This window comes from Stenotrophomonas sp. GD03777, assembly GCF_029842485.1.
GTDB classification, from domain to species: domain Bacteria; phylum Pseudomonadota; class Gammaproteobacteria; order Xanthomonadales; family Xanthomonadaceae; genus Stenotrophomonas; species Stenotrophomonas sepilia.
This window is the reverse complement of the sequence record NZ_JAOCGL010000006.1, coordinates 1-57,671: the sequence shown is the minus strand read 5'-3', so window position 1 is coordinate 57,671 and position 57,671 is coordinate 1. Positions and strand designations below refer to the sequence as shown.

The 57,671-nt window shown below is 62.5% G+C and carries 36 protein-coding genes and 9 pseudogenes (1 of these 45 running past the window's edge); 31 read left to right on the top strand and 14 right to left on the bottom strand.

From position 1 onward, the window contains the following. On the bottom strand, positions 1 to 1,603 hold the 5' portion of the coding sequence (locus N5E02_RS03080) for an indolepyruvate ferredoxin oxidoreductase family protein (RefSeq protein WP_139726576.1). The gene continues 2,084 nt to the left of window position 1, outside the view; 1,603 of the gene's 3,687 nt are visible here — the first part of the coding sequence; its start codon is at positions 1,601 to 1,603; its stop codon lies beyond the left edge, outside the window. 170 nt (positions 1,604 to 1,773) lie between these two features. Between N5E02_RS03080 and N5E02_RS03075 the strand changes: the two genes are divergently transcribed. After that, positions 1,774 to 2,409 (top strand): tetratricopeptide repeat protein, encoded by a 636-nt coding sequence (locus N5E02_RS03075; RefSeq protein ID WP_139726577.1) that lies wholly within the window; start codon positions 1,774 to 1,776, stop codon positions 2,407 to 2,409. Positions 2,410 to 3,033: 624 nt separating this feature from the next. Here N5E02_RS03075 and N5E02_RS03070 read toward each other — a convergent pair. Continuing rightward, positions 3,034 to 4,518, bottom strand: a complete 1,485-nt coding sequence (locus N5E02_RS03070) for an AAA family ATPase (protein WP_005420987.1) — start codon at positions 4,516 to 4,518, stop codon at positions 3,034 to 3,036. A gap of 123 nt (positions 4,519 to 4,641) precedes the next feature. Here N5E02_RS03070 and N5E02_RS03065 point away from each other — a divergent pair, with 123 nt between their 5' ends. From N5E02_RS03065 to N5E02_RS03025, 9 genes are all read left to right on the top strand, one after another. After that, the gene (locus N5E02_RS03065) at positions 4,642 to 5,271 is read left to right on the top strand and encodes a ParA family protein (protein ID WP_005420986.1); all 630 of its coding nucleotides are present in this window, start codon (positions 4,642 to 4,644) and stop codon (positions 5,269 to 5,271) included. Between the two features lie 49 nt (positions 5,272 to 5,320). Continuing rightward, a complete protein-coding gene (locus N5E02_RS03060; protein WP_005420985.1) occupies positions 5,321 to 5,797 on the top strand; it encodes a histidine phosphatase family protein in 477 nt (158 codons plus the stop codon). 4 nt (positions 5,798 to 5,801) lie between these two features. Further along, on the top strand, positions 5,802 to 6,419 hold the full coding sequence (locus tag N5E02_RS03055) for a YceI family protein (protein ID WP_005420984.1): 618 nt from the start codon (positions 5,802 to 5,804) through the stop codon (positions 6,417 to 6,419). Next, positions 6,416 to 8,473, top strand: a complete 2,058-nt coding sequence (locus N5E02_RS03050) for a phospholipase D family protein (RefSeq protein WP_262090518.1) — start codon at positions 6,416 to 6,418, stop codon at positions 8,471 to 8,473. The genes N5E02_RS03055 and N5E02_RS03050 overlap by 4 nt, the downstream gene beginning before the upstream one ends. Positions 8,474 to 8,483: 10 nt before the next feature. Continuing rightward, complete coding sequence (locus tag N5E02_RS03045) at positions 8,484 to 8,918, top strand: hotdog fold thioesterase (RefSeq protein WP_049414459.1); 435 nt, start codon at positions 8,484 to 8,486, stop codon at positions 8,916 to 8,918. Positions 8,919 to 9,036: 118 nt separating this feature from the next. Further along, a complete protein-coding gene (locus N5E02_RS03040) occupies positions 9,037 to 9,828 on the top strand; it encodes a lysophospholipid acyltransferase family protein (RefSeq protein ID WP_279945814.1) in 792 nt (263 codons plus the stop codon). Positions 9,829 to 9,880: 52 nt separating this feature from the next. Continuing rightward, positions 9,881 to 10,870, top strand: a complete 990-nt coding sequence (locus tag N5E02_RS03035) for an alpha/beta fold hydrolase (protein WP_050562730.1) — start codon at positions 9,881 to 9,883, stop codon at positions 10,868 to 10,870. Between the two features lie 56 nt (positions 10,871 to 10,926). Then, positions 10,927 to 12,996 (top strand): tetratricopeptide repeat protein, encoded by a 2,070-nt coding sequence (locus N5E02_RS03030; protein ID WP_065185547.1) that lies wholly within the window; start codon positions 10,927 to 10,929, stop codon positions 12,994 to 12,996. A gap of 10 nt (positions 12,997 to 13,006) precedes the next feature. Next, a complete protein-coding gene (locus N5E02_RS03025; RefSeq protein WP_065185548.1) occupies positions 13,007 to 13,618 on the top strand; it encodes a YbhB/YbcL family Raf kinase inhibitor-like protein in 612 nt (203 codons plus the stop codon). 126 nt (positions 13,619 to 13,744) lie between these two features. Here the strand turns inward: N5E02_RS03025 and N5E02_RS03020 are convergent, their stop codons facing one another. The 3 genes from N5E02_RS03020 to N5E02_RS03010 form a co-directional block, all read right to left on the bottom strand. After that, a complete protein-coding gene (locus tag N5E02_RS03020) occupies positions 13,745 to 14,203 on the bottom strand; it encodes an META domain-containing protein (RefSeq protein WP_065185549.1) in 459 nt (152 codons plus the stop codon). A gap of 143 nt (positions 14,204 to 14,346) precedes the next feature. Next, a complete protein-coding gene (locus N5E02_RS03015) occupies positions 14,347 to 15,174 on the bottom strand; it encodes an META and DUF4377 domain-containing protein (protein WP_065185550.1) in 828 nt (275 codons plus the stop codon). 73 nt (positions 15,175 to 15,247) lie between these two features. After that, positions 15,248 to 16,042, bottom strand: coding sequence for an undecaprenyl-diphosphate phosphatase (locus N5E02_RS03010; RefSeq protein WP_139726579.1), 795 nt, complete (start codon positions 16,040 to 16,042; stop codon positions 15,248 to 15,250). A 223-nt stretch (positions 16,043 to 16,265) separates the two neighbouring features. Here N5E02_RS03010 and glnA point away from each other — a divergent pair, with 223 nt between their 5' ends. From glnA to N5E02_RS02945, 13 genes and pseudogenes are all read left to right on the top strand, one after another. Then, positions 16,266 to 17,675, top strand: a complete 1,410-nt coding sequence (glnA, locus tag N5E02_RS03005) for a type I glutamate--ammonia ligase (RefSeq protein ID WP_005420964.1) — start codon at positions 16,266 to 16,268, stop codon at positions 17,673 to 17,675. A 341-nt stretch (positions 17,676 to 18,016) separates the two neighbouring features. Beyond that, entirely contained in the window at positions 18,017 to 18,355 is a 339-nt protein-coding gene (locus N5E02_RS03000) for a P-II family nitrogen regulator (RefSeq protein ID WP_004134334.1), read from the top strand. Between the two features lie 22 nt (positions 18,356 to 18,377). Next, positions 18,378 to 19,808, top strand: a complete 1,431-nt coding sequence (gene amt / locus N5E02_RS02995) for an ammonium transporter (RefSeq protein ID WP_235649684.1) — start codon at positions 18,378 to 18,380, stop codon at positions 19,806 to 19,808. Positions 19,809 to 20,025: 217 nt separating this feature from the next. Then, a complete protein-coding gene (locus N5E02_RS02990; RefSeq protein ID WP_235649685.1) occupies positions 20,026 to 20,772 on the top strand; it encodes an N-acetylmuramoyl-L-alanine amidase in 747 nt (248 codons plus the stop codon). Positions 20,773 to 20,839: 67 nt separating this feature from the next. Next, entirely contained in the window at positions 20,840 to 22,006 is a 1,167-nt protein-coding gene (locus tag N5E02_RS02985) for an MltA domain-containing protein (RefSeq protein WP_279945813.1), read from the top strand. Positions 22,007 to 22,113: 107 nt separating this feature from the next. Continuing rightward, positions 22,114 to 22,428 (top strand): hypothetical protein, encoded by a 315-nt coding sequence (locus tag N5E02_RS02980; RefSeq protein WP_262090526.1) that lies wholly within the window; start codon positions 22,114 to 22,116, stop codon positions 22,426 to 22,428. A gap of 103 nt (positions 22,429 to 22,531) precedes the next feature. After that, positions 22,532 to 24,577: a TonB-dependent receptor gene (locus N5E02_RS02975; RefSeq protein WP_279945812.1), complete on the top strand. Its 2,046-nt coding sequence runs from the start codon at positions 22,532 to 22,534 to the stop codon at positions 24,575 to 24,577. Positions 24,578 to 24,982: 405 nt separating this feature from the next. Continuing rightward, positions 24,983 to 25,561: a histidine phosphatase family protein gene (locus N5E02_RS02970; protein WP_279702464.1), complete on the top strand. Its 579-nt coding sequence runs from the start codon at positions 24,983 to 24,985 to the stop codon at positions 25,559 to 25,561. Between the two features lie 1,564 nt (positions 25,562 to 27,125). Continuing rightward, positions 27,126 to 29,546, top strand: a complete 2,421-nt coding sequence (locus tag N5E02_RS02965; protein WP_279702465.1) for a transposase family protein — start codon at positions 27,126 to 27,128, stop codon at positions 29,544 to 29,546. Next, a complete protein-coding gene (locus tag N5E02_RS02960) occupies positions 29,546 to 30,547 on the top strand; it encodes an AAA family ATPase (RefSeq protein ID WP_279945811.1) in 1,002 nt (333 codons plus the stop codon). Before N5E02_RS02965 ends, N5E02_RS02960 begins: the two co-directional genes overlap by 1 nt. Before the next feature lie 2,232 nt (positions 30,548 to 32,779). Beyond that, positions 32,780 to 32,955, top strand: a pseudogene (locus N5E02_RS02955) (IS3 family transposase); the annotation flags it as partial. Between the two features lie 75 nt (positions 32,956 to 33,030). Next, a pseudogene (locus tag N5E02_RS02950) lies at positions 33,031 to 33,966 on the top strand (IS3 family transposase). Positions 33,967 to 33,971: 5 nt separating this feature from the next. Further along, positions 33,972 to 34,181: pseudogene (locus N5E02_RS02945) on the top strand (IS30 family transposase); the annotation flags it as partial. A 28-nt stretch (positions 34,182 to 34,209) separates the two neighbouring features. Here the strand turns inward: N5E02_RS02945 and N5E02_RS02940 are convergent. The 3 genes and pseudogenes from N5E02_RS02940 to N5E02_RS02930 all read right to left on the bottom strand — a co-directional run bounded on the left by N5E02_RS02940 (position 34,210) and on the right by N5E02_RS02930 (position 35,565). Then, on the bottom strand, positions 34,210 to 34,605 hold the full coding sequence (locus N5E02_RS02940) for a hypothetical protein (RefSeq protein WP_279702467.1): 396 nt from the start codon (positions 34,603 to 34,605) through the stop codon (positions 34,210 to 34,212). A 351-nt stretch (positions 34,606 to 34,956) separates the two neighbouring features. Then, positions 34,957 to 35,114: pseudogene (locus N5E02_RS02935) on the bottom strand (transposase); the annotation flags it as partial. Positions 35,115 to 35,118: 4 nt separating this feature from the next. Then, positions 35,119 to 35,565, bottom strand: coding sequence for an RpiB/LacA/LacB family sugar-phosphate isomerase (locus N5E02_RS02930; RefSeq protein WP_279702468.1), 447 nt, complete (start codon positions 35,563 to 35,565; stop codon positions 35,119 to 35,121). A gap of 183 nt (positions 35,566 to 35,748) precedes the next feature. Between N5E02_RS02930 and N5E02_RS02925 the strand changes: the two are divergent. After that, a pseudogene (locus N5E02_RS02925) lies at positions 35,749 to 36,077 on the top strand (integrase core domain-containing protein); the annotation flags it as partial. A 119-nt stretch (positions 36,078 to 36,196) separates the two neighbouring features. On the opposite strand, the pseudogene N5E02_RS02920 reads toward N5E02_RS02925, so the two are convergent. Then, positions 36,197 to 36,931 (bottom strand): annotated as a pseudogene (locus N5E02_RS02920) (transposase). A gap of 246 nt (positions 36,932 to 37,177) precedes the next feature. Beyond that, on the bottom strand, positions 37,178 to 41,470 hold the full coding sequence (locus N5E02_RS02915; protein WP_279945810.1) for a transporter substrate-binding domain-containing protein: 4,293 nt from the start codon (positions 41,468 to 41,470) through the stop codon (positions 37,178 to 37,180). On the opposite strand from N5E02_RS02915, the gene N5E02_RS02910 reads away from it, so the two are divergent. Continuing rightward, on the top strand, positions 41,469 to 42,110 hold the full coding sequence (locus tag N5E02_RS02910) for a response regulator transcription factor (protein ID WP_279702470.1): 642 nt from the start codon (positions 41,469 to 41,471) through the stop codon (positions 42,108 to 42,110). The two genes, N5E02_RS02915 and N5E02_RS02910, sit on opposite strands and share 2 nt — an antisense overlap. Positions 42,111 to 42,137: 27 nt before the next feature. On the opposite strand, the gene N5E02_RS02905 is transcribed toward N5E02_RS02910, so the two are convergent. Beyond that, positions 42,138 to 42,647, bottom strand: coding sequence for a hypothetical protein (locus N5E02_RS02905; protein WP_279906436.1), 510 nt, complete (start codon positions 42,645 to 42,647; stop codon positions 42,138 to 42,140). Between the two features lie 1,504 nt (positions 42,648 to 44,151). On the opposite strand from N5E02_RS02905, the gene N5E02_RS02900 reads away from it, so the two are divergent. Further along, positions 44,152 to 49,500: an autotransporter outer membrane beta-barrel domain-containing protein gene (locus N5E02_RS02900; RefSeq protein ID WP_279945809.1), complete on the top strand. Its 5,349-nt coding sequence runs from the start codon at positions 44,152 to 44,154 to the stop codon at positions 49,498 to 49,500. 229 nt (positions 49,501 to 49,729) lie between these two features. Here N5E02_RS02900 and N5E02_RS02895 read toward each other — a convergent pair. Further along, positions 49,730 to 49,938 (bottom strand): annotated as a pseudogene (locus N5E02_RS02895) (integrase core domain-containing protein); the annotation flags it as partial. A 158-nt stretch (positions 49,939 to 50,096) separates the two neighbouring features. Beyond that, positions 50,097 to 51,052: pseudogene (locus N5E02_RS02890) on the bottom strand (IS5 family transposase). 222 nt (positions 51,053 to 51,274) lie between these two features. Between N5E02_RS02890 and N5E02_RS02885 the strand changes: the two are divergent. Beyond that, the gene (locus N5E02_RS02885) at positions 51,275 to 52,015 is read left to right on the top strand and encodes an SDR family oxidoreductase (RefSeq protein WP_279702473.1); all 741 of its coding nucleotides are present in this window, start codon (positions 51,275 to 51,277) and stop codon (positions 52,013 to 52,015) included. A 137-nt stretch (positions 52,016 to 52,152) separates the two neighbouring features. Then, positions 52,153 to 52,965: a GNAT family N-acetyltransferase gene (locus N5E02_RS02880; RefSeq protein ID WP_279702474.1), complete on the top strand. Its 813-nt coding sequence runs from the start codon at positions 52,153 to 52,155 to the stop codon at positions 52,963 to 52,965. Positions 52,966 to 53,129: 164 nt separating this feature from the next. On the opposite strand, the pseudogene N5E02_RS02875 reads toward N5E02_RS02880, so the two are convergent. Then, positions 53,130 to 53,527: pseudogene (locus tag N5E02_RS02875) on the bottom strand (transposase); the annotation flags it as partial. A 915-nt stretch (positions 53,528 to 54,442) separates the two neighbouring features. On the opposite strand from N5E02_RS02875, the gene N5E02_RS02870 reads away from it, so the two are divergent. The 3 genes from N5E02_RS02870 to N5E02_RS02860 all read left to right on the top strand — a co-directional run bounded on the left by N5E02_RS02870 (position 54,443) and on the right by N5E02_RS02860 (position 57,608). Beyond that, entirely contained in the window at positions 54,443 to 55,504 is a 1,062-nt protein-coding gene (locus N5E02_RS02870; protein WP_138953344.1) for an ATP-binding protein, read from the top strand. Beyond that, positions 55,497 to 56,945 carry a nitrogen regulation protein NR(I) gene (ntrC, locus tag N5E02_RS02865; protein WP_279945808.1) on the top strand — a complete coding sequence of 483 codons (1,449 nt, stop codon included), beginning with the start codon at positions 55,497 to 55,499 and terminating at the stop codon, positions 56,943 to 56,945. Before N5E02_RS02870 ends, ntrC begins: the two co-directional genes overlap by 8 nt. A gap of 93 nt (positions 56,946 to 57,038) precedes the next feature. After that, positions 57,039 to 57,608 carry a superoxide dismutase family protein gene (locus tag N5E02_RS02860; RefSeq protein WP_065178703.1) on the top strand — a complete coding sequence of 190 codons (570 nt, stop codon included), beginning with the start codon at positions 57,039 to 57,041 and terminating at the stop codon, positions 57,606 to 57,608. Positions 57,609 to 57,671 lie beyond the last annotated feature (63 nt).

Sequence of the window (57,671 nt, the reverse complement as noted above, 5' to 3'; positions counted from 1 at the left end):
TGATGTTGACGCCGGCGGCGACCGCCTGGCGGATCGCCAGCGAGCCGCTGTGGAAGTAGGTGCCGTCGCCGAGGTTCTGGAACACGTGCGGGGTATCGGTGAACGGCGCCTGCCCGGCCCAGGTCACGCCTTCGCCGCCCATGTGGGTGAAGGTGTCGGTGCTGCGGTCCATCCAGGTCACCATGTAATGGCAACCAATGCCGGCCAGCGCACGCGAGCCTTCCGGCACGTTGGTGGAGGTGTTGTGCGGGCAGCCCGAGCAGTAATGCGGTACGCGCGGGAAGCTGGCGCGCGGCAACGCAAGCTCGGCTTCCTTCTCCTGCATCCACTGCAGCCGCTGCTCGATCGATGCGTTGTTGAAGAACTTCTGGATGCGGCGGCCGATCACGCCGGCGATGGTGGCCGGGGTCAGCTCGCCGGTGGACGGCAGGATCCATTCGCCAGTCTCGTCATACTTGCCGACGATGGACGGGCGCTGGCCCCAGCTGGCCGGCCAGTTGAAGAACTGTTCCTTCATCTGACGCTCGATGAAGGCACGCTTTTCCTCCACCACGATGATGTCTTCCAGGCCCTGCGCGAAGCGCGCGATGCCCTGCGGCTCCAGCGGCCAGGTCATGCCGACCTTGTACACGCGGATGCCGATGTCGGCGCAGGCGGCTTCGTCCAGGCCCAGGTATTCCAGCGCCTGCAGCACGTCCAGGTAGCTCTTGCCGGTGGTGACGATGCCCAGCCGCGCGCGCGGCGCGTCCATCACCACCTTGTCGATGCCGTTGGCGCGGGCGAACGCCTGTGCGGCCTTCACCGCATAGCGGTGCAGGCGCATTTCCTGGTCCAGCGGCGGGTCCGGCCAGCGGATGTTGAGCCCGCCGGTCGGCATCTCGAAGTCTTCCGGCAGCACGATGCGGCGCGCCATCGGGTCGACCTCGACCGAGGCCGACGATTCGACTGTCTCGGCGATCGTCTTGAAGCCGACCCAGCGCCCGGTATAGCGGCTCATCGCCCAGCCCAGCAGGCCCATGTCGAGGATGTCCTGCACACCGGCCGGATTCAGTACCGGCATCATCGCGCTGACGAACTCGTCCTCGCTGCCATGCGGCAGGGTTGAACTGCGGCAGGCATGGTCATCGGCGGCCAGTGCCAGCACCCCGCCGTAGCGCGAGGTGCCGGCGGCATTGGCGTGCTTGAACACGTCGCCGCAGCGGTCCACGCCCGGGCCCTTGCCGTACCACATGCCGAACACGCCCTGCACGTTGGCGCCGGGGAACAGGTTGGTCTGCTGGGTGCCCCACACCATGGTGGCGCCCAGGTCCTCGTTCAGGCCGGGGGTGAACTTCACCTTGGCCGCGTCGAGGTGTTTGCGTGCGCGCCACAGCTCCAGGTCGAAGCCGCCCAGCGGGCTGCCGCGGTAGCCGCTGACGAAGCCGGCGCTGTCGATGCCTTCGTGTGCGTCGCGCAGCCGCTGCATCAGCGGCAGCTTCACCAGCGCCTGCACGCCACTCAGATAGATCCGCCCCTCGTTGCGGGTGTACTTGTGGTCGAGCGTGTAGTCACGGTCGATCAGGTCGGTGGAGGAGGGCGACGTGAGTTGCGCGGTACTGGTCATGGCTGGCCCGGTCAGGATCGGCTGGCACCGGCCGCGTGCAGGCACGCGACGGGAAAGGCGCGAATTGTAGCAGCGAGGCCCGGCCGCCCCGGCACTCGCGCCGGCGGCCATGCTGGGGTTAGGATCGGGGAGAGAGAGAGGGGGCTGCGGTTGCGGCCTGGGGAGAAGGGATGTCAGTTGCAGGAAAGATCCTGGGCAGCATGTTGCTGGTCTCGGGAACGGCCCCGGTGTGGGCCGCGCCGGCGGTGCCGGCACCACAGGAGTTCTATTTCGACAGCGATGCGGCCGCCGTGCCCATGATCGTGGTCCAGTCCGACGGGGATGAGCTGGTGGCGCAGCTGCTCAAGCAGCGCGAGCGCGGCCGGCGGACCGTGGAGGCCACCGTGCAGCTGGCGTCGGTGGCCATTGCCCAGGGCCGTACCGAACTGGGTGAACAGCTGTATCGCGAAGCGCTGAAGGATGCGCCGGTGCAGGGCAGCCTGGGCCGTGGCGTGCGCTGGAACTACGGCTGGGACCTGCTGCGTCAGGGCCAGCCCGAAGCCGCCCTGGAGCAATGGCAGGCCGCTGCCGGTGGTTCGCTGAGCAAGCCGGGCTGGTTGCCACCGACCTATGCGCTGGCGCTGTGGCGGGCCGGGCAGAAGCAGGAGGCGGTGCAGTGGTATGCCGCCGCAGTGCGTACCGAGCCGACGCAATGGAGCGACAGCAGCCGCTATGCGCAGTTGCTGCCGTTGTGGCGCGACGACGAGCGTGCCTCGCTGGCCGAAGTGCAGCAGGCCTGGGCGGCCGCGCCGCCGGCCTGGCCCTGAGGGAGGGGGTTGCGCCGGGTTGCACCCGGCACCCGCAGAGGCAACAGCCGAAGCAACAGCAACAGCGGGCAATCCGCGGGATGGCGGGGTGGTGTGGGTTGGCAGGACACGCCGTAAACCCCGCTCCGCGGCCCGGCCCAGCCGCTGGAGGCTGGGCGTTCGGGCGCTTGCGAAGCAGTGCTTCGCAAGCAAAGCGCCCTCACCCATGGGGGCTCGATGGCGCCATCCATGGCGCCATCGGTCCTGCAGCCCCAGACCGCGTCGACCCCGACAGGTTATCGGCGGCGGTGGGTAGATCCACGCCATGCGTGGATGAATCCGCATCGGAATCAACTATTCGATATCTGATCGAAATGCAGCCGAGCGTGGGCTCGGCTCTACAGAAAGCGGCCAGCCGACCGGCTTTTGCTTTTGATCATCTTTTTTCTTCTCCGTGGCGGACGCCCCCGGAAACTGTCAGGGGGCGGGTGGGTAGGCTGCGCAGGGGCGTGAGCCGCATGGATGCGGCGACCGAGCTTACAGGGACGTACTTGCAGCGCCCCCTGCGCAGCCTACCCACCCGGCCAACCACGACTGTCGCTTTGAGCGACCAACCACGAGGGGCTGCGCCGTTCGCGGGAAACCTCAATCGTCCGCGGAAACCGTCCGCCCCGACGCCCACGCGCGCAAGGCCTCGACCTGCTCGGCCATCAGCACCGACAGCGGCCTCGTCGCGCGGATCTCGTTCATCAGCAGCTCGGTGTCCAGCGGCCGGCCTTCGGCGTGCGCTGCGTACAGTCCGGCCACGATCGCCTGCTCGATCTCCGCGCCGGAGAAACCATTCGCCGCGGCCGCCAACGCCGGCAGTGCAAAGTCGTCCCCATTGAGCTGGCGTCGCCCCAGATGCAGCCGCAGCAGTTCCACGCGCACTTCGGGGGTGGGCAGGTCGACGAAGAAGATCTCGTCGAAACGGCCCTTGCGCAGCAGCTCGGCCGGCAGTTCGTGCACCTGGTTGGCGGTGGCGACGATGAAGACCGGCGCCTTGCGTTCGGCCATCCAGGTCAGCAGGTAGCCGAGCACGCGGCGCGATACGCCACCGTCCTCGCCACCACTGGCCAGGCCCTTCTCGATCTCGTCCATCCACAACACGCAGGGCGCCAGCTGCTCGGCCGAGGCCAGCGCCTGGCGCAGGTTGGCCTCGGTCTCGCCGTGGTACTTGTTGTACAGCGCACCCACGTCCAGGCGCAGCAGCGGTACACCGAAGCCGGCGGCGGTGGCCTTGGCCAGCATCGATTTGCCGCAGCCCTGCACGCCCAGCAGCAACATGCCGCGCGGCGGGTCCAGGCCGGCCGGTGCCGAGCCGGCGATGAAGGCCACCCGGCGCTGGCTGATCCAGCGCTTGAGCCGGTTGGCGCCGGCCACGTCGCCGAAGCGTGCGCTGTCGTGCTCGAAGAACAGGTGGCCGCTGCGGTTGAGCAGCTCGAACTTCAGCCGTGCCAGCTGCGGCAGGTCGTCGTCGCGCAGCGCGCCATCGGCGTAGATCAGCTGGCGGGCGATGCGGCGGGCATCGACCAGGCTCAGGCCCTGCAGGTTCTTCAGGATCTTCTTCACCGCCTCGCTGTCGACCTCGACGCGGCGGCCGCCGTGTTCGCGCGCATAGGCGTCGGCCTCCTCGCGCAGCATCTTCAGCAGGGCGTTGGCATCGGGCAGGCGCGGGTTGAAGCGCACCGCCAGTGCTTCCAGCTCGGCCGGCAGCTCGACCTTGGCGCCGATCAGCACCAGCACGTGCGGTTCGCTGTGGCGGCGCTGGATCAGGTCGCGCAGTGCGCGCTGGTGGCTGGCATAGCCCAGGTAGGGGTGGAAATCGAGCAGCAGGTAGACACCGCGCTGATCAGCCTGGCGGATCATCTGCAGCGCGGCGCTGGCATCGGGCGGGCCGACCGGCGGATCCTCGCGGTCCAGGTCGATGCGGCGCAGGCCCTCGGTGATGGACCAGCGGTGCAGGGCCCGCCACACGTGCATCAGCGTCTGCCGGAACAGTTCAACGATGCGCCCCTCATCCTGGGTCTCGATCACGATCAGGGGGGTATTGGCGCGGATCAGTGCGCTCAGGTCCTGCAGTTCGCTCATGCCGGTTCGATCCTTCGGGGGCGCCACGATAGCAAAGGCGATGGCCACGGGTTCAGCACGGCGCTACCTCCCGTCACCACCGCCGGTGTACGCTCGGGGCACGTACCCGGAAGCGAGGCTGGCATGAAGACGATCCTGGTGGCCGGTTCCAAGGGCGGGGTGGGCAAGACCACCGTCGCCACCCACCTGGCCGCGTACGCGGCATTGCAGGGCAAGGCCACGGTGATCGCCGATGCCGACCCGCAGGGCTCCAGCACCCGCTGGGCACAACGGCGTGCCGGGCTGGAAAGCGCGGTGCTCCCCATCGATGTGTATCGGAAGAAGCAGTGGGCGCAGAAGCTGCCCGACGGTACCGATACCGTCATCATTGATGCACCCGCCGGTGCGCTGGCCGACGATATCCCCCATTTCCTGGACGCGGCCGACGCCGTGGTGGTGCCGGTGCTGCCCTCGGCGCTGGATATCGAAGCCATCGTCGGCTTCCTCAACAGCCTGGCCCAGAACCCGCGCGTGCACAGCCGCAAGCTGCCGGTAGGGCTGGTCCTCAACCGCACCAAACCCTGGACCCAGACCTCGCAGCAGGCATTGCAGATGCTGGCCGAATGGCCGTACCCGGTGGTCGCGCAGCTGCGTGACAGCCAGAGCTACGTGGTCATGACCGGCCTGGGCCGCAGCCTGTTCGACTATCGCTCCGCCCAGGTGCGCGAACACCAGGCGGACTGGGAACCGCTGCTGTCCTGGCTCAAGCTTTGATGCCTGCCTCACTTCTCCTGCTGCATCCTCTTCTCCATGGAAACCCGCGATGCGTGAACTGATCCTGCTGCGCCATGCCCATGCCGAACCCGCCGTTTCCGGCCAGGCCGACCTCGACCGGCCGCTGTCGCCGGTGGGGCTGGCCGAAGCTGAAGCCGCCGGCAAGTGGTTGAAGGAAAACAACCTGCTGCCGGACTGCGTGCTGTGCTCGCCGTCGCGACGTACCCGTGAGACCCTGGAAGCGGTGATGACGGCCATCGGCTATGTCGAGAAGCGCCTGGAAGACCGGATCTACGAAGCCACCCCGGGCACCCTGGCGGCGCTGGTGGACGAACGTCGCGACCTGGACCGGGTGCTGATCGTGGGCCACAACCCGGGCCTGGAGCAGCTGGTGGCCCTGATGACCGACGGCACCAGCAGCGACTACCGGGGCATGCCGCCGGGCGGCGTGGCCGTCCTCGGCTTCCCGCGCGAGGTCTCGATCGAGCCGGGCGTGGCCAGCCTGAACGCGTTCTGGTGGCCGTGATCCGATGAGCCAGGCGCGGCGCAGCCGCTTCCTGCTGCCCGCGTTGCTGGCGCTTGGCCCGGCCTGGGCGGCTGTGCCCCCACCAACCCCGTTGCCGCCGGTGTCCGCCGAAGCGCCGCGGGTACTGCGCCTGGATACCCAGCGCTCGCGGATCGGTTTCGAGGTGCGGACCCGTTTCGGCCAGCGCATCGAAGGCGTATTCCCGCACTTCGAGGGGCGCATCGAGATCCTGTCCGACGGGCGCCACCAGGTGCACCTGAAGATGTTCACCCGTTCGGTGGAGATCCCTGGCAAGGCGCGCTACACCGGCTGGATGCGCGGCGAAGAGTTCTTCGATGCAGGGCGCCATCCGGTGGTCGAGTTCGACTCGCTGCCGTACTGGCCGGAGACGGTGGAACAGGGGGGCGACATCAACGGCCGGCTGACCCTGCGCGGCGTCAGCCATCCCGAGTCGCTGCGGGTCGAGAAGGCGGAGTGCGCCCGACCCGGCTATGATTGCGATGTCGTCAGCCGCGGTACCGTGCAGCGAGGCCGGTATGGAATGGACAGCTGGCAGCTAGCCCTGAGTGACCGAGTGACCTTCGTATTGCGTGCGCGCCTGAGCGAGGCGCCGAAACCGTGAACCTCCTGCTGCGTTTACTGGCGCTGGCAACGGTGTTGCTGGGCAGCGGTTGTGCATCGCTTTCGCATGCCGAGCGCGACCGCGCCGAAGCGATCGCCGTGCAGGCGCGCTCGACCGTGGTCGGCTGCCAGCGCGCCGACCGCTGCGCGCAGGACTCACCGCTGCGTGCGCTGGCCGGCCGGGCGTTCACCGAATCCACCCCGGAACAGCCGCGCCACTACGCCACCCTGCTCGACGAGGGCGAAGGTGCGCTGGTGGCGCGCCTGAACCTGCTGCGCAGCGCCACCCGCAGCATCGACCTGCAGACCTACATCTTCGACAAGGACGACAGCGCCCGGCTGGTCATCGACGAGCTGCTGGCTGCATCGCGGCGCGGGGTGAAGGTGCGCGTGCTGATCGATCAGCTCTCGGCGATCTCCGACCTGCAGATCCTCGGCGCGCTGTCCAGCGCGCACCAGAACTTCCAGCTGCGGGTCTACAACCCGACCTTCGGCAAGGCCCGGCTGAACTACTTCGACTATGCCGGCAGCGTGCTGTGCTGCTTCCGCCGCTTCAACCAGCGCATGCACAACAAGCTGCTGGTGATCGACGATGCGATCGGCGTGGTCGGTGGCCGCAACTACCAGGACGACTATTACGACTGGGACCGCGAGTACAACTTCCGCGACCGCGACGTGCTGATCGCCGGCCCGGAGGCGCGGGCGATGGCCGCCAACTTCGATGCCTTCTGGCATGCCAGGCGCAGCGTGCCGGCCGAGCGCCTGAACGATGTCGGCCGCACCCTGCTGCGCGAGGGCGTGCCGACCCTGCCGCCGGCCAGCTTCCGCCGCCCCGAGCGGGTGCAGCGGGTCAGTGCCGAAGCCAATGACATGGACTTCGTCAGCCGTTCCTTCGTCGATACCGCGTTGCCGGTGGCCTCGGTGCGCTATGTCGCCGACCTGCCACGCAAGCACCGGCGCGAGAAGGCCGATGCGCCACTGGCGGGCCAGCACGTGACCGAGCCGCAGCTGGATGCGCTGATCGCCGGCGCGCAGGAGGAGGTGATCCTGCAGACGCCGTACCTGGTGTTGTCCAAGCCGGCGCAGAAGCTGTTCCGCGAGCTGCGCAAGCGCCCGCAGCCGCCGCGGGTGGTGGTGTCCAGCAACAGCCTGGCGGCCACCGACAACCCGATCGTGTATGCGCTGTCGTACAAGTACAAGCGGCGCAACATGCGCGAACTGGGCTTCAACATCTTCGAATACAAGCCGTTCCCGCTGGATGCACCGGTCGACTACCGCAACCTGTTGCCAGATCCGATCGCCGCGCCCGGAGGTGACGACGACGGCGGGCGCAATCCGCTGATTGGCGGCAGCGCCGCGGGCAGCAATGCCGGCGACAGCCGCGATCGCGATGAGCATCCGGCACCCACCGGCAAGCAGGGGCCGGTGAACCACCCGCGCACCGGCAGTGCCTACCAGAACGCGCGCGAGCGCCGCCGCGCGGCCGGCAGCGAGGTCGAGACCCGCCTGCTGCGCACCGAGACCCGGCCCTCCTTCCTGGGCAGCAAGGCGGTCAACAAGCCGTTGCCGGTCACCCGCAAGGGCGCGCGCATGGGCCTGCATGCCAAGTCGCTGGTGGTCGACCGCCGCATCGGCGTGGTCGGCACCCACAACTTCGATCCGCGCAGCGAGAACTACAACACCGAAGGTGCGGTGATCATCGACGACCCGGCCTTCGCCGAGCAGCTGGCCGAGAGCATCCTGCGCGATACCCACCCGCAGAACTCGTGGACGGTGGCGCCGCGGGCCAAGCCGCCGGTGCTGTCCGGGCTCAACTACAGCGTCGGCAAGGCCTCCGAGGCACTGCCGATCCTCGACTTCTGGCCGTGGCGCTATGCCACCGACTACGAGTTCAAGCCCGGCCCGGACTGCCCGCAGCCGCTGCCCCGGCAGGACCCGGACTTCCACCGCTGCTATGTCGCCGTGGGCGATTTCCCCGAGGTCAATGTCGGCCCGAAATGGCTGCTGGTCCGAATGCTGACCGCATTCGGCGCCGGCCTCGTTCCCATCCTCTGAAGGTGCCCGCATGACCCTGGTGTTCCGCGAAGCCGTTTCCCTCGAGCAGCTCAACACGCTCAGCCGCAACACCGCGATCGAGTCGCTGGGCATCGTCTTCAGCGCGGCCGGCGACGATTGGCTGCAGGCCACCATGCCGGTGGACGAGCGCACCCGCCAGCCCTACGGCATCCTGCATGGCGGCGCGTCGGTGGTGCTGGCCGAGACCCTGGGCAGCAGCGCCGGCAACCTGTGCGTGGATACGGCCAAACAGATCTGCGTAGGGCTGGAGATCAACGCCAACCATGTACGCGCCGTTCGCTCGGGCACCGTGACCGGCACCGCACGTGCACTGCACGTCGGCCGCAGCACCCAGCTGTGGGAGATCCGCATCGAGGACGAGCAGGGCCGCCTGGTGTGCATCTCGCGGCTGACCCTGGCGGTGGTGGCGGCCGGCCACGGCTGAGCCCCGGACGGCCGGTGACGGCAGCGGAACCCAGCGTTCCCCGCCGATTGCCCCGGTTGATGGGTGTTATGGCCTAAATCGGCTGGCAGCGATGACGGCCCTCCGGTATCGTGCGCGGATGACTTCCCCCACTCCGGCCCCCCGCGGCGGCGTGGCGCGTGTGTGCCGTTACCTGTACCGCGTACCGCTGCTGTTGGTCCACATCATCGTGTTCCTGCCGCTCATCCTGATCGGCATGCTTCGGCCGTGGGGCGAACTGCGCGCGGGCGAGGCGACCCTGGGGGCCAAAGTGGTCAACTGGTGGCAGGGCGGGCTGATGTGGATCTTCGGCTTCCGCCTGGTGCAGATCGGCACGCCGCTGCCCGGCGCCGTGCTGTTCGTCGCCAACCACGTCAGCTGGGTCGACATCTGCATCCTGCACAGCCAGCGCATGATGGGCTTTGTCGCCAAGCGCGAGATCGCCAGCTGGCCGCTGGTCGGCTGGCTGGCCGCGCGTGGCCAGACCATCTTCCACCAGCGCGGCAACACCGAATCGCTCGGTGGCGTGATGCAGGTGATGGCTGACCGCCTGCGCGAAGGCAAGGCGGTGGGCGTGTTCCCGGAAGGGCGCACCCGCGGCGGCCACGAAGTAGGCCCGTTCCATGCCCGCATCTTCCAGGCCGCGGTTGAAACCGGCGTGCCGGTGCAGCCGGTGGCACTGGTGTACGGGCTCAAGGGCGATGCGCAGACCATTGTCGCGTTCGGCCCCGGCGAGAGTTTCTTCGCCAATTTCCTGCGCCTGCTCGGTGAGCCGGCGCGGCGTGCAGAAGTGCACTTCCTGACACCGATCGGTGCGCAGGACCTGGAAGGCCGTCGGCGCATCGCGGAGACGTCGCGCGCGCGCATCGTGGCGGCCATGAGCACCGAGTGAGGGTGCGGTGGCCCTGATCCCGCTACCCGTCCTGGACGCCGGCACGCCGACGTTGCACGCGGCTGACTACCAGCCGCCGCGCTGGCTGCGCAACCCGCACCTGCAATCGATGCTCAGCTCCAGCCGCATGCGCCTGCAGCGCGGCCTGCTGCTGCTGGCCGCGACCGGCGCGATCAGCGAAGAACTGATCCTCGACGGCGGTGATGGCGTGCGCCTGCAAGGCTGGCACAGCCACATCGAAGGCCGCGAACCCAAAGGCATGGCCCTGCTGCTGCACGGCTGGGAAGGCAGCGCCGAATCCAGCTACATGCGCATGGCGGCCGCGCGCATGCTCGAACAGGGCTTCGACGTGGTGCGGCTGAATTTCCGCGACCACGGCAATACCCATCATCTCAACCCTGGCATCTTCCACTCCAACCTGATCGACGAAGTGGTGCATGCCGCGGGCGATATCGCCCAGCGCTGGCCGCAGTTGCCGCTGGTGGCCGCCGGTTACTCGCTGGGCGGCAACTTCGTGCTGCGCCTGGCCCTGCGCGCGCCAGCGGCCGGCGTGCCGCTGCTGCGCGTGGCCTCGGTATGCCCGGTGTTGGACCCGGCGCTGACCATGGAGAGCATCGAGAACGGCCCGGCGATGTACGACTGGTACTTCCGCCGCAAGTGGGCCGGTTCGCTGCGGCGCAAGCGCGACCTGTTCCCCGAACTGAGCGACTGCGACGACCGCGTACTGAAACTGGACATCCGCGCGCTGACCGCCTGGCTGGTCGAGCGCCACACCAGTTTCGGTTCGTTGCAGGCCTATTTCGATGGCTACTCGATTGCCGGTGATCGCCTGTCCACGTTGCAGGTGCCGGCCGACATCCTGATGGCGCAGGACGACCCGGTGATCCCCTACGCGACCTTCAGCGACTGGCAGCTGCCGCACCAGGCGCATCTGGAAACCGCCAGCTGGGGCGGACACTGTGGCTTCCTGGAAAACTGGCGCGGTGACGGCTTCTCCGAGCGCTGGGTGGCGCAGCGCCTGCAGCGCGTGCTGCAAGGCTGAACCGGCACGGGCGCGCAGGCCGCTACAATGCGGGTTTGCCCTTGAACCGGACCGCCATGCAAGACCAGATCATCCAAGCGTTGCGCCAGAACGAGGCCGACCGGGCCGTGCAGCTGGCCCAGGCGTGGACCCGTGATGAACCCGGCCAGGCCGAGGCCCACCGCTGGCTGGCGCTTGCGCTGCAGCAGCAGGGCAAGGCCGAGGACGCGATGGAGGCCCTGCAGCAGGCGCTGCAGCTGGCCCCGGACAACGCCCAGCTGCACCTGCAGCACGCCGGCCTGCTGCTGGCCCTGCGCCAGTTCGACGGCGCAGGCGAAGCACTGACGCGCACCACCGGGCTGGACCCGAACGCATTCGCCGCGTACCTGATGCAGGCCCACCTGGCGATCGGTCGCAACGATTTCGATGAAGCGCAGCGCCTGTCCACGCTGGCCTCGCGTGTCGAACCGGACCACCCGGAGCTGCTGACCATCGATGGCATGATCGCGCTGCGCCGCGATGATGCCGATCGCGCGCTGACGCTGCTGTCGGCCGCCAACCAGGCCCTGCCCAACGACATCCGCGTGCTTTACGCACTGGGCTTCGCCTACCTGGGCAAGAACATGCTGGCCTTCGCCGAGCAGGCGTTCCGGCGCGTGCTGGAACTGAACCCGACCATCGCCTCATTGCATGGCCTGGTGGTGCAGCTGGCCATGCGCCAGGGCAACCTGGAAGCTGCGGCAGAGGCGATGCAGATCGCGCTGCAGCAGGAAGGCCTGGATACGCCTTCGATGCGCCGCCTGGCCGGCGAACTGGCACTGCGCAGCGGCCAGCCGCTGCAGGCGCTGGAGCACCTGCTGCCGTTGCTGGAATCGCTGCCTGATGACCGCGACGTGCTGCAGCTGCTGCTGATGTCCTGGCAGCGCCTGGGCCGCGAAGACGAGGCCCGCGCCCGCCTGGATGCAGCCCTGGAGCAGCACCCGCAGCTGCACGACCTGTGGCTGGCACGCCTGGCGGTGGAGGAGGTCGGCAGTGCCACCGCCGCCGCCACGGTCGAGCGCTGGATGGACGCGATGCCGGGCCACCTGCCGGCGCTGGAAGCGCGCCTGCGGCTGCACGACATGGTGGGCGAACACGCCCAGGCCGAAGCGATCGCCGAGCGCATCGTCAGCCTCGAACCGGGCCGCGTCAGCGGCGAAACCCGCCTGGTCGAAGGCCTGCTGCAGCGCGATCCGGCCGCTGCGGTCGCCCGCGTGCAGGCGCTGATCGGCATGGCACCGGAAGGCCACCGCGCCGACCTGCGCACCTGGCTGGGTGAGATCCAGGATCGCGCCGGGCAGCACGAAGATGCGCTGCAGACCTGGCTGGCCCTGCAGGCCGACCAGGCCCCGCAGCGCCTGCCGCTGCCGCCGCAGGCCAAGGCACCGCCGAGCTGGCCGGACAAGGGCGAGATCGACGGCGATGCCACCTCCGCGCCGATCTTCCTGTGGGGCGCGCCAGGGTCGGGCGTGGAGCGCGTGGCGACCGGCCTGGCCGCGGCCAGCCCGGTGCTGCGCAGCGACCGCTATACCTCCAACGCACCCGACGACGCCTTCCAGAACTACCACACGCTGCAGGACCTCGCTTCGGGCGTGCTGACGCCGGAGCGGCTGGTGCAGCGCTGGCGCGAACAGCTGCCGTCGCGCGGCGTGCAGGACGACGCGATCATCGACTGGCTGCTGTGGTGGGACAACGCGCTGCTGTGGGCGCTGCGCCCGCAGTTGCCGCAGGGCCGCCTGCTGGTGGTGCTGCGCGACCCGCGCGACATGCTGCTGGACTGGGTGGCCTATGGTGCCGCCGCGCCGCTGGCGATGACCTCGCTGGCCGAAGCCAGCGAATGGCTGGCGCGCGCGCTGGCCCAGGTCGCCGCTTTGCACGAGGACGATCTGTACCCGCAGGTGCTGCTGCGCATCGACCAGATCGGCAACGATCCGCAGGCGATGGCCGAACTGCTGGGCCGACTGTTCGAGCGGCCGATGCCGCCGGCCGCGCAGCTGGGCGCGCCGCGCTTCCCGCCGGGCCACTGGCGCAACTACCGCGACGTGATGAGCGCCGCCTTCGCCAAGCTCACCCCGATCGCGGTGCGCCTGGGTTACCCGGAAGAGTGAGGACACGCCGATGCAACTGAGCAGCCACAGCCTGACCAACGGTGCACCGATCGACCGCGAATTCGCCGCAGGCGATGCCGCGGGCTTCGCACCGGACCGCAATCCGCACCTGGCCTGGAGCGATGTGCCGGAGGGCACCCGTTCGTTCCTGCTGGTATGCGTCGATCCGGACGTGCCGACCGTGCCGGAGACGGTCGGCCGCACCGACATGAGCGTGCCGCGCGACCAGCCCCGCTGTGATTTCGTGCACTGGGTGATGGCCGATATTCCGGCTTCGGTGCGCGAGATTGCCGCAGGCAGCTGCAGCGACGGCTTCGTGGTGAAGGGCAAGACCACGCCGGCCGGGCCGGCCGGCAGCCGCCAGGGCCTGAACGACTTCACCGGCTGGTTCGCCGGCAACCCGGACATGGCCGGTGACTACCTGGGCTACGACGGCCCCTATCCGCCGTTCAACGACGAGCGCGTGCACCGCTACTTCTTCCGCGTGTTCGCGCTGGACGTGGCATCGCTGCAGCTGCCGGAACGCTTTACCGCCGCCGACGCCTACCGGACCATGCACGGCCACGTGCTGGCCGAAGCGGCACTGCACGGCACCTACACGTTGAATCCGGCGCTGGGCTGAGGCGGCATAACGGGTCGTGCCGGCCGCTGGCCGGCAACGCCCGTGTGCTGCTGCATTCGCCCGTGGCAGCCGGCCAGCGGCCGGCTCTACCGCTGACGAAGACGGGCGACCCTGCGGCCGCCCTTTTCATTCGTCCGTACCGGCTACCGGCGCGAACACCAGCACATCGCCGTGCGCATTGCGCAGCAGCAGGCGGCCACGCTCATCCAGCGCAAGCGTCATCTCTGCGCGTGCATTCACCAGCGTGCCGGCGACACGTTCCTGTTCGGCCACCTCGGCCCGCATGCAAGCGGCTGTGGTGATGATGCCGCCCTCAAGAACCAGCCGGTCACCTTGCAGGTGATAGGTGCTGCTTGACTGGTTGCACAGGTTCAACTCGCTCATGTAGCCGGGTTGGAAGCGCAGCGTGTAGGGCGGTCGACCGCGCACGAACAACGCATCAATGCGCCGGCCCTGCGCGTCGGTGGCGCGCGCGAGTTGCCACGGATGTGCCTCGAGCTGCCCGGTGGTGGGCGTGCTGGCAGCGGCCACATCCGTAGACATGGCCAGCAGCGCGGCAATGATGAGGGCGGGGACGTGCTTCATGCCGATCTCCCTGATGCATGCGGGTAGTGCCGGCCGTTGGCCGGCAACATCCGTGTGTTGGCGGTGCTCCGCAAGGCAGCCGGCCAGCGGCCGGCTCTACCCACCACGAAGAAGGGCGACCTCGCGGCCGCCCTCCTGTGGTTTTACTTCTTCTCGATGGCCGACTCGACCACCATGTCCAGTACATACGCCTGCGACGGCGCATCGGCCGGCGGGTTCTTCACTTCGTAGCGCTTCACGCGCACCACGTTGCGCACGCCGTCTTCGTGGGTGTAGCCCTCGATGTTGCCGTAGAAGTTCTCGAACTTGCCCGGCTCACCCTGCTTCAGGCCCTTGTCGTCGAACTTCACTTCGCGCACCTGCAGGCACTGGTAGTCCGGGATCAGCGGGTGCGAGCACTTCTCGGTCTTCGCGGCCACTTCCAGGAACACGGTTTCGCCGGCGCCGCCGTAGCGGGTTTCAGCGGTCGGTTCCGGGTTGAACACCAGCACGTCGCCCTTGGCGTTGGTCAGGGTCAGCTTGCCATCGGCATCCTGCTCGGCCTTCAGTTCGCCCTGCAGGCGGCTCGACACGGCTTCGTCCAGCGCCATCAGCGCCTTGTCGGTGCAGGCCATCATGGTCGAGGCCATCGCACTGACCGTCAGCTTGCCGTCGGCCAGGGTGTAGCCGCCGCCCATGCGGTTGCAGGTGTTGCTGACCGACAGGCGGCCATCAGCGAAGTCCAGGGTGACCGGCTTGTCTTCGCGGGCGAACAGCGCGTCGATGCGCTTGCCGTCGGCGCCGGTGGCCTGCTGCAGCAGCCAGTGCTGGCTCTGCAGGCGCTGCGCATCCAGGTGCGCCAGCGTCTGCTGGTCCGCTGCCTTGGTCGCGGCCGGGGCCACGTCGTCGCCGCCATTGCCGGCCGGGGCCGGGGTCTGGCTGCAGGCGGCCATCAGGGCCAGCGGGAGGAGCAGGGTGAGCTTGCGGTTCATGGTGATTCTCCTTGGGGAACCGTGGGGAAAACGGGGTGGGCCGGCAATGGGGTTACCGTGCGGCCGGCGCTGTTCAGCTGCCGGAGGGCAACCACAGCAGCAACGCAGCGCCCAGCGCGATGCGGTAGATCGCAAAGGCGGTGAACCGGTGCGACTTGATGTAGCCCATCAGCCACTTCACTACGACGAAGCCGGTGATGGCCGCGGCAAGGAAGGCCACGCCCACCTCGGTCCAGTTCTCGCTGCCCAGCTGCCCGTCCCTGGCCAGTTCCAGGAAGGTGTAGGCGCTGGCGGCGAACATGGTGGGAATGCCAACCAGGAACACGAACTCGGCGGCAGCGGCGCGGCGGCTCAGGCCCAGCAGCATGGCCAGGAAGATCGCCGAGGCCGAGCGCGAGGTACCGGGGAACACGCCCGCCACCACCTGCGCCAGGCCGACGCCGATCGCCACGATCCAGGTCACCTGGTCGCGGTCGGGCAGGCGCGCGGTGTAGGCCTCCACCAGCAGCATCCAGACGCCACCGATGATCAGTGCCCAGGCTACCGGGCTGACCGTCTCCGGCAGCGACCAGCCGGCCTTGCGCACCACCAGGCCGACCACGGCGGTGACCAGGAACGCAGCGCCCAGCTTGAACACGTACTCACGGTTCTCGCGTTGGTTCAAGCCGGTGGCCAGCTGCAGCAGGCGCTGGCGGAACACCAGCACCACGGCCACGATCGCGCCGGCCTGGATGACGATGTTGAAGAAGTCCGAGCGGGCACCCAGCCAGTGCTGGGCGATGAGCAGGTGGCCGGTGCTGGAGATCGGCAGGAATTCGGTCAAGCCTTCGAGGATGCCCAGCAGCAGGGCGGAGAGCAGGTCGGACATGGACGGTGCGGGCACGGGCGGCGGAAGGAAGGAGGTCGAGAGGATAGACGATCCCTGCTGCACCAAACGGGTGCGTCTGATGGCGGGTGCACCGGTTTGGTGCGCACCGTTCTGCACCGGCGCGGAGCAGCCATATTGAAATCAACAACTTGCGGGAATCAAAAAGTTGGCACGGTCATTGCTGTACCTCAGCAGGCATTCATCCCCATCCGAGGTCGTACCGATGTCCGTGGAAAACGTTGAGAAGCTGATCAAGGACAACCAGATCGAGTTCGTCGATCTGCGTTTCGTGGACATGCGTGGCGTCGAGCAGCACGTCACCTTCCCGGTCAGCATCGTCGAACCGTCGCTGTTCGAAGAAGGCAAGATGTTCGACGGCAGCTCGATCGCCGGCTGGAAGGGCATCAACGAATCGGACATGGTGCTGCTGCCGGACCCGTCCAGCGCGTACGTCGATCCGTTCTACGCCGATCCGACCATCGTGATCAGCTGCGACATCCTCGATCCGGCCACCATGCAGGCCTATGGCCGCTGCCCGCGCGGCATCGCCAAGCGTGCCGAGGCCTACCTGAAGTCCTCCGGCATCGCCGAAACCGCGTTTTTCGGCCCGGAGCCGGAGTTCTTCATCTTCGACTCGGTCCGTTTCGCCAACGAAATGGGCAACACCTTCTTCAAGGTCGACTCGGAAGAAGCGGCGTGGAACAGCGGCGCCAAGTATGACGGCGCCAACAGCGGCTACCGTCCGGGCGTGAAGGGCGGCTACTTCCCCGTCCCGCCGACCGACACCCTGCACGACCTGCGCGCGGAAATGTGCAAGACCCTGGAACAGGTCGGCATCGAAGTGGAAGTGCAGCACCACGAAGTGGCCACTGCGGGCCAGTGCGAGATCGGCACCAAGTTCAGCACCCTGGTGCAGAAGGCCGACGAGCTGCTGCGCATGAAGTACGTCATCAAGAACGTCGCGCACCGCAACGGCAAGACCGTCACCTTCATGCCCAAGCCGATCGTCGGCGACAACGGCAGCGGCATGCATGTGCACCAGTCGCTGTCCAAGGGCGGCACCAACCTGTTCTCCGGTGACGGCTACGGTGGCCTGAGCCAGCTGGCGCTGTGGTACATCGGCGGCATCTTCAAGCACGCCAAGGCCATCAATGCCTTCGCCAATTCGGGCACCAACAGCTACAAGCGCCTGGTGCCGGGCTTCGAGGCGCCGGTGATGCTGGCCTATTCGGCCCGCAACCGTTCGGCCTCGTGCCGCATTCCGTGGGTGTCCAACCCGAAGGCGCGCCGCATCGAAATGCGCTTCCCGGATCCGATCCAGTCCGGCTACCTGACCTTCACCGCGCTGATGATGGCCGGCCTGGACGGCATCAAGAACCAGATCGACCCGGGTGCACCGAGCGACAAGGACCTGTACGACCTGCCGCCGGAGGAAGAGAAGCTGATCCCGCAGGTCTGCTCCTCGCTGGACCAGGCGCTGGAAGCGCTGGACAAGGACCGCGAGTTCCTCAAGGCCGGCGGCGTGATGAGCGATGACTTCATCGACGGCTACATCGCGCTGAAGATGCAGGAAGTGACCAAGTTCCGCGCGGCCACCCACCCGCTGGAATACCAGCTGTACTACGCCAGCTGACCGGGCGCGATGGCGGTGGGTCCCCCCTCCCACCCGCCGCCATCGCTTCCGTTCTCGCGGCTGGGGAGCCGCAAGGCGGGCGCAGGCCCGCCGTTGTAGAGCGGGTCGCTGGCCCGCTGCAGTACAGCGGACTGCCGGTCCGCTGAAACAGGGGCAAGAGAGACCGGATACGCGACCAGGGCCGCCCTCCCTCCCGCGTCGGTCGTGCAAGGAGAGAGGCACGGCCGTCCCGGCCCTGTACGTGTCCGGTGCAACAGCCACGGTCATCACCTGATGACCCGTGGTTGCCTGATGCCAACGCGCGCTGGCGCGCTGGCCCCATCCACCCTCGGGACATGCGCATGAAACTGATCTCCGCCATCATCCGACCGTTCAAGCTCGACGAGGTCCGCGAGGCCCTGTCCGATGCAGGCGTGTCGGGCATCACTGTGACCGAAGTGAAAGGTTTCGGTCGCCAGAAGGGCCACACCGAGCTGTATCGCGGCGCCGAGTACGTCGTCGATTTCCTGCCCAAGATCAAGATCGAAACGGTGGTCACCGACGAGCGTGCCGACGCGGTGATCGAAGCGATCCAGTCGTCGGCAGGCACCGGCAAGATCGGTGACGGCAAGATCTTCGTCACCGCCGTCGAACAGGTCATCCGCATCCGCACCGGCGAAATCGGTGCCGACGCGCTGTAACCCCCTTCCGGAGACTCCCCCAATGAAGATGCGCCTTCTCACCGGGTGGCAAGCCCGGTTCCACCTGGTGTGCCTGTTGATGCTGCTCAGCGCGCTGGCCGCCGGTGCGTGGCCGGGCAGCGCCCATGCCCAGGCACAGGTGTCGCCGCTGCCGAGCGAAACCGTGGCGGTGGAGCCGCTGCACGATCCGGCCGCCACCGCCGCTGCGCCGGCCGTGGCCGAAGCGGCCGCCGCCTATGATCGTGGCGACGTCGCCTGGATGCTTACCTCCACGTTGCTGGTGCTGCTGATGGTGGTGCCCGGTCTGGCCCTGTTCTACGGCGGACTGGTGCGTTCGAAGAATGTGCTGTCGGTGCTCAGCCAGATCCTGGTGGTGTTCTCGCTGGTGCTGCTGCTGTGGGTGGCCTACGGCTACAGCGCGGTGTTCAGTGCGGGCAATCCATTCTTCGGTTCGTTCACCGAATTCGCCTTCCTCAAGGGCTTCACGCCCGACTCGGTGGGCAACACGCCGATCAAGGGCCTGCCGGACTACCTGTTCGTCGCCTTCCAGTCGACCTTCGCCGGCATCACCACCGCGCTGATCGTCGGAGCCTTTGCCGAGCGCATCAAGTTCCGTGCGGTACTGCTGTTCTCGGCACTGTGGTTCACCCTCAGCTACATCCCGATGGCACACATCGTCTGGGGTGGCGGTTACCTGGGTGAACTGGGCGCGATCGACTTCGCCGGTGGCACCGTGGTCCATATCAACGCGGGCGTGGCCGGCCTGGTCGGCGCGTGGTTCGTCGGCAAGCGCCTGGGCTACGGCCAGACCGCGCTGAAGCCGCACAACGTACCGTTTACCTACATCGGCGCCATGCTGCTGTGGGTGGGCTGGTTCGGCTTCAATGCTGGTTCCGCCGCCGCCGCCGATACGGTGGCCTCGCTGGCCTTCCTCAACACCGTGCTGGCCACCGCTGCCGCGGTGCTCGGCTGGACGCTGGTGGAAGCGATCGGCAAGGGCAAGCCGTCGGCACTGGGCGCGGCCTCGGGTGCGGTGGCCGGCCTGGTCGGCATCACCCCGGCCTGCGGCACGGTCGGCCCGCTTGGCGCGATCGTGATCGGCTTCGTCGCCGGCGTGGTCTGCGTGTGGGGCGTGACCGGCCTCAAGCGCCTGCTCAAAGTGGACGACACGGCCGACGTGTTCGGTGTGCATGGTGTCGGCGGCATCGTCGGCGCGATTCTCACCGGCGTGTTCAGTGCACAGTCGCTGGGCGGTACCAAGGCCGATCTGGATATCGCCCATCAGGTGTGGGTGCAGGTGGTCAGCGTCGGCCTGACCGTACTGTGGTCGGCGGTGGTGACCGCGGTCATCCTGCTGGTGGTCAAGGTCGTGGTCGGCCTGCGCGTGACCGAAGAGGCCGAACGCACCGGCCTGGATGTGACTTCGCACGGCGAGTCTGCCTACGAGGCCTGATGCATGACGGGCGGCCCTGCGGGGCCGCCTTTTGCGTTTGGTCGGTGCCAGGCTTGCCTGGCACTGCTCCTGCTCTGGTGGGTGCCGACCGTTGGTCGGCACGGCCGGAGTGGCGCATCCACGCATGGCGTGGATCTACCGCATCCTCTCTGGTGGGTGCCAAGCTTGGTTGGCACGGCGGCATGCATCATCGGGCCTGATCGCGCACAATCGGGCCATGCACCCGATCCGCACGTCCCTGATGCTCTCGGCCTGCCTGCTGGTGGCCGCCTGCGCCTCCACGCCGCAGGAAACCCGCAACCCGCTCGCCACCTGGGTGCCGTCACCCAACCAGAACGCGCGCACGCCGGTCATCATCGTCATCCACCACACCGAGCAGAAGTCGGTGCAGCAGAGCCTGCATACGTTGCGCACCGCCAACAGCGGTGGACCGGTCAGTGCGCACTACCTGATCGGCGCCGATGGCCATCGTTACCAGCTGGTCGCCGATGAGCGCCGTGCCTGGCACGCCGGGGCCGGGCGCTGGGGCACCATCACCGATCTCAATTCGGCCTCGATCGGCATCGAACTCGACAACGATGGCCGCAGCCCGTTCAGTGCGGCACAGATCGAATCGCTGATCGTGCTGCTGCGCGACCTCACCACGCGCCTGAACATCCCGCCGCGCCAGGTGATCGGCCATGCCGACCTGGCGCCGACGCGCAAGCAGGATCCGAGCCGCTTCTTCCCATGGCAGCAGCTGGCCGAGGCCGGGTTCGGCGTGTGGCCGCGCGCGGCCGATGGTGCCGCACCGGAAGGCTTCGATGGGTGGAATGCGCTGGCCCGCTTCGGTTATCCGCTCGACAACCGCGACGCCACCGTCGCCGCCTTCCACCGCCGGTTCCGTGGCCGCGACGACCTGCCGAAGACGCTGGATGCCGAGGACGCCCGTATTCTGCATTCGTTGCTGCTGCAGATGCCGTGACCCCGCGCATGAACGCTTGACCTCGCGCTGGGTTGCCGCCCAGCGGCCGGCACTCCACCATGGCGGCATGATCGATTCCGCTACCTTCTTCAAGCGCACGCACTGGACCCTGTTGGCAGCGGTGGTGCTCGCAGGCTGCTCCACCACCGCTCCGCGCGCAGGCTCCGAAGCGCCCACGCCGACCTCGCCGCCGGCGGCCACCTACGCCAAGGTCGACTGGAAAGCCCTGCCAGTGGTCTCCGATGCTGATCTGCAGGCCGGCTTCGTGGCTTGGCGCAGCAGCTGCGCCCGCCTGAAGAACGACGCTGTCTGGGCCAAACCCTGCGCCACCGCCGCCGCGGTATCCGACAAGGACCCGGCCGCGATCCGCCAGTTCCTGCAGCGCGATCTCGATGCCTACGCGCTACGTGCCGGTGGCCATCAGGCCGACGGGCTGATTACCGGCTACTACGAGCCGATCTACCCCGGCAGTCTTACCCGTACCGATAAGGCCACGGTGCCGGTGTACGGCACGCCGGATGATCTGGTGGTGGTGCAGCTGGAGAGCCTCTACCCGGAACTGAAGGGCAAGCGCCTGCGCGGGCGCGTCGAAGGCAAAGTACTCAAGCCCTATGACGACGCCGGCACCATCGCGGCCAAGGGCGCCAAGGCGCCGGTGCTGGCCTGGCTGACCGACCCGATGGACCTGCAGCTGCTGCAGATCCAGGGGTCCGGCCGCGTGCGCCTGGCCGATGGCAAGCAGGTGCGGCTGGCCTACGCGGAACAGAACGGCCACCCCTACCGTGCGATCGGCCGTTGGCTGGTGGACCAGGGCCAGCTGAAGAAGGAAGACGTCACCATGGACGCCATCCGCACCTGGGCACGGGCCAACCCCGCGCGCGTGCCGGAACTGCTGCGCAGCAATCCCAGCTACGTGTTCTTCGTGCGCACCCCGGACAGCCCGGAAGGCCCGCGCGGTTCACTGAATGTGCCGCTCACCGCCGGCTACAGCGTGGCGGTGGATCGCACCGTGGTGCCACTGGGCAGCCTGCTGTGGCTATCCACCACGCGCCCGGACGGTAGCCCGGTGGTGCGCCCGGTGGCCGCGCACTTCACCGGCGGCGCCATCGCCGGTGAAGTGCGCGCCGACCTGTACTGGGGCAGCGGCGATGCCGCCGGCAAGCTGGCTGGCGACATGAAGCAGAAGGGCAACATCTGGATGCTGTGGCCAAAGGGCGTGCCCCTGCCGAACTGAACCAGCAGGGGTCGGATCCCTTCCAAAGGAAAGGGCTCTGACCCCGGATGCCTGATAATGGCGCCATTTCGTACTTTCCGGCCGCGCCTGCGGCCAGGGCTCCTGCAATGACCTACGCAAAGCACACCGCAAAATCCGGCGCGAAATCCGCCGCAAAGAAGTACTACAAGCACTGGGCCGAATCGGGCCTGGGCAAGGGCAACGTGCTGATGGAAGCCCGTGGCGAGAAGATCGTGCGGCAGGTGGAAATCTACGGCACCAAGATGGTCTGGGCCGACGAGCATGCCCACAGCGACGACCGCTTCCTGCTGGCCGACCAGCCAGTGTCGTTCCTGGATTTCGAGGAGGACGACGAAATCTCCGCGCGTGAATTCGAAGCCGCCTGGAAGAAGGCACGGGAAGCCACCGGTTACCCGGTGTAATCCCCCCGGCACCCGCCCTTGTAGTGCCGAGCCTTGCTCGACGCTGCAAAAGTGGGCACGTGAAATGTTATATGATTACATTTCATCGCAACCGCCCCTTTCCATGAAGACTCCCACCCTGGTGGCCGCCCTCGCGGCCGCACCGTTCGCCCCTGAAGCCTTCGCACAGTCGGCCGACGCCGCGCTCACTCTCGGAAAGGTGCAGGTACACCAGCACGGCGAAGGCCAGCTCAGTGCGCACCAGGTGCTGACCTCGGTGGACGTGCTGGGTGCAGACCAGATCGAAAACCGCAACGTCTCGCACAGCTGGGAATTGCTCGGGCAGATGCCCGGCATCCAGCTCACCGAAACCCGGCAGGGCGCCGAATCGGGCAAGGTCAGCTTCCGCGCCTTCAACGGCGAGGGCTACCTCAACGCCATCAAGACGCTGATCGACGGCATCCCCAGCAACGTCAACAGCGGCAACCAGCGCTTCATCGACATGCTGTTCCCGCTGGACATCAGCTACATCGAAGTAGTGCGCGGTACCAACGATCCGCGCTATGGCCTGCACAGCATCGGCGGCAACGTGAACTTCGGTACGCGCCAGGGTGGCAGCTACACCGATGCGCGCCTGGCCTACGGCAGCTATAACACCCGCGATGCGCAGCTGGCAGTCGGCCGTGAAGCCAATGGCTTCGCGCAGAACTATTTCGTCGGCACCCAGGCCAGCGACGGCTACCGCGACCACGACACCTCGAAGAAATATTCGCTGGGCGGCAAGTGGTTCTACGGCTCGCTGGACGACGGCCTGCGCGTGGGTCTGACCGCCCGTGCGTACCACCACGAAGCCGACGAACCCGGCTTCATGACCGCCGACGAGCTGCGCACGCACCGCCGTGGCAGCGACCTGCGCAACGGCAACGATGGCGATGACCGCGACATGCGCCAGCTTGCCGTGCACCTGGACATGAAACTGTCCGACGCAATCACCTTCGGCACCCGCCTGTACTACAACCGCTACGAAGACGACCGTCGCGTGACCTTCAGCGATCTCCCCACCGGCAACCTGCCGCGCCAGCGCCGCGTATGGGACGAGCGGCAGCATGGCCTGCTCAGCACGCTCACCTGGCAGGCCAGCCCCACGCTCACCGTCGAGGGTGGCCTGAACTACGAGCAGCAGGACAACGGCTACCTCCGCGAGCGCTACGCCTACGCTGAACCCACCGATTTCAGCCAGCCCCCCGCGCGGGTGCAGAACAATGATCGCCACAGCTTCGACAACTGGGGCGCCTACGTGCAGGCCGTCTACCAGCCCGTCGAGGCCTGGAAGATCGTGCCGGCCTACCGCGTCGACCGTTTCAGTGGCCGCACCCACCTGATGAACGGCCTCAGCGGCCGCCTGCAGGATTACGGCAGCATCGGCCAGCCCAAGCTGAGCATCATCCACACCCTGGGCCAGACCACCCATGTCTACGCAAACTGGGGCCGCACCTTCCAGGTACTGACCGGCTCCACCGCACCGGCCTACCTCACCCCGGGGCAGGCACCGATGCAGCCGTCCACCAACACCGGCATGGAGCTGGGCCTGAAATTCCAGCCGTTTGCCGGCAGCCAGGCACGCCTGGCGGTGTGGCAGCAGGACGCGGAAAACGAGGTGTCCAACATGCCGGCCACCGGCACCACGGTCACCCTGGGCAAGACCCGCCGGCGCGGCGTGGATGCGCAGCTGAGCCTGCAGCTGGGCGAAGACTGGACGGTGTGGGCGTCGCACGCCTACCAGGAAGCGAAGATCACCCGCGACGACCGCGATGCCAGCATTTCACTGCAGGGCCGCGAAGTGGCCGCCACCCCGCGCCATATCAGCAACCTGGGCGTGGATTACCGCGCCCGTGATGCGCTGCGGTTGGGCCTGCAGGCACGTGCACAGGGCGATTACTACCTGGAAGAACGCAACGTGGCCGGCAAGTTCGGTGGTTTCGCCGTGCTCGACCTCAGTGCTGCCTATCAGCTCACCCCGCGTTTCAGCGTGGACCTGCAGCTGAAGAACGTGACCGGCCGCGAGTACGCCTACGCCTGGTACGACAGCTTCTTCTGGGACAGCGCCCGCCCGATGTTCTCGCCGGCGCCGGGCCGCAGCGTGTTCGTCGGCCTGAACATGAAGCTGTAATCGGCCACGCGCCCGGTAGTGGTCGAGCCTGCTCGACCTGCGGCAGGGGTCAGAGCCCTTTCCAGGCGGAAAGGGATCCGACCCCGGACCCCGCAGCGCATGCGGTCAGATCCCTTTCTGATCCCATCACCAAAGTAGGTGCCAACCGGAACCCCAAAGTCTGTGCAGCCTGTTGGGGTTTGGACCGTGCTTCGTCCCCCCTTGAGTGGCAAAGTTTGTGTGGTGCGAGGCAAACGAGCGTAGCCCGCCGCAGCAGACAATGGTCCAGAACCACTGCGACAATGGGAGGCGGCCTAACAGCACTACGTACTGGCTTAAGAGGGCCTATGCGTCGGAGTCAGGGTGCATCCGAGACGGGCAGCAGGCACCTGCCCAGAAGACAAACAGAACAGGGGGAGAGGGAAAATGCTAGTGGTAGTTAGGCATGCGCAAAGCATGGCTAATGCGGGGTTTGTAACCGCCGATCCCGAATCCATTGCCCTTACTGCCGCAGGGGAGGAGCAGGCTCGCGCATTGGCTATGACCTGGTCGGCTGCGCCTGACCGCATCTTTACCTCACCATTCCTCCGGACTAGGCAGACGTCACAGCCACTCGCCGAGCGCTTCAAGATGGTCGCTGAGCCCCTGGACGTCCATGAGTTCACTTATCTGTCGCCCGAGCGGTGCGTGGGCACCTCGGCGGCAGACCGCAAGCAGTGGGTAGAGGGCTACTGGTCCCGTTGCGATCCCAACTATGTGGATGGACCTGGTGCCGAGTCATTTGCCCAGCTCATTGCCCGCGCTGAGCGAGCGCTACGCATTCTTGAATCCTATTCCGAGCATGAGCAGGTGGTCGTGTTTAGCCACGGCCAATTGATGCAGGCAATGTGCTGGATTTACGAGAACAAGGCTCCCTCGGTGGTGAATGCCGCAGCGATGGATGCGTTTCGAAAGCTGGATTTGGATCAGCCTATAGCCCATTGCCAGAGGGTATTTTTCGGATAGAAGGCGATCGCGGATACTCCCAACCTCCCAACCTCCCGGCCCCGGCCGCAGATCTTTGGCCTGGTCGGATCAGAAGACTACCCGTTACGCGCGAACAGCAAAGGCTGTTGATGAGGGGCGCACTTTTGGTATCGGTAGGAGATGATTGGGCTCACAGGCTCTGGGATGTGAACGCCACGCCTTTCAGCAGCACGCCTCATCAAGTAGGAGGGCTCGTGGACGTCGCTCCGGATCTGATCCCAGATCACGTCGTCATTAACGTGAATTGGAAAGCTCGTGTCCGGCAGCAGGCGAAGGAGTTGCTTCGTCTGTGCGATCAACTCATGGGCGTATGGACGCACTCTGGGATCTCTGCATGCTCCAGACAGTGCTCGAATCATGTGGGCTGCCGCATACCACTGGCGATCAGCCAACCGCTGCAAGTGGAACAGCCGATACGTGCACACCAGCATGAGAAAGCCATAGATGTCACCTCGTTGGTAAAGGCCATCCAAGTCATATGCCATCACAGGCATGCGGTTCTCATCAGCACTGGTCCTATCGCCCGGAAATGAATAGCGGTTTCCGAGTAGTCCGGCGCTGGACGTAAATAGGCGATGCCATCCAACAAGTGTCTTCATATCCCACTCTCGATGGCTGAGGGCTGCAAAGGGCCACTTAACCACCTCCTCAAGCTGGGGATGCTGCAGAGCAAGGTGCTTGCGCCGCCTAGGTGATAGTGACCGCAATCCTTGTCGATATGCACTGAACTCATCGCTGCGCATCATTAACGGACCATCTAGGCTGTGGCGCCGGAGAACATAGCGCGCCCTCAGCTCTTCCTCACCGCCTTCCACCATAGACCATGTATTCCAGAGAATCCTGGAGTGCAGCCTGTCCGATGCATCACAGGCAGGACGACCTAAACCTGAGCACTGCATCGCTTGGAGTGCTTGGCAAGCTTCGTGCAACTCCCCCATCGGAAACCTCCAAAAAAAGTAGACGTTGGAAGGGTAGTTTTGCTGGATGAAAAGGCTCCGGTAGAGCGCTAGGGTTACCTGGAACCTAGCATCACTGGAGCGTACGTGAGCCTACCAAGTAAAGAGCCGGATGCATTGTCTGTGGCTTGGGTGGCGCAAACCTATGGCGGGCTAGTGCCGGCCAAAGACCTGTCGCGACTGCTCGGGTTCAATAGCCCGGCAGCACTTAGGCGGGCAAGCGCCACAGGTCGTTTGCCCGTGACGCTGTTTCGTCCACAAGGTCGTCGCGGCTGGTTCGCTCACGCCGCCGATGTCAGCGCATACCTTCGATCTCAGGCACCTCAATCTCCGAGGGAGGCAGGCAGCCCATGACCTAGCCCCAATCTGAACTTCCCTTGCCGGAAGTTGGAAAGAGAAAACCCGTGAGGTAGGACTCACGGGTTTTTGGGTCGGCGACTTTGCAGGTCTGGCCGATACTTTCCCCTTCCCTGACTCCCCTGTCAAGCCTGCGCAGGCCTGTCACGGGCGCCTATGTCCGACTCGGCTGGTGGGCTCGCCCAGGCCTCTTGGACGGTGCTCCCGTGGGGTGCGCATGAGGAATCGGCATGTCCACAGACCCACAATTTGGTGGCTTATCGTCTGAAGGCCGTCACCAGCTTTACACCCGCATAAAAGCAAGTGAGCTCAGTATTCGGCAGCTCGAGAACATGATTGCCGGCAGCGGAACCAAGACCGTAGGCAAGGCGGCGCTGAGAAACGTTTGTGTTAGACACAACTCAATCAAGAACGGTAGTGCGCGAACAGTTGAAAGCCACACGTGCGAGTTGGTCTTTGCCTATGAGCTTGAGCTTGACCCCGAGGTGCTGGGCTACTACGTACAAGTACCATGCCGCCGCGTGCAGCGAACCACGGCGTCCGGGCGCAATCACATCAGCACTGCACATGTAGATTTTCTTGTATTTCGTAGGGACCACGTAGAACTAGTGGAGTGCAAGCCGCTATCGTGGCTGGAGGGCCAACTGGCGCTTCCGGACTCCCTTTGGGTCAAGCAGGACGCGGTGTGGACCTATTCCCCCTACGCCCAATGGGCGCAGCAGCATGGCCTGGCGTTCAGAGTCTGGGTGCCGCCCACTCCAACCGGTGTGTACCTCCAGAACCTTGAAGCCTGCTACGCGGTAGCCGGTGATGCCCTTCAGCAACATGAAACTACCGCAGTAGCCAAGGCAGTTAGGCTAATCGCCAAGCGCCCCCTTCTGCTGGACAGTCTCCTTGCCGAGGTGCCCGGCTTCACACCGCGCCTAGCGCTTTGGATGCTGGGAAGATCGGCGGCCTTCGGTCCATGGCAGAGCACTCCCGCGGCCAGGACTGACCGCTTCCATCTGTATGGCACGAAGGAGCAGGCCAAGGAGGCGGACGAGCTACTGCTTGGAGCCATTGTCAAAGCTCAGTCGCAACCAGCTGTGGACGATCCATTACTGGTGGCAACCGCTACAGACCTCCAGCGGGCACACCAGCGACTCAGTAGGCTTGCGCTGATTGAGGCCGGAAGTCTGCCCGCAACACGACGGATGGGCGCTCTGCAGCGACAGGTTCGAAAGGCTGTTGCAGAAGGAAGATCCGCGCTTTCGGCTTGTCTTACCAAATATGCCTTTAGCGGAAACCGAGCATCGCGCCTGCTTCCGGAACACGAGCAAGCCATAGAGACCGTCATCGCGCTGCACTGGAACACCGGAAGGGTACATAGACCGAAGGACTTGCTCTATGTGTTCGAAGAGGAGTGCCTTCGGTTAGGAGTTGAGCCTTGCGGTAGGGGCCGACTGGATGCCAGACGAAGAAGCGAGAGCCCAACACGCCATGCGCTATCCACGGGCGGCTTTCGCGCCTACCACGCGACGCGTACACGCACCGATCCTCGCCATCGCTCGCTACCTCCGATCGGATATGGCCACACACTGCACGTAGATTCGTCGGATCTGGATGTTCGCTGCGCTCCGAACCTGATTCACTGCTTCCCAGCAAGCAAAGCAAAGTTCTATATCGGCATAGACGGAGCGACGGGCTATCCGATGGCTCATGCATTGGTATTTGGCTCAGCAAGAACCGACGCCTTGGCATTGCTTATGCGTGAGTACGTCAAAAGGCAGGGCTTCCTGCCCAAGTTGATCCATCTGGATCGAGGGCCGGAGAACACTTCCCGCTGGCTACAAGATTTCTGCCATGGCGAGATCAGTCTAAGGTTCTCCCCAACTGCAGGCAGCGCCTGGAACGGCATTGCTGAGAACGCCATCAAGCAGGTCAACGAACAAGTAGCACAGCGATTCCCGGGAAGCACGCGCCCCGATCAGATGGGACGTAAGGTCGACGGCAGATTCAAGAGCCGAAACAATGCGAGGACGGACTTTGTCCGTGTGCACGAGGAGTTCCTGAAGTTCGTCTATCACGACCTTCCTATGACACCGGGGCCAGATGATAAAACGCCAGCTGAGAAGAGGGTTGAGGCGCTCGCGGCCTACGGCGCTGTCGGAACGCAATGCGAATGGGGCGATGAGTTTCTAATCAGAACCTCGATCAAGGTGGAAACTAGAAAGCGAATTGATCGACAGCGCGGCGTACGCACCGCTGATGGTTGGTTCACCAGCGATGAGCTCCTAGGGGCACTGCGAACAGAGAATGCCAGCGAAGTTCGCAGCGATTGCTGTGATCCGAGTGTGATCTACGTCAAGGTTCGTGGAACCTGGCTCAAGGCATTCCACAACAGGGTACAGAGCGATTCGTCGTTGTCGGATCAGGAACGACTGTTCCACTTACTCTGGTCACCCACGCTGCGTTCACAATCGGCAAGAAGGAAAGAGCAAGTCGCCCGTGCTCGCTATTCGCGCCGAGTGCAAGCCCAGGCGGCAAGGCCTGCAACAGAGCACCTTGCCCCCGAACCGATGACCAGCACCAATGAGAGTCTCGATATTGAAACAGTGCCACCGACGATCGCACAGGACATCGTCCCGTTCGATGAACGGGAGGATTACTGATGAAGATGGTTCAGCACCCAGCCTACGAGGGCCCACGCAAGCGCTTGCGGATGGCGCTTGACCAGCATCGTCCTGGGCATATGGTGTTCATTATTGGACCATCCGGCGTGGGTAAGACAACGATGAGGCGCTCGGTGATGCAGGAGATGTTTGGAAGGCCTGCATGCTGGGGACTTGGGCGGATACCATTGGTCGAAACATTCGCCACACTTCCTCACGGCGCGTACTTCAGTTCCCGTCAGCTCGCTGTCTCTATTCTTCAGGAGCTGCACGCGCCAACGTTGGCATGGCTACTGGATGGAAGCTATCTCGGGGAGGACGCCAAATTGGAAATTGGACGCGAGCTTGCCACTGCAGCATCGGAGTGGGAGTCCTTCGCGCGAACAAGGCAGACGGAAGGCGAGTATTGGGGAATGGTGCAGCGAAGCTTAAAAGCGCGTGGTTGCAAGTATGTATCAATCGATCAGGTCACAGCGCTATTGGTCAACCACAGGGACAAGTCCCCGGCTGATCACACCCTCCATCTGATGGCGATAGCTGAAGCCACAGGCGTGATGTTCGTCATGACTGGCGTGCACAAAGCCACGCAATTGTGGTCGATCAACTCCGAGTTGCGACGCCGCGTTACAACCGTTTGGGTACCTCCATACAGTGATAAGCGTCGGGACGACAAACTGCCATTCCTTCGCCTGCTCAAGTCTTTGTCCGCCCGCTACGAGCTTTCGCAGGATGACCTCCTAATCCGGATGGCCAACGATATCCTCGCCGCTACCGGCGGTGTATTCGCTGAGGTGGTTGAATTGCTGGGGCGGGCCGAGATTGCCGCGAAGCAAGAGGGATGCAACAGAATTCTCAAGCGACACATTGAGATCTCCTACTACGGAAGTGAGGATCTTCGAAACCTATGGCGGGACATCGACGCCTTCGAGATGAGCATGGTTGCCGGCAGTGTCACTGAACGATCAGAACACGTGAAGGCGCGCTGGGGATCCCCAACCTGAGGTAAGGCACATAGTGAGCACTGACTCGAGTAAGTTCCGTTGGAGCATCCTGCCTCCACTCGCTCTCATGGGCCTGGGGACAGGGCTGGTGGAGTCAGCCGAGCATTATGTTGCGAGGCTTGCATGGACAGTGGGGGGGACTGTTCGGGCCCTCTGTCCTCCTATTCGCTCCGCAGGAGGAATCCTGCAGCGCGCCCAGGCCATGGGAGCCAGCGGGTTCTGCGGCCCTGGAAGGCAATTCAAGCGTCGAGTCGAGCACCTTGAGCGGTTAGCTGGCGTCGAACACATACGGCACGGCACGTTCTGGGTTGTTGATGACCTGTTGGCGGTGACCGGCGTGGGGCGCGACACCAAGCGGCAACGTTGGTGCCCACAATGCTTCCTGGAGTGGGATGAAGAACACTCCTACGAGCCCCTAATTTGGATGGTTGATGTGCAACAGAGCTGCCCGGTCCATCGTTGCGCTTTGGAAGCAGCTTGTCGGGCCTGCAGTTCCTTCCAGCCGACTGGGCGAGACTATCGACGGCGCCGCCATTGCTACCGCTGTGGTCAAGGCTTAGCGGGGCTAGGCAAGTTGGCTGCCCTACCTAGTCACCACACATGGGCCGAACATGCGCTTGCCGGATTGATCGCGCTTTGCGCGACTCCAGGACAGCCGCAAATACCGTACGAGCAGTACGAGCGCTTCGTACGCGGTCTCATTGAGATAAGTCTTGACCAGCCGAACCAGCCGGCCACGCTTCGCGCGGCGATGGCACGCTTGCGCTCCAACGCTATACGTGGACGGGTCACTCTTAGAACGCTAGTGAACCTATCCGCGCTGCAGGGGATCACGATTCCGCAGATGCTACTTGATCCTGTCGCAGCTGCTTCGCGTCCCCTGATTGACCTGTGGTCAGGGTATCAGGCACTGGAGTTCCCTGGCGGGAGGCATGGCACCAAAGTCGTGGCGTTTGGGCAGTGCATACGCGAGATACTGAGCAAATGCGGAGAGCGGTACGTGCCTCCGATGAGATTCGTCTTAAGGAGCATGAAGATCAACAGAGATTTTGCCCGCGAGATGTGCGTGGACGTCTACGAAGACTACGAGGCCGCGTACCAACGTCAGGGGGGGTATCAATCACGACTGCATCGAGATCGCGCCTTTGTACTCGCCTTGCGTATGATTGGGCAGAACAGTCAGAGCCCTTTCGCCCCGTGCGATGCTCGAAAGGTTGCCAGGCAGGCCGCGAAAGCAGCGCGGGTGTCGTTGGCAGACGCAGAGGCAGCAACTAGGTCGGCTATTCATAGTTCGCGGGCCCTGGAACGAGCAAAAGGCGCAATGCTGTGCTCGACCAAAGATGACTCGAGTAGTTGAGCCAGCCGCCAAACGATTTAGGCTCCGAGCCCAGAGGTTTAAAGCGGGACCACGTCGACCCATTCGTGGCTAATTAGCGCGCAGACGGTGCCTCAGCATTTGCGGCAAACTAGCTCAGCACCTTCTGTGTCTCCACCAGCGGGATTCGTCGGCAATGGACGCACAGTAGGCGCGAGAAGTTATCAACTTCCAGTATGGAGAGCATCGGAGATGAGTAATCAATTCAAGTCCGTGGAGGAGCAATGCGGTCCAGCGGACGAAGAAGAGGAGTGTGCGATGTGCGGTGGAACCGGCGGCTGGCTTCGCCTCGGCGAGTGGGAGATGTGCAAGCCGTGCAACGGTAGAGGGAACAACCCTGCACGTCGATCCGGGCATGGCGAGCGCAAGGAACTACACTGACCGAGCCAGCGCGACACACCCCGGGGTAGAGTTTGTGCGTTCTGATCGACTTATGGCGTTGGCACACCAAGAAGATATCCCCACGGATTCGTCACGGCGGACCCAGACCGATGGCGGTCCAAAAAATTCTGGAGCAACGGCTCACGCCGAGTCTCATCCGAACTTCGAGGCCTGAGTCTGGGCGGCATGAACCGCGCCAACTCATCCGGTTAGACAGATCGACATGCCGCACCTATCGGGGAGCAGGCCTTGTCTTGGATGCCAATTCGGCGCGTATACGCATCAATACCAAATCGCGCATCTGCCCAACGCGCTGTCCATCAACGGTTGCTGCGTAAAGATCGTCATCAAGCTGTGAAATGGGGAGGCCTTCCAGACGGAGCGAGGCGGTAGCCTCAAGGAGCGCGTGCCGGCGCTGAGCTGTTTTGGACAAGGATTACTCCGAGCCTGATAGTAAATTATAGCACCTGACCACCATCGACGATGCCACGCACGAGGCGGTGGCGATTGAGGTGGAGTGGGCTATTTCCGGCTACGGCGTGGCACGGGTGCTGGACCGGCTGGCACTACCCCGAGGCCTGCAGCAGGTGTTCCGCAGGTGCTCCGGACCGAGAACGGGAAGGAATTCTGGGGCAAGGCGATGGTGGCGTGGGGCTGGGAGCGAGGGGGTTCACCCCGTTCTCACGGGCACTTACGAGAAGGCCGATCCAGGCCATAAGGAGTGTTGATGTCAAAGCGTAGGAAGTTCAGTGCCGAGTTCAAGCGCGGAGCGGTTGAGCAGGCGAGCCAGCCCGGCGTCAGCTGCGCCCAGGTGGCCCGGGAGCTGGGGATCCGCGACCCCCTGCTGACCCGCTGGAAACGCGAGGCACACATCCCGGGGGCTATCGCCTTCGGGGGCACCGGCGCCCGGCAGGTCGACAGTGAGCGCCTGGTGGTACGGATGCGCGAACTGCACGAAGACAGCCGCGGTACGTTGGGGGGCTGGCCGCATGCGCGAAGACCTGGCTGAGGAGGGCGAAAGTGCCAGCTTGAACCGCGTCGTGCGCCTGATGGCGGCCGACGGCCTGCAGGGCTGGCCCCGGCGGAAGCGTCGCAGGACGCGTGGCAGCCCGGCCGTGACGCCGCCGGGCGTGGTCAACCTGCTTGAACGCGACTTTCTCGCGCTGGAGCCGGAAATCAAGTGGGTGACCGATATCACCGAGATCAAGACCCAGCAAGGCAAGCTGTATCTGTGCATCGTGCTGGGTCTGTACGACCAGCGCACTGTGGGCTGGTCAATGCACGCTCGGCAGGACCGTCAGATGGTGATCCGGGCGGTGCAGATGGCGGTGTGGCAGCGGCAAGGAAGCGATGAGGTGATCCTGCATTCGGGTCGTGGCAGTCAGTTCCGCAGCGGCGACTACCAGGGGTATCTCGCGGCTAACGGGCTGGTCTGCTCAATGAGCGCTGTGGGGCATTGCGGCGACAACGCGGCCTGCGAAGACTACTTTGGGCTGCTGAAGCGCGAGCGGACCATCGAACGAGCTACCCCACACTGGGTGCAGCAAGAGCGGATGTGTTTGACTACATCGAGCGACGCCACAACCCAAGGGTGCGGCGAAGGATCGCCAAGCAGGATCAGAAGGTTACAACTCTTTTAGAACCGTCCGTGATACCGGGGTAGAGCCCCAGCGCGGCAGCGACGAGAACACCAATGGCCTGCTGCGCCAGTTCATGCCCAAAGGCGCGGACCTGTCCAAGGCGAGCCAAGAGCATCTCAGCAATATTGCAGACGTGATGAACGCTCGTCCGCAACAAACCCTTGGCTGGAAAACGCCCAGTCAAGGGCTGGAAGAAGAGTTCGCTAAATTCAACTCACGTGTTGCGCTTGCAAGTTGAGACCGCCAACTGTGGAAGTGCGCGCGCGTCAGGTTCGCGCCATCACTCTCTCTCGAGTTCTTTCGTAGAGCGTGGAAATCGATGCCTGACGTTGACTCACTGTGCGCAGAAGAATCGCGCTCATTGGCGCGTACCGAACGCAACTCGCGCCGGCGCAGATCAGGAGAAAATAGGGGTCAACCACATCGTGGGCGTCCCCTTCCGCCCTCCCGTACTCTCCACCAAAGCGCGCCCGTGCAGTCTCAAAGACATACGCCGAGATCAGCATGTGCTCATGGTCACCCAGGATGCGCTTCTCATATCGAAATTCATCAACAATAGAATCAATAACACTAAGTGATTCCTGAGTGTAGTTGAGCAACTCTCCTTGGGATGCTCTATCATACTTTACATATTCGACAAACAGCGCGGACTGGTACGCCATTGCTTCTTCGATGCTTCGTGGGACTCGCCCTCTCCTTATCACACTTAACAGTGTCATAGCTCCCCTCCACTCAACTGACGCTGCCATCCCGTAGATCTACCACCATCCAAGCTAGGCACTTCAAAATAATGCAACCATCGCGTTGGGTGGAACTCATCTATATCGGTATCGATGTAGCGTCAGATAACCAGCGAATGACGAAACCTGATTGCAGCCCTAAGGATGGTCTGAACAATCAGTACTGAGTCCTGAATTTCCAGGTTCGGCCCGACCAACGACCGGCAGGCGCGCCAGATGTGCGGTTTTCGCCGTATTGGTGGTGCCGGCAAACACCTGCGGACGGATTGATCCCTATGCCGGCAGCAGCTGCCGGCGCACCATCCACAGATTGGACAGCGCAAACAATGTCCAATCTGTGCCGTGTTCTTGGCCAAGCCTCGGTAGCGCGCCTTGGTGTAACCGAACTGACGTTTGATCTGCCGGAACGGGTGCTCGACCTTGGCACGCATGTCGCTACATGCACCTGCCTTCGTCCAAGCTATCTAGTTGCGCCAAACTTACAGACTGCGATCCGTCATTTTCGGACTGAAACCACGCTTCCAACATCTCTTTCATCTGTGACTCCGATGTCATGCGCAGGGAAATCCCCAATGCGTTTGCATTGTTCCATCGACGGGCGCCAGCAGCAGTGTATGCGTCGTGACACAGTGCTGCGCGAACGCCGTGAACCTTGTTTGCAGCTATGGTGGCGCCGGTACCTGTCGTGCAACATACAATCGCTTGATCCGCACGCCCTTGGGCAACATCGAGCGCCGCTTGCACTGAGGCAGCTGCCCACTCCACACTTTCTTCCGGCGCCAGTGCACCATGAAGAATGACGGTATGACCTCGCTCGCGCAGCCATTCAGGAATCTTGTGTGCAATACCAAGCAATGTGTCTGCAGAAACTGCGATTCTCATAACAACTCTCGTGGGGCAGATAGGGAGACGGCGATTCGCGAGCCGTTACGCAGTGTGCCGTGGCGCGCAAGAGTTGAGAATGAGGATTGTCTCATCAAGAGCAGTCCTGCCGAGAAGCTCCCACATCTGCTTCTCAGTGCTCCCTGCAGCCTGGGGGTTCTGGCGATGTGTGGACCGGCCCGGCTGCCACGAGTGATCAGGACAGACAACGGCAAGGAGTTTTGCGGTAAGGCGATGGTGGCCTGGGCTCACGAAAAGGGAGTTGCCCTGCGTCTGATCGAACCGGGCAAACCGAACCAAAATGCTTACGTCGAGTCCTTCAACGGACGGCTGCGCGACGAAGCCTCAACGAGCACTGGTTCCCGACATTGGTTCATGCCCGCACCAGCATCGAAAGCTGGCGGCGCGACTACAACGAAGAAAGACCCAAGCGAGTCCTTGGCGGGCCAACCCCCCCCCAGTACGCCGCGCAGTTGGCGGCGAAGAACGATAGCATCAGCACCGGACTCTAAACCCACCCACTACTCAAACCGGGGGGGGCGTCGGGTGATCAAACGTCAGTTCGGTTACACCAAGGTGCGCTACCGCGGCCGGGCCAAGAACACGGCACAGGTGCCGACATTGTTGGGTTCTACCCCGATGTCACGGATGGTTCTAAAGGAGTTGCAACCTTCTGATCCTGCTTGGCGATCCTTCGCCGCATCCTTGGGTTGTGACGTCGCTCTATGTAGTCAAACACATCCGCTCTTGCTGCACCCAATGTGGGGTAGCTCGTTCGATAGTCTGCTCGCGCTTCAGCAGCCCTGCAGGCCGTCGGCCGCCATCAGGCGTGCGACCCGGTTCAAGCTGGCACTTTCGCCCTCCTCAGCCAGGTCTTCGCGCATGCGACCAACCCCCAACGTACCGCGGCTGTCTTCGTACAGTTCGCGCATCCGCACCACCAGGCGCTTATTGTCGACCTGCCGGGCGTTCGCAGGGCGCTTGCTCCACGCGTAGTAGCCGCTGGCCGATACCTTCAGACACCGGCACATCAGCCGAATCGGAAACTCATCGCGGCAACGTTCGATCACCTGATACCTCAGGATGATCTCTTTGCAAAGAACGTCGTCGCTTCTCGCAAAAAATCCCGTTCCTTCTATACCCGCACTAGCTCACGCTCGAGGCGTGCCAACTCCTCATCCCCAGGTGTTCCGGTGCCCCCGAAGGCGATAGCCCCCGGGCTCTGTGCCTCGCGTTTCCAGCGGGTCAGCAGGGGGTCGCGGATCCCCAGCTCCCAGGCCACCTGGGCGCAGCTGACGCCGGGCTGGCTCGCCTGCTCAACCGCTCCGCGCTTGAACTCGGCACTGAACTTCCTACGCTTTGACATCGACACTCCTTATGGCCTGGATCGGCCTTCTCGTAAGTGCCCGTGAAAACGGGGGTGAACCCGTTCGCGCTGTCCAACCTGTGGTTGGTGCGCCGGCAGTTGATGTCGGCATAGGGATTACTCCGTCTCGATGTGCCCTCAAGGGCACTTCGAGGACGGAGGAACACTGCGATCTTATACGTCTACCGCTTTGGATTACTCCGGTGCTGGAAACGCTGCGCTCAACGAAGATTGTTCAGACCATCTCTAGCGCTCTTCCTCCCCAAGGGATGCTAGAAACTCCTCAAGTTCTTCGAGCCAGTCCTCAATGTCAGCAGCGAGGTCGGCCATCTCGGCTATTGTTCCCAGCGTCGGTCGCTCAACTAGGTTGATCTCCAACTCTCCGGCAGAAGTAGTCAACCTGCTGTGCCCAAGCAATCTGAGGGCGCCAACCGTGGTGTGTAGCCACGCTGCTAGCGCGCGGCCAACAGAGCTAAACTCGCTCATTTTTAGTGCCTCAGTATCCGCGCGAGTACTGGCAAGCACTCCTTGCAGCAACGTCATCGCTGGCTGTCTGCCTCCCGTGACTGCAGTTAGCTCATCAAATACCTCTCCAAGTGGCCTTTCACTTGGGACCTCATCTCCGTGTTGCTGCGAACCTTGTCGTCCAGAGCCTTGGAGTGCTCTCGCTAAGGTATCCAACTGAATGGGGCGCGAGAAGTAGTGATCCATGCCGGCCTCCTTCCAGCGCTCATCAAGTCCAGCGGGTGCCGCCGATATCGCAATGATTGGTAGCCGACCAACTGCTTTGCCTTCAAGCGCGCGGAACCGGCTAACCCACTCATAGCCTGAGAGCGGCTCCATCTGACAGTCTGTTATGACCGCAGAATAAGAAGCGGTCTGCAGCGCCGAGAGGGCTGCTTCACCTCCATCCACTAGGTCGCAGCTATAACCGATCAGTCTGAGTTGGTGCTTCATCAACTCACCGTTGACGAAATGATCCTCGACCACGAGCACGTGCCCCTTAGATCTAGTCAATTCTTGTATGGGTTGATGATCTACAACGACACGGTCATGTTCGGTGCCCGCCAACGTGGGAGTGATCTGAGCTGCGGGCGTGATACCGCACATCAGGTACTGGACTGCTGCGAAGGTTGATCGACGGGTCAGAGGATTTGTAGACAAAACAACGCACCGCTGTAGGAATCTATGTCCTCCTGGAAGTCTCTCATCGGACACAATCAGCAGCGGCTCTTCCGGATCTGCCTCGGCCTGATCGCTAAGAATGAAATCTGCCTCAGCCCGATCTAGCTTCCTCTCAGCCCCCAAGGAAGTAAGCGCAGCTATAACCTCTTGGATCGGTGCCCCTTCCGCTTCGGTGAAGAAGCTAAGGTTCCCAAACTGCATAGCTCGTTCTGACATCAGCCTCATGGGTAGCTCAAGATGTAGCGCAGCCTTAGTTCCTACCCCTTCGGTGCTAGTTAGAGAAACGTCGCCTCCCATGAGGCGAGCCAAATGCCGGCAGATCGATAGTCCCAAGCCACTGCCCCCGTATCTCGTATGAATCCTCTCGTTGGCTTGCGAAAAGGGTTCAAAGAGGTGGCCGAGCACCTCAGTCGCTATTCCTATTCCCGTGTCTCGGATTTCAATAGTTATATATTGCCGATGCTCATGGCTGCCCTCAGCTCGGATGGCAAGTACAATCTCTCCCTCTTCAGTAAACTTGATAGCGTTCGCGATAAGGTTGGTCAGTACCTGTCTGATCCTCGTCTCGTCAGCCAGGTGGAACGGTGCAAGATTGGCGTCCGCCACAATTCGGAACTTCACTTTATCCGAAGCAACCACCATCGTGCTCGACACAACACCTTCAATGAGATCCACTAGGTCAACATCTGAGAGATCAAGCTCTGCCTGACCTTCTTCAAGCTTAGTAAAGTCGAGAACGTCATTAATGACTTTCGACAGAGTCTCTGCAGACTCTGACATCAGTGCGGTGAGGTATCTCTGCTCTGCATTCAATGGTGTTCGACTGAGTGAATCAAGGAGGCCCAGCACGCCACTCATGGGTGTTCTGATCTCGTGGCTCATTACGGCCAAAAATCGGCCCTTGGCTAGCACGGCTTGTTCGGCGACTCGCATAGCTTCTGCAAGCTCCTCCTGGTATGCATGTATGTCCGTTACGTCGATCCAGTACCCACTCCACAATGTACTGCCGTCGCTTTGGGTGGATGGAACCGCATGGCTCCGTACCCAGTGGGTAATGCCCCCGACTACAGTTCTGAATTCCGTGAGCAGTGGTCTGTGTTCGTCAATGGCATCAAGCACAGCTGCGATCAGTTGCTCCCGGTCATCCGGATGAACCGCATTTCGTGCCTTCAACTCACTGGCTATCATCTCCTCCGCAGTCAAGCCGAACATCGCTTGGGGATTACCTGCGATGTAGACGAATGCGATAGAGCTACCGCTGACACTCCTGTACTGATACACGGCTCCGGGGAAGTTCCTTGTTAGCTCGGCGAGCCGCAGCTGAGTTAAGCGCGTGATATGTTCCGCGCGCCTAAGAGGAGTGACGTCCACCAGCGAAGCCACTCTACCAGGTATTCCCAAGCGGCCATCAACGGTCAGCTGCCAGTAGAGACCGATTCGCTGACATCCATTGCTATCCAGGTAAACTACCTCGCGACCTTTGACGTCCAGCTCCTCCTTCAGGGCAGAAAAGGGGCCTGCGTCCATGACCCCCTCCCCAAATTCTTCTCGATACGCCGAGTTCAAGGCCAGCACTGAGCCGTCCGTGTCCACTCCGAGCAACGGATGAGGTGAGGTGTCTATCACAGCTTGTTGGAAATCCGCTCGCTGAGCGAGCAGTTCCTGGAGACGCTGGTTCCGTGATGCAGCTCGCTGCAGCCGGACCTGCCAGAGAACAAGCAGGGCCAGTCCCACTGCAATGGCGACGATCGCCGCACCGAACTCCCTCCATAGGAGCCGCAGTGAGACATCTTCCCCCGGTTGTCTTGTCGTCCATCGGCTACGGATGGCTTCTTGCTGACTGGATGGCATCGCCTCGAGTGTTCTATCGATTAGGGCCAGCAGTCGTGGCTTCTCACTCGAGACCAGAAAGCCCAACTCATCTCTCTCTCTGGGTGCGCCTGCGATTTTCAGTTCTCCTGAATAGGAGCGCTGGAGAAAGTGGTCAATCACAAGCAAGTTGTCGACATACGCATCAGCGTCGCCGTTGGCTACTCTGCTCATACCCAAATCCGCATCGTTGATTGATCGCGCATCAACTCCACTTGCTCTCATGTAGCCTCTGATCGCGGCCTGTGTCCCCTCTGATACCAGTATCCGCATTCCCTGGATCTCCGAGGCCGTTGACACGGTCTGGGCATCTGATCGCATGGCAACAACGATGGGGAAGGTGGAGTATGGGATGCTCGGTAGGAGCTTGGGTGCCAGCGAGTCGGTGTTCGAAAGGCCTACAACGATGTCGACCTTGTGTTGACTAATAAGTTTGCGGACATCAGATGCACTCTTAACGGGAACGAAGTCCAGCGTCAACCCAAGTTGTCCGGCCACGCTGCGCAACATGCTTGGTCCATAGCCATTTGCTTGCTCAAATGAGTCCGTAAAGCTCACTGGGCTTCTGTTACTAAGGTAGGCAACTTTGATGTTGCCGATGGCGCTGACATACTGACGATCAGCGTCAGTCAGTGTAAGAGCCTCTTCCTCTGTGTCATGAGAGCTTATCCAACGCTCACGCATGTGCGCATGCTGGAGGCTGGACATACCATTGATCACGCCGCTCATCGACTCCAATAGCAATAGACTTCTTTTGGGACCTGCAAAGCTGAGGGTACTGAAAGGCACGGGCGCTGAGGCGGCGAGACGAAGGTTTGTGATTCTTTCCGTTCCGATCAGATACCGTGCCGTGAATGGATTGGTAATGAACAAGTCAGCGCGCCCTTCCGATACTGCGATCAGTCCTTCTTTAGGCCCTGCGACTTCAAGGTAGGTGGCATCTGGGAACTGTCGCTTCAAGATGTCTGTGAAAACGAATTCTCTAGCGACGGCAATTCTGCGTCCGCCCCGTATCGACAGGTTTTGGGTCGCACTGGTGTCACGGCGGGAGACGACAACCGGTTCGGCCTGAAAGTAGGTCGACGTGAATTCAAGGCACTTACGCCGCTCATCTGAGGGTGTGACGCTCATCACGAGATCGACCTCTCCGCGGCAAGCGGCTCGGTATAGGTCTGGCCATGTCTCGTAACTTTTAAAGAACCAATTGATCCTGAGCCTTTGACCGATGTAGGTGAGGTATTCTAAGGAAAGGCCGCTTGGCCCCCGCATCCCGTTGATCTCAAATGGCGGCCATCCGTCCTGAAGCATACCGACCACGACAGTTCTGTTCTTCACGCCTTGCTTGGTAGAAAACTCTTGGTTGTTAGTCCTACTTGGAGCCGCTACGGCGCCCGGAGTAGGTATGAGGTAAAGTAGTGCAGAGATGATCGCCAGCAGTAGTTTGATGAGAAGACTGGACCTGTAATCAACCTGGCAGAGACGCATGACACGCATCCTAGTTGTTGATGATCACCCTATCGCACGGGCGGGGATCAGTAGAATTATTGATGGTCAACCTGGCATGCAAGTTGTCGGAGAGGCAGCGAGTTCAGACGAGGCGTTGGCATTTCTTGGTCACACCCCATGTGATGTTATTGTGACGGATCTGGCTCTGCCTGGATCCATTGAGCCGGACGGAATTGCTTTTGTGCAAAGGCTTGCGACCCAATATCCGCAAATTCGAATAGTTGTACTGACGTCGACCTCGAGCTCAAGCGTCCTAAAAGCAGTTCTGTCAGCGGGTGCGTCATCCATGTTGGACAAAGGTTCTGCTGCTGCCGAAATCATAATGGCGATAGTTATGTCACTGGTTAGACGGGAGTACATCAGCAAGCGCATTCGGGCTCATCTCTTGGAGATGGGGGACGAGTCACAGGGCAGGGGCAAGGTTCCGTCACTTTCGCCGCGACAGGCGGACGTGGTACGGATGCTGTTTGAAGGCGCTTCAAACAACGAAGTCTCTGAGAGGCTTGGAATCAGCCCCAAAACTGTATCGCGTCAAAAAAGAACAGCTATGGAAAAACTTGGTGCTCGTTCGGACGGCGAACTATTCGCCGCCGCTCAACGACTGCGTCTGATTGAATAGCGCACTGCTGGGTGATCGATATGGCCGCTATCCACTCATCCTGGCTGAATCCTTGCCAAGAAACTCAAGTAACTGTGCTTGTTGATCGTCGGTAAGCGCCCCTTCTACAATGCCGATTGCCAGGTTACCAAGTGCCCACGCGCCATCATTGAATGACCACCGGGAAATACATGTGGCCACCTCACACTGCGTGCAGAGCAGACACCCTTCGCCGCCATCAACGTACCATTGCTCAAGGGCTGCCTCCCACCCGGCGGTGTCCAGGCCATGTTGGAAATGACAACAGGGGCAAGATAAAGACCTGAGGTACTCTTTGTCACTTCGAAGTATCGTGCGGCCGACCAGTATCTCAAGTATCACGTCGTCTGACTGCTCTCCTTTGAACGACCCCTCTGCGCCCAAGGTGACGCCGTCGACAAGCACGATTCTCTCTATGGACAAGAAATAATCGTTTGTCGGGGCCCGCGAGGTAAGGCCGAACTTCTTCAGCAAACTGACGGCCTCGTCAGCCTTCTCCATCGCTTCAGCTTTCGCCACGCCGCGATCAATTAGCCACGTAAATAGCTGTCCAGTCTTCCGTCTTTCGTCTCCCATCACCCACTCCCGCCGAGCTTAGTGCTTGAGCTTGGTATAGCAGGTCTGCGGAAAACTGTTGATGAGAATGGTCTCACCGCCCTCTTCAATGGTTACGCTCGAACGACTTATCAATCGCGAGCTACGCAGTATACACCGTGCGCAAAGTGCACTCTCGGTGCACCCGGCAAGCGCGCGAGCGCCTTGCGAATTAGGTGGATCTGCACTCGCAGTCTTGGCTTCTTTGAGGCGTCCCCCCACACCAGGTCACACAACTCGCCAGGCTCGAGGCCCGACTGCCCAGCCCTCATGAGCTCTCCCAGTACTCGAAGTTGCGTCTGAGAAAGCGCAATCGTCTTGCGGTGGCCAGGGCGCCTTGTAGCGGAGATGTTCTCCGTCAATAATTGCAAAGGAAAGTGCTGCCGTTGTCGCCTCAGGTTCGGTTTGCCCAACTTGACTACGGTCTGCGCACGCTTGATCCTATCCAGAAGCTCCGATGGGTACAGATGCTCCATCCATGTGTCCACACCCATCCCGCACTGTCCGTATGCCTCAAGCTTCGCGCTTAGCGATACTTCGGCCCCTACAGCCAGCACAATCGCTCGCGGCCCGGAGATTGATCTCAGGGATCCACAGAAGCCTGGGAAGGAGCCTCTCATGTATTTTTCGTCTACGACGACGTAGTCGAATATCTGCGTCTGAGCCAGCATCATTGCCGTCGTCCGGCTCTCCGCAAAGTCTAGTTCACAACCGTTCTCTTCCAGCATATCAAGCAGCTCACTCGGCCAGTGAGAACCTACCAGGAGCACGCTGAACTCATCTGCTTCATAGTCGATTGGCAGCATCCAACAGTTTTGGGGCTGGCCTTTCGCCACAAGCTCCGAACCTGTCGTCACCTCAGCTTCAATGACTTGTGCTGGTGTCAATGCCCCCATTGTCCGCTCACGTTGTGCGTGCGGCCACCCAACTCCATGCGGATGCTCCAGAAGAAGACTGGAGCTAGCTTGAGTCCGCACAATACTATCTTAGAAGGCGAAATTTCTCATGGAGCCGCAGTTCATTGGGCATTGAACCGAAATGCAGTGCTGGATGGTTCTATGAGGGGGGGGGCATGGGCCAGATGCCCCCTGCCTGCGGCGGACAAGCCGAGCTCCGCCCGTCGGTACCTCAGCAATTCCCAGTATTGACGCACATCTCACATCTTCAGGAATACGGTTGCATCGCATTCATGTAGACTCTAGCGGCGAAACCCTGCTGGACGCTTGAACCTTTGATGAATCGGGATGGAACAGTGGGGGGGGGGGTGAGAAAAATCGCATTCTGTTCGGGGGGGGGGCTGCCCAAGATGACTGAGTCTTTCTTAGGCCGCAGAGCCCCTTCCAAGTTGGGGTGAACTGTTGACTGTGAACCGCTGGACCGCGACTTCTCTGGCGTCTTGCCTATCCCTCTATACCTCGTAAGGTCATCAATGAACATCGCATATCGCATCGTGTGGAGCGCCGCCCGAGCTGCTTGGGTAGTTGTATCTGAGCTCGGCAGTAGGTCTCATCGTTCGACTCGTCGTCTTTGCGATATCAATGATGTCGTATCCAGCAGGCGACGCGATGGCCTGCTGGGTGCTCTATCACTGTCCATTGCAATCTCTGCGTCGCTCTATGTGATGCCAGCATCAGCCGCGTGCGTAGTAGACGCGAACAACAGCTTTACTGCTAGTGGCGGCGATCTTTGCGACAACCCAGCGGCGACCTTCAGCTTCGCTCGGGCCCGGGATGTGGGGACTGTGTCTAGGTTCAATGGCGATCTGCGCCTCCTGATCGGTTCACCAATCAGCGAAGGCGCCTTGAGCGCAAATTCTGGTGCGCAGGTCATCCTCAATGGTGCTCTCAGCGTCGATCCTGTAAACGGCGTTTCAGGCTACAGCGCTGTCTATGCACAGCATAGTGATTCCAGCATTGTGTTCAACGGCAACGCACCTGTCAATTTGAATGTAGGACTGGGGCAGATTTCCGCGGGTGCGGCGAGCAACTTTGGTGGGTTGATCGACTTTGGCGTCAGACCGGTAGTTATTGACATGCAGGCGGGCGCAGGTGCCGGTAGTGGTAGCGCAGGCATCGCAGTGGAGAGGGGTATAGGGGGAACGATCTTGTCTTCCGGGTCGCTTTCGATAACCACCTCCGGTGCTATGGCGGTTTATGCGGGCGGAGGTCTTATTCGCTTAAACGAACTGCTGGTGGATATTCCAAGCTATAACGGCAACGACAACCCCGTGGCGGTATGGGCGGAAGCGACTGCGGGCGCGATTTCGCCGGTTGTGAGCTGGAACACAGCACAGCTTAACACGCAGTACACCGGCATTTATGCAGGGACGGGCGCCACGGTAGAGGGAGCTGTATCCACCAACATCCAAACCACTTTGGGGGATCCGAGCGGAGGTCCCAAGAAGAGAGGATATGGCGTCTATGCATTCGGTGATAGCCGTGTATCGCTCAATGGGGCTTCAAGGATCAGTACGTTGGCTGGCGCCGCGAGCGCAGTTGTGGCCGATGGCCAATCGAGTGGAAGCACGCCAAGTGTGGGGTTGGAGAATACAAACGTACGCACTGCTGGTGACGCTGCGCACGGTTTGTTTGCGATTGGCTCCGGTGCGAGCATTCGCTCTGCGACGACGGGAGCGATCAGCGATGTTGCAACTCAAGGCGCCGGCTCTGATGCGGTCCGCGCCGAAAGCGGCGCGCAGATTGCACTGGCCCGCGATACGTTGCTGACCACTTCTGGCGATAACGCCTCCGGCGTGCATGTCGTAGGAGCTAGTGCGGTTGGAGTGGGTGCAGCACCCATTCTTGGCGGCTCTGCCACAGTGAACCTATCCGGTGGTCGAATCAAGACCAGCGGGGCGGGAGCGCATGCGATCAGTGTGGAGACCCAAGCTAGCCCCGGTGCGATTGGCACGACCGTGAACTTGATCGGCGGCACGCTGCAAACATCAGGGGCTAACGCCAGTGCTGTGGACGTCCAGTCCGGGGCCGGGACTGTCTCGGTGTCATCGTCTTCGGCTATCACGGCAGGCAACATCGGCATCAACGTGAACGCTCCCAACGTTGCCGGTCCCGTGGCTGTCAGTAATTTGGTTGGCGGTACGATCAATGCAACGCAGCAGGCTATCCGGGTCGCGGCCAACAGCGGCACGGTGACCATCGCTAATGATGGGAGCCTGACCAGTACCGCTGGTAGCGCTATAGATGTATCCAACGCGCTGGGAACCAACATCATCAATAGCTCAGGAGACATCACCGCAGCCACCAGTGCAATCATTGGTCAGGGTGGTGTGGAGCGCGTGAGCTTGGATGGTGGCACGGTAAAGGGTGATATCCGCCTGGGCGCAGGTAACGATCAGCTCGACATCCGTGGCGGGACGCTCTTGGGCGCGGTCGAGATGGGGGACGGCGACGACCTGGTGCGAGTAGTGGGCAGCACGGCCAACGTTACCGGAGTCTCACGTTTCGACGGTGGAGTAAACGGAGGCAGTGATCGCCTGCAGTTCTCGGCGGCGAACTACACGCTTACCGACAGCAGCCGAATCGCAAACTTCGAAAATGTCGACTTGACCAACGGCGCAGTTCTGACGCTGAACGCGGCACTGTTGCTTGGCGACGGAGGCAGCGAAGTTGGCACGCTGTCGTTGGCTGATACCAGTGTACTGGCCGTGCGGATGCCAGGCGCCTTCCAATTGAACAGTACTTTGTTCAGCAACAGCGGCGAGGGGCGTATCGAAGTCGATACAGGCGGACAGGCGTTCAGCTTCACCGCAAACACTGGCTCGGGCTTCAAGGGCGTAGCAGCACTTGGCAACACTCGCTTTGATCTTAGCGGAGTCAATACGTCAGCACTGACCAATGCCACGTTAGAGGTAGCCAATGGCAGCAGGACAGTTGTTGGTGATGGTGTGCAGGCCATCGGAGGGTTGCGCTTCAGTGGTGGCGAGATGGTGTTCAACGCTAAGGTTCCGGCCCAAGCTACGGCCACCAGCATCGTGCAGACTAGCGGCGTCCTCGATACCAGTGGGACCGGTACGGTGACGGTGACGGTGCCAGATAACGTTGCTGGTTTCCCGAACCCGGCCGTTGCACCGGATGTCGCGCTGCTCTCGCAGGATGATGGGAACATTGGCGTACAACTGGTGCGGGCTGGTGGTGCAGTCGTCGGTTCTGCCGGAGGTCTGGATCTCCGCGATCAGAACGGCAACCTGATTGCGGCAGCAGGACAGGCGGTTGAGCGGCAAGTTGCGATCAGTGAAGCCGGAAGCAAGGTGGCCGAAGGTACGTACGGCTATCGCCTCACTACAGGTGATCTTGCTGATGGCCTGTACGTTAACTATGGTCTCAAGCGACTGGATGTTCTTGCCGGTATGCAAGTTACGCTGCAGGCCGCACAGGGCGCCGTCGGCAATGCCCGGGATCTTAGTGCGCAGGTAACTGGTGCCGGTGGCGTCAGGATCGACACCGCCGGAGCGGTAAGCTTGTCCAATGCGAATAATACATATGCCGGTGCGACCGATGTGCTGGCCGGCACTCTGGTGATGGGCGCCGACAGTGCGTTGGGCAATTCCTCTGCGCTGAACTTGGCGTCCGGCACTGCCGCAAATATGAATGGCAGAAGGCAGACGGTTGGGACTCTGTCCACCGCAGCAGGTTCGCGAGTAGACCTAGCCTCAGGGCATCTGACGCTTAGCAATGGTGGGCAGACGGCAGCAGGTACGCTGATCGGTGGTGGCCAGCTCACCGTGACCGGCGGGACTCTGAGCGTCTCTGGCGCAAATGCCGATCTGAGTGCCAGTGTAGCGATTGCTGGTGGTGCGAAAGTGGTGGCCAATCATGTCGCGGGTATCGGGTCCGGAGCGGTGGTACTGGATGGTGAGCTTCGTCTGATGGGCGCTGCTGGTGCGCTGAACAACACATTGTCCGGCGGAGGCAGCCTCCAAGTGGTCGATGCTTCCCAGATCATCCTGGGTGGCGCCAATGGCGCATTCGCTGGTCATGTCGGCATCGAGCGGGCCGCCAGCGTTACAGTGGCTAGGGCGGTACACCTGGGCCAAGCGAGCGTGGACATTGGCGGCACCTTGGTTCTGGATACTGTAGAAGATTCATGGCGCATGAAGAATGAGCTCAGTGGTCAGGGTGAATTGATCAAGCGCGACAGTGGCAGCGTGTCGATCCTGGACGGTGGCCGAAGCTTCACTGGTATGACGCTGGTTCAAGGTGGTGTGCTGTCCGTGGGCGATGAGCAATCTAGTGGTCAGCTTGGCGGCGGAGTTGCAGTGGCTGCGGCTGGTACGCTTAGCGGTAGTGGCTCGATCGCCGGCAGCGTCGTCAACAACGGCTTGATTAGCGCGCTTAACGCGCTGCCAGGAAAATCGACCGACCCGGCCAGCAAACTAACAATGGGGCGGTTAACCAATAACGCGGTAGTGCAGCTGGCCGGTGCTGCAGCTGGAAACTCGCTGATGATCAATGGCGGCTATGTCGGCAACAACGCCTTGATGGTACTCAATACCTTCAAGGGCGGTGACAATTCGCCTACCGATCATGTGACCCTTAATGGAGGCGAAGCGACCGGCAAGACCGCCTTGCGGATCCTCCATGCGGGCGGCGATGGCGCCAAGACCCGCACAGGTATCGAACTCATCCAAGCGCGTAATGGTGCTAAGACAGCTACATCGGCCTTCTATCTCGACCCCGGCTCAGACGGCTATCGACAAGGTAAGGGCACATTGGCGGCCGGAGCCTACGATTACACTCTCCGCCGAGGTGGCAACCGCGGTATCGCCGATAGTTGGTACCTGACATCATCGTCCACTACCTCAGGTATCCGCCCGGAACCAATCGCCTATCTGGGCAACTTGGCGGCGTTGGGTTTGCTGCGCCAGAGCTGGCATGACCGAATTGGCGAAGCTCGCTGGAACGTTGATGGCGACCATGATCAGGCCGTTTGGGCGCGAGTGGTGAGTAACACTGAATCCAAACTAGCAGTCACTGGGGACAATTCGCTCGTGCAAGATAGTAGCAGTGTGCGTTCGGAGCAGTCGATGCTGCAGGTGGGCGCGACACTGTGGCAGTCCGCGGCCTCTCATTGGCAGTCAGGAGCAATGCTGGGTGCAGGGCGCGCAGTGAGCAATGGTGCAAACGCACTTGGGTTGTCAGCTACGGGGCGGGTCAACGCTCGTTTGGCCGGCGCCTACCTATCCTGGATGCAGAATCCAGGCGATGTGGAAGGCGGCTACATGGACAGCTGGCTGCAGTACATCGACCTTAAGAACCGTGTGCAGTCCACGGCCGGTCTGGGTCAAGAGCGCTACGACAGCTCGGCTTGGGCTCGGTCGATTGAACTTGGTTACAGCATCAGACTGCGCCCGGGTGCTCGCTCAGCGCTGTACCTGCAACCGCAGGTGCAGGCGACCTACGTCGACTACGAAGCCGACGACTATGTTGAATCCAACGGGACACGAGTGCATGACGCGAGCGCAGGTGGCTTGGAAACGCGGATCGGCGCACGGGTGTTCGGCCATGCCACTAACACCAGGTTTAATCGTGTGCAGCCTTTCCTGGAAGTAAATTGGTTGCGCTCCCATCACGACACCAGCATCAGCTTCGATGGGGACGTGGTGCGCAAGCATCTTCCGCGAGATCGGTACGAGGTCAAGGCGGGTGCAGAGCTCGAGCTCGGCAGTAGTTGGAGTGGCTGGGGCTCGGCTGGTCTGCAGAAGGGCCGGGGTGGATATCGCGATGTCATGGGGCAGATGGGCTTGAAGTTCCAGTTCTGAATGCCATTGAAGCTGTGGCGACCGAAGGCCGCCACAGTAGCGTGATCATTGAGCTGTCGATGTGGGATGCGGGAACAATGTATTTCACTCGCAAGGCATAGATGTGAATACGAGATCTTTCAGTCCGATTTGTTCGCCTAGCGGCCGACGACCGCAGATCACTGAATTCGATCAACGTTCAGTAGTCAGTCGGGAATGTCTGACCGAACTGAACAGCGATACTGGTTGGCTATCTGTGTAAACCCACCACGTTGTTCAGCGGGATTCTGAAATAGGCGGTTGGCTGTCGATTCTTATATGGGGTCGGTGCCAGTTGTGGTGATGCAGCCATTCAGGTAGCACGGCATCGAGTTGCTCTGACGAAGCGTACTCGCAGGCGTCGGTCCATTCGCGCAAGCTGGTCTGGATGAAGCGCTCAGCCTTACCGTTGGTTCGGGGGCAATGATGAGCGCGGCCATTTGCTAGGGATGGTCTGAACAATCAGCACTGAGTCCTGAATTTCCAGGTTCGGCCCGACCAACGACCGGCAGGCGCGCCAGATGTGCGGTTTTTCGCCGTTTGGTGGTGCCGGCAAACACCTGCGGACGGTTTGATCCCTATGCTGGCAGCAGCTGCCGGCGCACCATCCACAGATTGGACAGTGCAAGCAATGTCAGCACCTGTGCCGTGTTCTTGGCCAAGCCTCGGTAGCGTGCCTTGGTGTAACCGAACTGACGTTTGATCACCCGGAACGGGTGTTCGACCTTGGCACGCATGCTGGCCTTCCAGCTCTCCCAGCGTCCCAACTGTTTGCGTTCCCGCGCGTCGCCAATGGACCTGCGAGCGCTTGGCGGCGATGAAGAACATCGCCTTGCAGTTGGACAGCTCTGCACGCTTGTCCGCACCGGTATAGCCGCTGTCGCCGAACTCGCACTCTTCCTTGCCATGCAGCAGCGGGTCGGTGACCGTGACATCGCTGACATTGGCTGCCGTGCACTTGACGTGGTGTACCAGCCCCGAGAATTCATCAACACCGATATGCGCTTTCATCCCGAAGTACCACTGGTTGCCCTTGCGGGTCTGATGCATTTCCGGGTCGCGCGCCTTGTTGGTGTTCTTGGTCGAGCTGGGCGCGTGGATGATCGTGGCATCCACGATCGTTCCGGTGCGCAGGCTCTGGCGTTTGCGCGCAAGGTGCGCATTTACCGCCTCCAGCATCTTGGCCGCCAGACCATGCTTCTCCAGCAGACGACGGAAGTTAAGGATCGTGGTCTTATCCGGGATCACATCGAGCCCGCTGAGCCGGGCGAACAGCCGCATCGCAGCGATCTCGTACAGCGGCGCTTCCTCCACCCCGGATCGCTCAACGCGTACCACTGCTGCAGCAGGCGGATGGGCAGCATCGCCTCCATCGAATACGGCGGCCGGCCCACGCGACCTGAGCGTGAGTAGTGCGGTTCTAAGCCAGCAGTGCCTTCCAATGCACTACCTGCTCCATCTCCGCAAGGAACATCTCGCGCCGGGTCTGCTTGCGCTTGCCCAGTCCCTGGGCATCACCAATTGTCAGCTGCATCGATAGCTTCTCAACGTGTGCCGCCATTGTCTCTCAGGCGGCAGGCCAGAGCACGGCACCGCCGAAGTCGTTGTTCAGAGCATCCTTAGGGTGTAGCCTAGTCTGACATTATAAAACGCACGGATGAGGTCGGCTCGGATACTGGTAGGTCAGAAATCGTGGAAAGTGAGAGGCGAGGAAGTGGATTAATTCACGAATCATGTGATTTGAATAAGGGTTTTTATGAGCGGAATTAATGGAAAAGTGGCATTCATCACGGGCGCAAGTCGCGGAATCGGTGCGGCCACGGTGCGTCGATTAGCTCTTGAAGGCTATGCCGTTGCATTTACATTTGCGAACTCGGCTGATAAGGCCAATGCGTTGGTAAGTGAATTAAAAGTAAAAAATCAACGAGTAATAGCTTTGCAGGCCGACAATGCGAATGCCAAGCTCGTTTCTGAAGCAGTAAACCAAACAGTCTCGAAGTTTGGCCGCTTGGATGTTGTCGTGAACAATGCTGGCTCATTTCCCATGGGCGAAATAGGTTCGCTGTCCATTGATGATTTTGACCGAGCTGTCGCACTTAATATTCGGGGGGCTTTCATAGCAACCCAAGTGGCTTCGCTGGAAATGAAAAATGGGGGAAGGATTATCAACATTGGCAGCAGCCTGGTTGGACGAGCTTCCCGTTCTGGCATCAGCTTATATACCCTGTGCAAAGCTGCTATGGTTGGCTTCACAAAGGGAGTGGCAAGAGATCTAGGATCTCGTGGAATCACGGTGAACATTGTTCATCCGGGATCTACCGATACCGATATGAATCCCGCTGACGGACCCAATGCACACTTGAAAAAGTCTATTACCGCCTTGAACAGATATGGGCAACCTGAGGAAGTGGCAAACATGATTGCATGGCTGGCAAGCGAAGAGGCCGGCTTTGTGACAGGTTCAGAATTCACCATTGACGGTGGTGGTAACGCATAAAGGAGCTATGGATTACGTTCACGTTCCAAGTTATAAATTTCGGCTTGCCCGGCACTCAACCATGCGTTGACTCTTCATACTTTGTTGCGCTGTTGTGATGCGCCAATTGATTCTTACCATATTTTATTGAATTGTATATGAATATCCAAGAGGCGAGTCAGTGTACGCTTGAGTCTTTTCCTGAGGTTGTTCTTGATCGCGACAATTATTCTCAGGAACAGCTCCGCAACGAGCAGCAGGAGCTGTTTACCATCTTGATCGATCGTGAGAATGAATTTGGCTTTAATCCGGACGTTGCGGTGCACTATCCGGCTGAGGTCGCCGACGTACTGATCGATCCGGAAGGGTATCTAGAGCAGCGAATCGACATGGTCGAAGCACGCCGCGACCAGAAGCTTGCGCGCTCGGTGGTCCTGACCACCTACTCGGCGCTGAAGGGTCCCCTTATAGCGGCTGGGTATCAGGAGAGGGTGATCGATATGCCCGCCGGGCCTGAGGGGACGAGCTGGTACTGGCGTGAGTTGTCGCCGTATGGCGTTGGGAGCTTCTACCTCGAAGCAGTCGATGAGATGGATGAGAAGATTCAGCCCAGCTTCGTTGTTAAGCTCAATGATGAGCGCGGCCATTTGCTAGCAGGGATGTCCGGCTCAGTCTGGGAGCATAACGGTGAGCGCTATGCCTACATCTCCACCGTCGTCGCGCGCCGTGATGCGCCCGCAGGCGTAGGCGGACGGGTTGCGGAACGCGTTTGGAAATACTTGCGCGATCAGGGAGTGAAAAAAGCCCATCTAGGTACCCAGACCGCTGACCAATTCTATAAGCGGCACGGTTTCCAAGTCATTCACACGATTGTTCCGGAGCTGCGATTCAGGCAGCATAAGGATGGCCCTATCATTTGGTGTGACTTGGTCATTATGGAAAAGAGCTTTCAGTCAGAAGGCATCGGATAGATGCGCGCTCGTGGGGAAGGGCTGCTATGGGCTAGACACCCGGCGCAGCCTTCATCGTGTGGTTTATGCAGCCGCTGCAACGCACTCGACCTGTCCCCACGATCGCTTGAGCGCTAGCCCAATCCTCTAAGGATTGCTCTGAACAACGACTTCGGCGGTGCCGTGCTCTGGCCTTTGCGCGCGAGGTGCGCATTTACCGACTCCAGCATCTTGGCCGCCAGACCATGCTTCTCCAGCAGACGACGGAAGTTAAGGATCGTGGTCTTATCCGGGATCACATCGAGCCCGCTGAGCCGGGCGAACAGCCGCATCGAAGCGATCTCGTACAGCGCTTCCTCCATCCCTGGATCGCTCAATGCGTACCACTGCAGCAGCAGGCGGATGCGCAGCATCGCCTCCATCGAATACGGCGGCCGGCCCACGCGACCTGAGCGTGGGTAGTGCGGTTCTAAGCCAGCAGTGCCTTCCAAGGCACTACCTGCTCCATCTCCGCAAGGAATATCTCGCGCCGGGTCTGCTTGCGCTTGCCCAGTCCCTGGGCATCACCAATTGTCAGCTGCATCGATAGCTTCTCAACGTGTGCCGCCATTGTCTCTCAGGCGGCAGGCCAGAGCACGGCACCGCCGAAGTCGTTGTTCAGAGCATCCCTTAGACGCAGCGGCCGCGTCTTCATAAGGGCGAAAGGGATCGTCAAGAACTTCCCGACGCCGAAGGATCAGAAACATAAAGGTCGGCTGTCGAATATGACGTGCTTTTCCTCCCTGACCAGCTGCCTGTGTTGACGCTTCGAACCAGAGCAGCGCATGACCCGGGGTGCCCTCTTTTGGGTACCTTGCCCCATGAATTTGCTGCTCCGCAGACTGCAGGAAGCGATCAATGTCTTTCCATACAGGATTCGCAACACTGTGGAGTGTCCACGCTTCTGCAGATTTGCATGGACAGGCTGCGACTCACAACTGCCGTTAGAACAAGGCGCTTTTCCGCCTGTCCATGGAGTAGAAGTTGCAGGTGGGCGGTAGTCAAGTCGTCCAGTTCGACCCGGACCTCTTCGCCATAGCAACGAAAGTTGGCAATGCTAATTGCTTCCAAGCGCACATCTTCGCTCCCCCTGAGCGTCCTCCATGCAGCCAAGCCGGCCGCCCCTGGATAGTGCCCCGAGGCCGCGGAAGCAGCAAATGGGGCAATCTAACGGCCTGCGCAAGGTGCTAGCCTTCGGTGCCTAAGATGGCCCGCTACTCTTAACGTTTCATTCTTACGAGTGTGTCCCTGCCTCGCCAAACAAGCGTACGCTCTCAGCTCGTTCCGATACCCCTTGATCTGTAATCTGGGGCCCTACCCTGGAAGTACTATTCGGCATAGTTGGTACCCATGTGATTCACCATAGTTGGTGCATGCAGCACTGACTTTGCCAAACCGTCCATTTCCGCGAGGAAAGGGCTCTGACCCCGAACCCCGCGTTTTGCACTACATTGGTGCAATGTCCGACCCCTCTCCCCCGCCGTCCCTCGATGCCCTGGGCACGCCGCTGGCCTGGGCCGGGGCCGATGGCTGCATCGCCGGCTGCAATCCGGCGTTCGCCCGCTGGCTGGGCGTCAGCGCCCGGCGACTGCTGGGTCGCCCATTGGCCGCGCTGGAAGTGCAGGGCGAGGCACTGGCCCATTTCCTGGCCCGCGATGAGCGCGACAGCCTGCGCCTGAACCGGCTGGCGCTGGCGGTGCCCGGCGAAGCGCCGCGCTTCGCCGAGGGCTGGATGAGCCGCCGCGACGATGGTGGCTGGCTGCTGGAGGCGCATCCGGTCGATGAATTCCCCGGGCTGGACCCGACCCAGGCCCTGCCCAGCGCGCTCAGCGCGGCGCTGAAGGGCTTGGCCCACGAGCTGCGCAACCCGCTGGCCGGGTTGAAGGGTGCGGCCCAGCTGCTGGCCCGCCGCGCGGCCCAGCGCGAGGCCAGCGAACGCGAGCTGATCGAGCTGATCGGCTCGGAGATCGAGCGCCTCAACGGCCTGCTTGACCAGCTGTTGTCGCCGGCCCCGGCCGCGCCGCATGCGGAACTGAACATCCATGCCGCGCTGGAGCGCGTGCTGCGCCTGGCCGAGAATGAGGCCGGCTGGGCGGTGCGCCTGCAGCGCGACTACGACCCCAGCATTCCCGAATTCCACGGCGACGCCGACCGCCTCACCCAGGCGGTGTGGAACCTTGTGCGCAACGCGATCCAGGCCGGCGCCGGCAACATCACCCTGCGCACCCGCGTGGAGCATGGCGTGCGCATCGCCGAGCAGCTGCACACGCTGGCGCTGCGCCTGGAAATCGCCGACGACGGCCGGGGCGTGCCCGAGGAACTGGCCGAACACCTGTTCCTGCCCTTGGTGAGTGGCCGCGCCGAGGGTACCGGGCTGGGCCTGGCGCTGGCCCAGCAGGTGGCGCGCGAGCATCGCGGCACGCTGACCTACCGCTCGCGCCCGGGCCATACCGTGTTCACCCTGCTGTTGCCGATCGGCAACGGCGCCGCCCCGGCCGAGGAGGCCCCGCGCGATGTCTGAGTCCCCCACCACCGCGCAGCGCATCTGGGTGGTCGATGACGATCGTGCCGTGCGCTTCGTGCTGTGCACCGCGCTGCGCGAGGCGGGCTACCAGGTTGTCGATTTCGACAGCGCTGCGGCTGCCCTGCAGGCCTTGGGCGAAGGCGCGCCGCCGGCGCTGCTGTTCACCGATGTGCGCATGCCTGGCGACGATGGCCTGGTGCTGCTGGACAAGCTCAAGGCCGCGTTGCCGCAGCTGCCGGTGGTGGTGATGTCGGCCTATACCGATGTCGCCAGCACGGCCGGTGCGTTCCGCGGTGGCGCGCATGAATTCCTGTCCAAGCCGTTCGATCTGGACGATGCGGTGGCACTGGCGCAGCGGGTGTTGCCGGCCGTTGCACCGGCACTCGCGGCACCCGCACCTGCGGCGGAAGCGCATAGCGACCAGCCGCCGCAACTGGTGGGTGATACGCCGCCGATGCGCGCGCTGTTCCGCGCCATCGGTCGCCTGGCGCAGGCACCGCTGGCGGTGCTGATCACCGGCGAGACCGGCACCGGCAAGGAGCTGGTGGCCAATGCCCTGCATCGCGAATCGCCGCGCGCGCAGGGTCCGTTCGTCGCGCTCAATACCGCTGCAATCCCATCCGAGCTGCTGGAAAGCGAGTTGTTTGGCCATGAGGCCGGTGCCTTCACCGGTGCGCAGCGCCGCCATATCGGCCGCTTCGAGCAGGCCAACGGTGGCACGCTGTTCCTTGACGAGATCGGCGACATGCCGCTGCCGTTGCAGACCCGGTTGCTGCGCGTGCTGGCGCAGGGCGAGTTCTTCCGCGTCGGTGGCCGCGAACTGATCCGCGTCGACGTGCGCGTGGTGGCCGCCACCCACCAGGATCTGGAGGGACTGGTCGCGCAGGGGAAGTTCCGCGCAGATCTGCTGCACCGCCTGGACGTGGTGCGCCTGCAGCTGCCGCCACTGCGCGAGCGCCGCGAGGACATCACGCAATTGGCCAGCACCTTCCTGGCTGCCGCCGCACGCAAGCTGGATACGCCGCCGAAGCGCCTGACCGCCGCGGCCCTGCAGGCGCTGCGCGAGCACGACTGGCCGGGCAATGTGCGCGAGCTGGAGAACGTGTGCTGGCGGATGGCCGCGCTGGCCGCCGCCGACACCATCGGCGTGGCCGATGTCGATACCGCGCTGAACCGCGCGCGTGGGCGCCGCAGCAGTACCAGCGCAGCCGATCCGGGGCAGTGGGAAGCGCTGCTGGCCGAATGGGCGCGCCGCCAGCTGGCCGAAGGTGTGGAAGGGCTGCATGCGCAGGTGCGCGAGCGGGTCGACCATGCGCTGCTGGAAGCGGCGCTTCAGATTACCCATGGCCGCCGCGCCGAGGCCGCTGCCCGCCTGGGCCTGGGCCGCAATACGCTTACCCGCAAGCTGGGCGCCGGGCGCCGCCGCGGGGGCCATTGAACGGTCCCTGCACGCGATCCTCGCGCCCGCTTGCCGAACCGTTGATCGTTCATGGACGATGCAATGCTTAGTGTCACCTGCAAGGAGTCTTCGATGCGTCTGTCCTTTGCCATCCTGCCGTTGTCCGCCGCCGTGCTGCTGTCTGCCTGTGGCAGTGCGCCGAAGAAGGCCGAACCCACGCCGCCACCGCCGACCGTGGTCAGTGCTGCGAAGCAGGGCGAGGCCAATCTCGCGCCGGCCTCGGCCAGCATCGTCAGTGGCCGCATCGCGCTGATGGTGGAGCCCGGTGGCATCCACATCACCGGCCTGGTCGGTGGCCTGCAGCCGATGCAGCAGGCCGGCTTCCACATCCATGAGCGCGGCGACTGCAGTGCGGTGGATGCCAGCAGTGCCGGCAATCACTTCAATCCCGGTGGCGCTGCGCATGGCCGCGCCGGCACCGGCAAGCACCACCTGGGCGACATGGACAATCTGCGTGCCGATGCCCAGGGCCGCGCCAACGTCGATATCCACGTCAAGGGGGTTACCCTTGGCGGAGGCGCCGCCACCGATATCGCCGGACGCGCACTGGTCGTGCATGCCAACGCCGACGACTATCGCAGCCAGCCCGCCGGCAATGCCGGCGTCCGCATCGCCTGTGGCGTGATCCGGGTCGTCCGCTGATCACTGCAGGCATCATCGAGGGAGAGATTCCAATGCGTCTGATCCACACTTCGCTGTTTGCGG

Bases quoted from the DNA above. Each gene is read 5' to 3' on its own strand.
- N5E02_RS03075 (WP_139726577.1), top strand. From the start codon at position 1,774: ATGTCAGTTGCAGGAAAGATCCTGGGCAGCATGTTGCTGGTCTCGGGA.
- N5E02_RS03070 (WP_005420987.1), bottom strand. From the start codon at position 4,518: ATGAGCGAACTGCAGGACCTGAGCGCACTGATCCGCGCCAATACCCCC.
- N5E02_RS03065 (WP_005420986.1), top strand. From the start codon at position 4,642: ATGAAGACGATCCTGGTGGCCGGTTCCAAGGGCGGGGTGGGCAAGACC.
- N5E02_RS03060 (WP_005420985.1), top strand. From the start codon at position 5,321: ATGCGTGAACTGATCCTGCTGCGCCATGCCCATGCCGAACCCGCCGTT.
- N5E02_RS03055 (WP_005420984.1), top strand. From the start codon at position 5,802: ATGAGCCAGGCGCGGCGCAGCCGCTTCCTGCTGCCCGCGTTGCTGGCG.
- N5E02_RS03045 (WP_049414459.1), top strand. From the start codon at position 8,484: ATGACCCTGGTGTTCCGCGAAGCCGTTTCCCTCGAGCAGCTCAACACG.
- N5E02_RS03040 (WP_279945814.1), top strand. From the start codon at position 9,037: ATGACTTCCCCCACTCCGGCCCCCCGCGGCGGCGTGGCGCGTGTGTGC.
- N5E02_RS03030 (WP_065185547.1), top strand. From the start codon at position 10,927: ATGCAAGACCAGATCATCCAAGCGTTGCGCCAGAACGAGGCCGACCGG.
- N5E02_RS03025 (WP_065185548.1), top strand. From the start codon at position 13,007: ATGCAACTGAGCAGCCACAGCCTGACCAACGGTGCACCGATCGACCGC.
- N5E02_RS03020 (WP_065185549.1), bottom strand. From the start codon at position 14,203: ATGAAGCACGTCCCCGCCCTCATCATTGCCGCGCTGCTGGCCATGTCT.
- N5E02_RS03015 (WP_065185550.1), bottom strand. From the start codon at position 15,174: ATGAACCGCAAGCTCACCCTGCTCCTCCCGCTGGCCCTGATGGCCGCC.
- N5E02_RS03010 (WP_139726579.1), bottom strand. From the start codon at position 16,042: ATGTCCGACCTGCTCTCCGCCCTGCTGCTGGGCATCCTCGAAGGCTTG.
- glnA (WP_005420964.1), top strand. From the start codon at position 16,266: ATGTCCGTGGAAAACGTTGAGAAGCTGATCAAGGACAACCAGATCGAG.
- N5E02_RS03000 (WP_004134334.1), top strand. From the start codon at position 18,017: ATGAAACTGATCTCCGCCATCATCCGACCGTTCAAGCTCGACGAGGTC.
- amt (WP_235649684.1), top strand. From the start codon at position 18,378: ATGAAGATGCGCCTTCTCACCGGGTGGCAAGCCCGGTTCCACCTGGTG.
- N5E02_RS02990 (WP_235649685.1), top strand. From the start codon at position 20,026: ATGCACCCGATCCGCACGTCCCTGATGCTCTCGGCCTGCCTGCTGGTG.
- N5E02_RS02985 (WP_279945813.1), top strand. From the start codon at position 20,840: ATGATCGATTCCGCTACCTTCTTCAAGCGCACGCACTGGACCCTGTTG.
- N5E02_RS02980 (WP_262090526.1), top strand. From the start codon at position 22,114: ATGACCTACGCAAAGCACACCGCAAAATCCGGCGCGAAATCCGCCGCA.
- N5E02_RS02975 (WP_279945812.1), top strand. From the start codon at position 22,532: ATGAAGACTCCCACCCTGGTGGCCGCCCTCGCGGCCGCACCGTTCGCC.
- N5E02_RS02970 (WP_279702464.1), top strand. From the start codon at position 24,983: ATGCTAGTGGTAGTTAGGCATGCGCAAAGCATGGCTAATGCGGGGTTT.
- N5E02_RS02965 (WP_279702465.1), top strand. From the start codon at position 27,126: ATGTCCACAGACCCACAATTTGGTGGCTTATCGTCTGAAGGCCGTCAC.
- N5E02_RS02960 (WP_279945811.1), top strand. From the start codon at position 29,546: ATGAAGATGGTTCAGCACCCAGCCTACGAGGGCCCACGCAAGCGCTTG.
- N5E02_RS02940 (WP_279702467.1), bottom strand. From the start codon at position 34,605: ATGGCGTACCAGTCCGCGCTGTTTGTCGAATATGTAAAGTATGATAGA.
- N5E02_RS02930 (WP_279702468.1), bottom strand. From the start codon at position 35,565: ATGAGAATCGCAGTTTCTGCAGACACATTGCTTGGTATTGCACACAAG.
- N5E02_RS02910 (WP_279702470.1), top strand. From the start codon at position 41,469: ATGACACGCATCCTAGTTGTTGATGATCACCCTATCGCACGGGCGGGG.
- N5E02_RS02915 (WP_279945810.1), bottom strand. From the start codon at position 41,470: ATGCGTCTCTGCCAGGTTGATTACAGGTCCAGTCTTCTCATCAAACTA.
- N5E02_RS02900 (WP_279945809.1), top strand. From the start codon at position 44,152: ATGAACATCGCATATCGCATCGTGTGGAGCGCCGCCCGAGCTGCTTGG.
- N5E02_RS02885 (WP_279702473.1), top strand. From the start codon at position 51,275: ATGAGCGGAATTAATGGAAAAGTGGCATTCATCACGGGCGCAAGTCGC.
- N5E02_RS02880 (WP_279702474.1), top strand. From the start codon at position 52,153: ATGAATATCCAAGAGGCGAGTCAGTGTACGCTTGAGTCTTTTCCTGAG.
- N5E02_RS02870 (WP_138953344.1), top strand. From the start codon at position 54,443: ATGTCCGACCCCTCTCCCCCGCCGTCCCTCGATGCCCTGGGCACGCCG.
- ntrC (WP_279945808.1), top strand. From the start codon at position 55,497: ATGTCTGAGTCCCCCACCACCGCGCAGCGCATCTGGGTGGTCGATGAC.
- N5E02_RS02860 (WP_065178703.1), top strand. From the start codon at position 57,039: ATGCGTCTGTCCTTTGCCATCCTGCCGTTGTCCGCCGCCGTGCTGCTG.